This window comes from Nonomuraea sp. NPDC049378, from assembly GCF_055586745.1.
Window position 1 is genome coordinate 57,171 of record NZ_JBVJHP010000014.1, and the last position, 56,725, is coordinate 113,895.

51 protein-coding genes (2 of these 51 only partly in view) are annotated in these 56,725 nt (G+C 71.1%); 22 read left to right on the forward strand and 29 right to left on the reverse strand.

The features are described from left to right. The 6 genes from ACZ6SA_RS29000 to ACZ6SA_RS29025 form a co-directional block, all read right to left on the reverse strand. A protein-coding gene (locus ACZ6SA_RS29000) for a GNAT family N-acetyltransferase (protein WP_347646933.1) crosses the window boundary here: on the reverse strand, positions 1–504 show its 5' portion. Its footprint begins 24 nt before the window's first position; only the first 504 of its 528 coding nucleotides appear in the window; the start codon lies at positions 502–504; its stop codon lies beyond the left edge, outside the window. Positions 505–696: 192 nt separating this feature from the next. After that, a complete protein-coding gene (locus ACZ6SA_RS29005; RefSeq protein WP_347646932.1) occupies positions 697–1,035 on the reverse strand; it encodes a VOC family protein in 339 nt (112 codons plus the stop codon). A gap of 75 nt (positions 1,036–1,110) precedes the next feature. Continuing rightward, entirely contained in the window at positions 1,111–2,574 is a 1,464-nt protein-coding gene (locus ACZ6SA_RS29010; RefSeq protein WP_465831632.1) for a hypothetical protein, read from the reverse strand. A gap of 45 nt (positions 2,575–2,619) precedes the next feature. Continuing rightward, complete coding sequence (locus tag ACZ6SA_RS29015) at positions 2,620–4,026, reverse strand: glycoside hydrolase family 28 protein (RefSeq protein ID WP_465831634.1); 1,407 nt, start codon at positions 4,024–4,026, stop codon at positions 2,620–2,622. Positions 4,027–4,455: 429 nt separating this feature from the next. Next, positions 4,456–5,181: an AAA family ATPase gene (locus ACZ6SA_RS29020; RefSeq protein WP_347646997.1), complete on the reverse strand. Its 726-nt coding sequence runs from the start codon at positions 5,179–5,181 to the stop codon at positions 4,456–4,458. Between the two features lie 43 nt (positions 5,182–5,224). Further along, a complete protein-coding gene (locus ACZ6SA_RS29025) occupies positions 5,225–6,310 on the reverse strand; it encodes a helix-turn-helix transcriptional regulator (protein ID WP_465831636.1) in 1,086 nt (361 codons plus the stop codon). Positions 6,311–6,373: 63 nt separating this feature from the next. Here ACZ6SA_RS29025 and ACZ6SA_RS29030 point away from each other — a divergent pair, with 63 nt between their 5' ends. Together ACZ6SA_RS29030 and ACZ6SA_RS29035 are read left to right on the forward strand one after the other, a co-directional pair. Then, a complete protein-coding gene (locus ACZ6SA_RS29030) occupies positions 6,374–8,605 on the forward strand; it encodes an ATP-binding cassette domain-containing protein (protein WP_465831638.1) in 2,232 nt (743 codons plus the stop codon). Positions 8,606–8,967: 362 nt separating this feature from the next. Next, positions 8,968–9,450, forward strand: coding sequence for a hypothetical protein (locus tag ACZ6SA_RS29035; protein ID WP_465831640.1), 483 nt, complete (start codon positions 8,968–8,970; stop codon positions 9,448–9,450). Positions 9,451–9,602: 152 nt separating this feature from the next. On the opposite strand, the gene ACZ6SA_RS29040 is transcribed toward ACZ6SA_RS29035, so the two are convergent. Then, positions 9,603–9,785: a hypothetical protein gene (locus tag ACZ6SA_RS29040; RefSeq protein ID WP_465831642.1), complete on the reverse strand. Its 183-nt coding sequence runs from the start codon at positions 9,783–9,785 to the stop codon at positions 9,603–9,605. A 75-nt stretch (positions 9,786–9,860) separates the two neighbouring features. Next, a complete protein-coding gene (locus ACZ6SA_RS29045) occupies positions 9,861–10,838 on the reverse strand; it encodes an aldo/keto reductase (RefSeq protein WP_465831644.1) in 978 nt (325 codons plus the stop codon). Between the two features lie 96 nt (positions 10,839–10,934). Here ACZ6SA_RS29045 and ACZ6SA_RS29050 point away from each other — a divergent pair, with 96 nt between their 5' ends. Beyond that, positions 10,935–11,411, forward strand: a complete 477-nt coding sequence (locus tag ACZ6SA_RS29050; protein ID WP_465831646.1) for a GNAT family N-acetyltransferase — start codon at positions 10,935–10,937, stop codon at positions 11,409–11,411. 135 nt (positions 11,412–11,546) lie between these two features. On the opposite strand, the gene ACZ6SA_RS29055 is transcribed toward ACZ6SA_RS29050, so the two are convergent. Continuing rightward, entirely contained in the window at positions 11,547–11,834 is a 288-nt protein-coding gene (locus tag ACZ6SA_RS29055) for a hypothetical protein (RefSeq protein ID WP_347646923.1), read from the reverse strand. Positions 11,835–12,037: 203 nt separating this feature from the next. Between ACZ6SA_RS29055 and ACZ6SA_RS29060 the strand changes: the two genes are divergently transcribed. From ACZ6SA_RS29060 to ACZ6SA_RS29085, 6 genes are all read left to right on the forward strand, one after another. Then, a complete protein-coding gene (locus ACZ6SA_RS29060; protein ID WP_347646922.1) occupies positions 12,038–13,348 on the forward strand; it encodes an MFS transporter in 1,311 nt (436 codons plus the stop codon). A gap of 1 nt (position 13,349) precedes the next feature. Beyond that, complete coding sequence (locus tag ACZ6SA_RS29065; RefSeq protein WP_465831895.1) at positions 13,350–15,374, forward strand: molybdopterin oxidoreductase family protein; 2,025 nt, start codon at positions 13,350–13,352, stop codon at positions 15,372–15,374. Then, positions 15,371–16,765, forward strand: a complete 1,395-nt coding sequence (locus ACZ6SA_RS29070) for an FAD-dependent oxidoreductase (protein ID WP_465831649.1) — start codon at positions 15,371–15,373, stop codon at positions 16,763–16,765. The genes ACZ6SA_RS29065 and ACZ6SA_RS29070 overlap by 4 nt, the downstream gene beginning before the upstream one ends. Beyond that, on the forward strand, positions 16,762–19,194 hold the full coding sequence (gene nirB, locus ACZ6SA_RS29075; protein ID WP_465831651.1) for a nitrite reductase large subunit NirB: 2,433 nt from the start codon (positions 16,762–16,764) through the stop codon (positions 19,192–19,194). The genes ACZ6SA_RS29070 and nirB overlap by 4 nt, the downstream gene beginning before the upstream one ends. Next, entirely contained in the window at positions 19,191–19,511 is a 321-nt protein-coding gene (gene nirD / locus ACZ6SA_RS29080; protein ID WP_347646918.1) for a nitrite reductase small subunit NirD, read from the forward strand. The genes nirB and nirD overlap by 4 nt, the downstream gene beginning before the upstream one ends. A gap of 64 nt (positions 19,512–19,575) precedes the next feature. After that, positions 19,576–20,577, forward strand: coding sequence for an iron-containing redox enzyme family protein (locus tag ACZ6SA_RS29085; protein ID WP_347646917.1), 1,002 nt, complete (start codon positions 19,576–19,578; stop codon positions 20,575–20,577). A gap of 974 nt (positions 20,578–21,551) precedes the next feature. Here ACZ6SA_RS29085 and ACZ6SA_RS29090 read toward each other — a convergent pair. Genes ACZ6SA_RS29090 through ACZ6SA_RS29100 form a run of 3 tightly spaced genes read right to left on the reverse strand, consistent with a single transcriptional unit; the run spans position 21,552 to position 23,523 of the window. Next, positions 21,552–21,767 (reverse strand): CDGSH iron-sulfur domain-containing protein, encoded by a 216-nt coding sequence (locus ACZ6SA_RS29090; RefSeq protein ID WP_465831897.1) that lies wholly within the window; start codon positions 21,765–21,767, stop codon positions 21,552–21,554. 5 nt (positions 21,768–21,772) lie between these two features. Further along, positions 21,773–22,471, reverse strand: coding sequence for a response regulator transcription factor (locus ACZ6SA_RS29095; protein WP_465831654.1), 699 nt, complete (start codon positions 22,469–22,471; stop codon positions 21,773–21,775). Continuing rightward, the gene (locus ACZ6SA_RS29100; protein ID WP_347646914.1) at positions 22,468–23,523 is read right to left on the reverse strand and encodes a sensor histidine kinase; all 1,056 of its coding nucleotides are present in this window, start codon (positions 23,521–23,523) and stop codon (positions 22,468–22,470) included. The genes ACZ6SA_RS29095 and ACZ6SA_RS29100 overlap by 4 nt, the downstream gene beginning before the upstream one ends. Positions 23,524–23,610: 87 nt before the next feature. Between ACZ6SA_RS29100 and ACZ6SA_RS29105 the strand changes: the two genes are divergently transcribed. After that, entirely contained in the window at positions 23,611–24,675 is a 1,065-nt protein-coding gene (locus ACZ6SA_RS29105; RefSeq protein WP_465831657.1) for a hypothetical protein, read from the forward strand. Positions 24,676–25,083: 408 nt separating this feature from the next. Beyond that, positions 25,084–25,728, forward strand: a complete 645-nt coding sequence (locus tag ACZ6SA_RS29110) for a class I SAM-dependent methyltransferase (RefSeq protein ID WP_347646912.1) — start codon at positions 25,084–25,086, stop codon at positions 25,726–25,728. 19 nt (positions 25,729–25,747) lie between these two features. Here the strand turns inward: ACZ6SA_RS29110 and ACZ6SA_RS29115 are convergent, their stop codons facing one another. After that, a complete protein-coding gene (locus tag ACZ6SA_RS29115; protein ID WP_347646911.1) occupies positions 25,748–26,407 on the reverse strand; it encodes a FadR/GntR family transcriptional regulator in 660 nt (219 codons plus the stop codon). Between the two features lie 283 nt (positions 26,408–26,690). Here ACZ6SA_RS29115 and ACZ6SA_RS29120 point away from each other — a divergent pair, with 283 nt between their 5' ends. Further along, positions 26,691–28,613 carry a Xaa-Pro dipeptidyl-peptidase gene (locus tag ACZ6SA_RS29120; protein ID WP_465831660.1) on the forward strand — a complete coding sequence of 641 codons (1,923 nt, stop codon included), beginning with the start codon at positions 26,691–26,693 and terminating at the stop codon, positions 28,611–28,613. A 42-nt stretch (positions 28,614–28,655) separates the two neighbouring features. On the opposite strand, the gene ACZ6SA_RS29125 is transcribed toward ACZ6SA_RS29120, so the two are convergent. The 5 genes from ACZ6SA_RS29125 to ACZ6SA_RS29145 form a co-directional block, all read right to left on the reverse strand. Then, positions 28,656–30,026 (reverse strand): RNA polymerase sigma factor, encoded by a 1,371-nt coding sequence (locus ACZ6SA_RS29125; RefSeq protein ID WP_465831662.1) that lies wholly within the window; start codon positions 30,024–30,026, stop codon positions 28,656–28,658. Positions 30,027–30,081: 55 nt separating this feature from the next. After that, positions 30,082–31,257, reverse strand: coding sequence for an FAD-dependent oxidoreductase (locus ACZ6SA_RS29130; RefSeq protein ID WP_443151084.1), 1,176 nt, complete (start codon positions 31,255–31,257; stop codon positions 30,082–30,084). Beyond that, positions 31,254–32,045, reverse strand: coding sequence for a maleate cis-trans isomerase family protein (locus ACZ6SA_RS29135; protein WP_443151085.1), 792 nt, complete (start codon positions 32,043–32,045; stop codon positions 31,254–31,256). Before ACZ6SA_RS29135 ends, ACZ6SA_RS29130 begins: the two co-directional genes overlap by 4 nt. A 79-nt stretch (positions 32,046–32,124) precedes the next feature. Continuing rightward, positions 32,125–32,340, reverse strand: a complete 216-nt coding sequence (locus tag ACZ6SA_RS29140; protein WP_347646906.1) for a hypothetical protein — start codon at positions 32,338–32,340, stop codon at positions 32,125–32,127. A 777-nt stretch (positions 32,341–33,117) separates the two neighbouring features. Then, positions 33,118–33,858 (reverse strand): hypothetical protein, encoded by a 741-nt coding sequence (locus ACZ6SA_RS29145; RefSeq protein WP_347646905.1) that lies wholly within the window; start codon positions 33,856–33,858, stop codon positions 33,118–33,120. Between the two features lie 220 nt (positions 33,859–34,078). Between ACZ6SA_RS29145 and ACZ6SA_RS29150 the strand changes: the two genes are divergently transcribed. Continuing rightward, the gene (locus tag ACZ6SA_RS29150; protein WP_465831665.1) at positions 34,079–35,350 is read left to right on the forward strand and encodes a helix-turn-helix domain-containing protein; all 1,272 of its coding nucleotides are present in this window, start codon (positions 34,079–34,081) and stop codon (positions 35,348–35,350) included. A 166-nt stretch (positions 35,351–35,516) separates the two neighbouring features. Continuing rightward, positions 35,517–36,350, forward strand: a complete 834-nt coding sequence (locus tag ACZ6SA_RS29155) for an SAM-dependent methyltransferase (protein ID WP_132603089.1) — start codon at positions 35,517–35,519, stop codon at positions 36,348–36,350. Positions 36,351–36,571: 221 nt separating this feature from the next. On the opposite strand, the gene ACZ6SA_RS29160 is transcribed toward ACZ6SA_RS29155, so the two are convergent. Then, positions 36,572–37,390 (reverse strand): DUF4253 domain-containing protein, encoded by an 819-nt coding sequence (locus tag ACZ6SA_RS29160; protein ID WP_443151089.1) that lies wholly within the window; start codon positions 37,388–37,390, stop codon positions 36,572–36,574. A 128-nt stretch (positions 37,391–37,518) separates the two neighbouring features. On the opposite strand from ACZ6SA_RS29160, the gene ACZ6SA_RS29165 reads away from it, so the two are divergent. Further along, on the forward strand, positions 37,519–38,097 hold the full coding sequence (locus ACZ6SA_RS29165) for an HAD family hydrolase (protein WP_347646902.1): 579 nt from the start codon (positions 37,519–37,521) through the stop codon (positions 38,095–38,097). Positions 38,098–38,164: 67 nt separating this feature from the next. On the opposite strand, the gene ACZ6SA_RS29170 is transcribed toward ACZ6SA_RS29165, so the two are convergent. Further along, on the reverse strand, positions 38,165–39,286 hold the full coding sequence (locus tag ACZ6SA_RS29170; protein WP_347646901.1) for a TIGR03118 family protein: 1,122 nt from the start codon (positions 39,284–39,286) through the stop codon (positions 38,165–38,167). A 119-nt stretch (positions 39,287–39,405) separates the two neighbouring features. Between ACZ6SA_RS29170 and ppgK the strand changes: the two genes are divergently transcribed. From ppgK to ACZ6SA_RS29185, 3 genes are all read left to right on the forward strand, one after another. After that, positions 39,406–40,125, forward strand: a complete 720-nt coding sequence (gene ppgK / locus ACZ6SA_RS29175) for a polyphosphate--glucose phosphotransferase (protein WP_465831669.1) — start codon at positions 39,406–39,408, stop codon at positions 40,123–40,125. Between the two features lie 115 nt (positions 40,126–40,240). Then, complete coding sequence (gene hrpA, locus ACZ6SA_RS29180; protein WP_347646899.1) at positions 40,241–44,149, forward strand: ATP-dependent RNA helicase HrpA; 3,909 nt, start codon at positions 40,241–40,243, stop codon at positions 44,147–44,149. Beyond that, a complete protein-coding gene (locus tag ACZ6SA_RS29185; RefSeq protein ID WP_347646898.1) occupies positions 44,146–44,799 on the forward strand; it encodes an HAD family hydrolase in 654 nt (217 codons plus the stop codon). Before hrpA ends, ACZ6SA_RS29185 begins: the two co-directional genes overlap by 4 nt. Positions 44,800–44,848: 49 nt before the next feature. On the opposite strand, the gene ACZ6SA_RS29190 is transcribed toward ACZ6SA_RS29185, so the two are convergent. The 4 genes from ACZ6SA_RS29190 to ACZ6SA_RS29205 form a co-directional block, all read right to left on the reverse strand. After that, on the reverse strand, positions 44,849–45,172 hold the full coding sequence (locus tag ACZ6SA_RS29190; protein WP_347646897.1) for a DUF5709 domain-containing protein: 324 nt from the start codon (positions 45,170–45,172) through the stop codon (positions 44,849–44,851). Between the two features lie 69 nt (positions 45,173–45,241). Continuing rightward, positions 45,242–45,559, reverse strand: coding sequence for a MerR family transcriptional regulator (locus ACZ6SA_RS29195; RefSeq protein WP_347646896.1), 318 nt, complete (start codon positions 45,557–45,559; stop codon positions 45,242–45,244). Positions 45,560–45,612: 53 nt separating this feature from the next. Further along, positions 45,613–46,044 carry an Hsp20/alpha crystallin family protein gene (locus ACZ6SA_RS29200; protein WP_347646895.1) on the reverse strand — a complete coding sequence of 144 codons (432 nt, stop codon included), beginning with the start codon at positions 46,042–46,044 and terminating at the stop codon, positions 45,613–45,615. A gap of 102 nt (positions 46,045–46,146) precedes the next feature. After that, positions 46,147–46,998 (reverse strand): MFS transporter, encoded by an 852-nt coding sequence (locus ACZ6SA_RS29205; protein WP_465831673.1) that lies wholly within the window; start codon positions 46,996–46,998, stop codon positions 46,147–46,149. Positions 46,999–47,039: 41 nt separating this feature from the next. On the opposite strand from ACZ6SA_RS29205, the gene ACZ6SA_RS29210 reads away from it, so the two are divergent. After that, entirely contained in the window at positions 47,040–47,165 is a 126-nt protein-coding gene (locus ACZ6SA_RS29210) for a hypothetical protein (protein WP_443151096.1), read from the forward strand. Between the two features lie 158 nt (positions 47,166–47,323). Here the strand turns inward: ACZ6SA_RS29210 and ACZ6SA_RS29215 are convergent, their stop codons facing one another. After that, positions 47,324–48,352 carry an amidohydrolase family protein gene (locus ACZ6SA_RS29215; RefSeq protein ID WP_465831675.1) on the reverse strand — a complete coding sequence of 343 codons (1,029 nt, stop codon included), beginning with the start codon at positions 48,350–48,352 and terminating at the stop codon, positions 47,324–47,326. 158 nt (positions 48,353–48,510) lie between these two features. On the opposite strand from ACZ6SA_RS29215, the gene ACZ6SA_RS29220 reads away from it, so the two are divergent. Then, positions 48,511–50,616 carry a M6 family metalloprotease domain-containing protein gene (locus tag ACZ6SA_RS29220; protein ID WP_465831677.1) on the forward strand — a complete coding sequence of 702 codons (2,106 nt, stop codon included), beginning with the start codon at positions 48,511–48,513 and terminating at the stop codon, positions 50,614–50,616. A gap of 96 nt (positions 50,617–50,712) precedes the next feature. On the opposite strand, the gene ACZ6SA_RS29225 is transcribed toward ACZ6SA_RS29220, so the two are convergent. Then, entirely contained in the window at positions 50,713–51,489 is a 777-nt protein-coding gene (locus ACZ6SA_RS29225) for a hypothetical protein (protein ID WP_443151099.1), read from the reverse strand. A 168-nt stretch (positions 51,490–51,657) separates the two neighbouring features. Between ACZ6SA_RS29225 and ACZ6SA_RS29230 the strand changes: the two genes are divergently transcribed. Further along, a complete protein-coding gene (locus ACZ6SA_RS29230) occupies positions 51,658–52,440 on the forward strand; it encodes a tyrosine-protein phosphatase (protein ID WP_347646890.1) in 783 nt (260 codons plus the stop codon). A 74-nt stretch (positions 52,441–52,514) separates the two neighbouring features. Here the strand turns inward: ACZ6SA_RS29230 and ACZ6SA_RS29235 are convergent, their stop codons facing one another. Together ACZ6SA_RS29235 and ACZ6SA_RS29240 are read right to left on the reverse strand one after the other, a co-directional pair. Continuing rightward, a complete protein-coding gene (locus tag ACZ6SA_RS29235) occupies positions 52,515–53,555 on the reverse strand; it encodes a Gfo/Idh/MocA family oxidoreductase (protein ID WP_347646889.1) in 1,041 nt (346 codons plus the stop codon). Positions 53,556–53,583: 28 nt separating this feature from the next. Then, positions 53,584–54,483 (reverse strand): proteasome assembly chaperone family protein, encoded by a 900-nt coding sequence (locus ACZ6SA_RS29240; RefSeq protein ID WP_347646888.1) that lies wholly within the window; start codon positions 54,481–54,483, stop codon positions 53,584–53,586. 664 nt (positions 54,484–55,147) lie between these two features. On the opposite strand from ACZ6SA_RS29240, the gene ACZ6SA_RS29245 reads away from it, so the two are divergent. Beyond that, a complete protein-coding gene (locus tag ACZ6SA_RS29245; RefSeq protein ID WP_443151101.1) occupies positions 55,148–56,047 on the forward strand; it encodes a terpene synthase family protein in 900 nt (299 codons plus the stop codon). Between the two features lie 10 nt (positions 56,048–56,057). Here the strand turns inward: ACZ6SA_RS29245 and ACZ6SA_RS29250 are convergent, their stop codons facing one another. Further along, positions 56,058–56,725, reverse strand: the final stretch of a protein-coding gene (locus tag ACZ6SA_RS29250) for an ATP-binding protein (RefSeq protein WP_347646886.1). The gene runs 1,453 nt beyond the window's last position; 668 of the gene's 2,121 nt are visible here — the last part of the coding sequence; the start codon falls outside the window, past its right edge — the gene reads right to left on this strand; the stop codon is at positions 56,058–56,060.

Sequence of the window (56,725 nt, forward strand, 5' to 3'; positions counted from 1 at the left end):
GTAGCGACGCTTTTGCGCGGTGATGTCGAGCAGTTGTCCGCCGTTGGCTTCGATGACCCGTTGCGAGGCAATATTGGTCTTGTCGCACATGACCAAAGCCTGAGAGATGCCTAGAGACCGGGCGATCGGCAGCGCTGCGGCGAGCATGGCCGTCGCGTGACCCTGGCGACGTGCGCCAGGGCGGACGTCATAGCCGATGTGGCCGCCGAACATCTCCAGCGCCGGGGTGAGCCGGTGACGGATGGCCAATCTGCCGAGGAATTGCTCGCGGTCGACCCACCACAGGGTGGTCATCGGTACGAATCCGGGGCGCACCCCCGATGAGTTCCGCTCGTCGACCAAGCGCGCGGTGTACGCCTCGAAGGCCGCCGGGTCCACCAGAGCCTGCGGGTCGACATCGTCGACGAACCAGGGAACCGGATAGTCAGGGTCGGCGCGGAACTCCGCCACCGCGGCCAGGAACGACGTCAGCATCTTGCCGATCGGCTCGATGAACTCCGGCATGGCGACCATGATGCCCGCGAGGGTGGGCGGTGCCAAGCGGGTATCCGTCCCAGCGACGTCGTCGCCTCATGGGCGCGTGAAGGACCAGCGGTCCTCCACTAGCTCGTCGCGGTGTCAGGACGGTCGCGGTGGTAACAGAAGAAACCCGTACCGGCATACCTGGAATGGAGCACGCCGGGCGGTTTCACCCGATCAGGGCGCCTCGGCGAGTGACAGGCTGTTTCCGTCCGGGTCCAGCACGACGACATGGCGCACGCCGTTGCCGTAGGTCTCCACCGGTTCGTGGCTGGTGCCGTGGGTGGCGAGGCGGGCCAGGATGTCGTCGAGACCGGTCACCCCGAGCGTGATCATGGCTCTTCCCACCCGCTCGGCTCCAGCGCCCCGGTCGTCGACGACGACCCACGCGTTCTCGCCGACCTGCCACAGGTATTCCTCGCCGATGACCTCGTCCGCGGGGCGGCCGAAGAACACCCCGAACCATTCCAGCGACTTCGTACGGTCGCTCACCGGCATGACGCTGTACAGGTCCACGTGGACCACTCCTTCCGATCGTGTCGGACGTTGGACCACTCCCGTGACCGGAACTCATCGGTAAACGTCCTCGAGTCAACGAATCCGCGTGGGGTGAGCGCCGGGCGCGGAGAGGGCGCCGCGGGTCTGCTCGCGTACGAGGAGGGCGCCGAGAGCTGCGGCGACGATCGGCAGCCCGGCGACCACCGCAGCGATCACCGGCCACGGGGTGGGGAAGGGCACTCGTGGCGGTGAATTCCACGAGGTCGCCGCCGTCAACGGCCAGCTCAGCAACATCCCGACGGGGCACCCGGCGACCGCGCCCAGCACCGTGCCGCACGCCGCGCCCAGTCCTGCGCGACAGGCGCCGAACCACCGGAGCGCCGCGGCCGAGCCGTCACCTGCCCGCGCCAGAACACGGCCTGCCCGCGGGCTCGTGGCCCCGCCTCCGCCGGCGGCCAGAGCGCTGCCGAGGGCGACGAGAAGGACCGCGGCGACGACGGCCGTCCAGCCGGTCCAGGGCTGGAACCCCCGTTCCACAGAGGTTTCCGCGACGCCACCCAGCCGGGCGTCGAGCCGCTCCTTCTCGCTCGCCGAGACGCGGTGGACGGAGGGATCGACGATCAGCTCGCCGGGTTCCAGTTGATGGCCGAGGTCCCGGATCACCTTCGCCGGGACGAAGATCGTCTCCATGTGCGGATCGGCGGTCCTGGCGACGACGGCCGGAAGGGTGTTGACCGTCGGCGAATCGCCGATGTTGATCGTGACCGAGCCGACCTTCACGTCGGCGGTGGTGACCACCACCGCCGTGCCCTCGTCGTACGGCGTCGACCGGTCACCCGTGAGATACCGCAGCAGCGCCTCGTCGCCGATGACCGCGTCCGGGTAGACGCTCCCTTCCGGCCGGTCGAGGCCGTCGACATGCGCGCCGACACGCGAAGGGGGACGGGGGAGCTGCGTCTCGGCTGATGGCACGCCGGGTAACTCCCGCTGCATCGCCGTGCGTACGGCGTCCATGTCCGCCGGCGAAAGAGGGCTCACCAGGAGGGCGCCGGGCCGGGCTCGCGGGAGGTAGTCGGCCCTGAGCTGGGCCGTCGCGCCGACCGCGATGATCGTCAACGCGATTCCGAACGCCGTCGCCATCGCGGTCAGCGTGATCGCCGGAGCCGTCGACGTGCGACGAGCGGCCAGGTCGCGGACCGCCAGGCGAACGGGCAGCGGCAGCCGTTCCGCGTACCGGCCGAGCACGTCCAGCAGCCGCGAGGCGAAGGGGCCCAGCCCGATGAGAACCAGGCCCGCGCCCATGAGAGTCGCCGCGGTGAAGTCGGCCCGTGCGAAGAGGCCGTAGCGCGAGTCCGTACGCGCCGACCACGCGCCGGATGCCATCAGCCAGACGCCGACGAACGACACGAACATGCCCCCGAGGACGTAGGCCCGGTGTATGCGCGCATGGCGGGACCGTGGCGCGGACAACATCGCCATCGTCACCGACAGTGACGCGGACATCCCGAGTACGGTCACCATCCCGGCGATCGCCAGGGGCGTGGTTTCGAAGATCATGGCGGAATGGTAGTGAGAGCCGGCCGGAGCCCTCCCGTCCCGCGGTCAGGGCACGGTCAGCGGCTCGCCGTTGGCGGTGACGTTCTTGAGCACCAGGTCCTCGACGTGCTCGACGACGATCGGCGTCGCGGTGGCGCCGAAGTCCACGTCGGTCAGCGTGACCCTGCGGATCGGGGCGTCGGCGTAACCGCGCAGGTTGAGTGCCCGGTTGGCGGTCCGTACGGTCACGTCCCGCACGTCGATCCCGCCCACCTCGGGGTTGAATCCGTGGCCGGGTCCCTCTTCGTAGTTGAAGTTGATGTCGATGACCGAGCCGCCCACCTGGCCGATCTCGAGGTCCCTGGCGTGGAAGCCCTCGATGAACCCGCCGCGTACGGAGTTCGTCTTGAAGCGCAGGGCGATGTCGAGGTTGGGGCTGGACATCGCGCAGTCCCTGATGAAGACCTCGCGTACGCCGCCGGACATCTCGCTGCCGATCGTCATGCCGCCGTGACCGTCGCGGAAGGTGCAGTTCTCGACGACGATGTGCTCGCTGGGCACGTTCACGCGGCGGCCGTCCGCGTTGCGTCCCGACTTGATCGCGATGCAGTCGTCGCCGGTGTCGAACGTGCAGCCGCGGATCACCACCATCCGGCTCGACTCGGGGTTGCAACCGTCGTTGTTCGGGCCGTGCGACTCGACCGTGACGTTCTGCACGAGAACGTTCTGCGAGAGCGTGGGGTGGATCTCCCACATCGGTGAGTTGACGATGGTGACGCCCTCGACGAGCACGTTGTCGCACCGGTAGGGCTGGACGAAGGACGGGCGCAGGTAGCCGCCCTCGCCGTATCTCCGCCGCGTGACCGGCACGCCCTGCTCGGCCTGGGCGAACAGCGCGGCCCTGGCCTCGGCCTGGTGGGGCTCGCCCGGCTCCCAGCCGTCGTCGCCCGACCCCTTCCACGGCCACCAGTGCTCGTGGTCGGCCTGCCCGTCGAGCACGCCTGACCCGGTCACCGCGATGTTCCGCTGGCCGTAGGCATAGATCAGCGGGGAGTAGTTGTAGAGTTCGACGCCCTCGAACCTGGTCAGCACCAGCGGGAGGTACGCCTTCGGGTCGGTGCTGAACAGCAGCCTGGCGCCCGCGGTGACGTGCAGGTCGACGTTGCTCAGCAGGTGGATCGCGCCGGTCATGAACCGCCCTTCCGGCACGTCCACGTGCCCGCCGCCCGCCGCGTGGCAGGCCCTGATCGCGGAGCGGATGGCTTTCGTGCAGTCCGTCACCCCGTCGCCGGTCGCGCCGAAGTCCCGGATGTCGAACCGGCGTCGCGGGAATCTCGGCCCGCGCACCCTGGCCACGATGTGGTTCGCCCGCGCCCACGGATCGGGCGTGGCGTGTACGGCGCGCGCGTCGAGGATCGGGACGGCGAGGGCGGACATCGCCATGGCGCGCATGGCGTTGCGGCGGCTCAACATGGGGCGGCTCCCTGCCTGCTCGGGACACCCCGGATGCTAGGCCAACCCGTTGCAGTGATCTAGGGGTGTGGGCCACATCAGTCCAGGATCAGGGCTGCAACCGTTTGCATGAACGCGAGCCCTGCCACGGTCGGGGCATGGTGGAAGGGCGGCGCTGTCTCCGGCAGGAGATGGTCCGACAGGCGGCCCGTGGCACCGCCGCGGGAGGTCGGCGCTCCCGCGGCGGAGGACGGCACGCGGGCGACGTACGAACTCGACCGCGCGTACCTGACGCCGGGCGCGGCTATCGCCCGTCCTGCCGAGGGCTGGGACCTGCACGGAGAGTGGTGTACGAGGCGTGCCCCGGCCGGCCCGGGTCATCGTCGACGCTCGGCGGGGCGGCCCAGGGTGACGGCTCCCGCGAGCCGGCACCCGCCCGGCTCCGACCGGTCAGTCGTCCAGGACGTACCGGAGATAGAAGTCCGGCTTGCCGAGAAAACGGCGGAAATGGTCGACGACCTGAAGCTTGTCCCACTCCACCGGATGGATGCCGTCGTCGCTGAGTTCGAGGATCTGCGCGCCGGGCAGCCCGCTGAGGATCGGTGAGTGGGTGGCGCAGATGATCTGCGCGCCCTTGGCCGCAGCGCGGTCCATCAGGCCCATGAGCCGCAGGCACGACATGAACGACAGGGCCGCCTCAGGCTCGTCCATAAGGTAGATCCCGGGGCCCGCCACCATGCTTTCCAGCACGGTGAGAAAGCCTTCGCCGTGGGACTGCTGGTCGGGGTGCTCCGTCCAGTAGCCGGGCAGGCCGGAGACGGTGCGGCCGAGATTGATCAAGGTCTCGGCGCGGAAGAAGAACGAGCGGCGCTTGAGGCGGGGCCCGCGCGTGAGCCGCAGCCCTTCAGCGGTGAACGACGCGTCGAGCGCCTCGCCGAGCGCGGTGGCGGGGCCGGTGTTGGCGTAACGGGTGCCGGCTTTGCCGCCTTCGGAGTTGACCTTGCACGCGTCGGCGATCGCCTCGATGATCGTGGACTTCCCCGAGCCGTTCTCGCCCACCAGGAAGGTGACCGGTGCGGAGAGCTCCAGGCCGTGCTCGCCCAGGTGGCGGACGGGCGGCAGACCGGCGGGCCAGCCGGTCAGCGGACCGCGCACGCTCAGCCGGGTGAGCAGCATCACCGCATCTCCTCCTGGTCACTCACTTCCGGGGTCGCTGGGCTCACCACGCTAACGGGCCCGAGCGCCGCGTGCGGCTTCCGGCACGTCCGTGGTCATCGACCATGGGCGACTCGCTCTGACCGGCAGGCGCCGCGGCGAGGAGCCGTTCGCCGAAGGTGCGGCAGGCCTCCAGGAGGTGCGGCGCCGCGTCGATCTCGAAGCCGGCCTCCAGGAACGCGAGGTTGAGGACCAGCCACTGCCAGGAGTCCAGCGCGAGGCTGACCCGGGTGTGCGTGTCGTCCACGGAGTGGATCTCGGCGTCCTGGAATTTCAGGGCGTCGACGACGTCCGCCGCCGGCGCCTCGACAAGGACGCTGACGCGTTCCTTGTTCCTGTTGAGCCCTCGACGCAGATATTCCGACGCTGACTCGGCCGGCAGCGGGCGCGGCGTGTAGCGGTGGCCGGTCCTGGACGGGCCGGTGACCCGGTCGAGGCGGAACACGCGCCAGTCGGCACGGTCGACGTCCCAGGCCAGCAGATACCAGCGCAGCAGGTGGTGAACCTGCCGGTAGGGCTCGACACGCCGTTCCGTGCGTTCGCCGCGGGCGTCGGTGTAGGTGAACGACATCGTCTCGCGGTGCGCGATGGCTTCGCCGACGAGGCCCAGCTGCCGGGCCGCGACGCTCGGCGCGCGTTGAGGGCTCGCCTCCAGGCTGGAGCGGATGGAGGCGACATGAGGGCGCAACCGGGCGGGGAGAAACTGGTCGAGCTTGCCGTACGCGCGGGTCGCGGCGGCGTCGATCCCTTCCCCGATGGACGGCCCGGTGGATGGCCCGGTGGATGGCCCGACGGATGGCCCGGTGGATGGCTCGACGGCGGCGAGGGAGGCCAGCGCCAGCAGGGTGGCCACCGCCTCGTCGTCGTCCAGGACGAGCGGCGGCATCGTACGGCCGGAGGCGAGTCGGTAGTAGCCGCCGGGGCCGGGCTGGGTGTCGACGGGATAGCCGTATCCGCGGAGCCGGTCGATGTCCCGGCGCAGGGTACGCGGGCTGACGCTCAGCCGCCGGGCCAGCTCATCGCCGGTGAACGAACGGCCCGTCTGCAACGTCGACAGCAGGGCCAGCATGCGTTGGGTGACGTCCGCCATAGCCTGAATTCTTCCACCGATCGCGGTCAGAATGTGGCCACATCTGCTCGTAGCCTCTCCGACATGAGTGAGCGCAGCATCATCATCCGCCGGGCCCGGACCAACAACCTGGCCGACGTGGACGTCGACGTTCCGCGTAACCGGCTGGTCGTCTTCGCGGGGGTGTCAGGTTCCGGCAAGTCGTCGCTGGTGTTCGACACGATCGCCGCCGAGGCCGGCTACCAGATCAACGAGACGTTCCCGCCGTTCGCGCGTAACCGGTTGCCGAAGTGGACCCGCCCCGACGTCGAGCACATCGAGGGGCTGACTCCCGTGATCGTCGTCGACCAGCGCCGGATCGGCGGCAACGCGCGCTCGACCGTCGGCACGATCACCGACGCCTGGACCTACCTGCGGCTGCTGTTCTCCCGTCTCAGCCACCCCTACGTGGGCGAGTCGAGCCACTTCTCCTTCAACGAGCCCGCCGGCATGTGCCCCGCCTGCTCCGGCCTCGGGGAGGTGGTGGTCACCGCCGTCGAACGTATCCTGGACCTGGACAGATCGCTCGCCGAGGGCGCGATCCTGCTGCCCGGCTTCGGCAACGGCGGCTACTGGTACGCCCAGTACGCCGACATCGGATCCTTCGACCCCGGCACCCCGCTCCGCCGGTGGACCCCGTCCGAACGCGAGGCTCTGCTGTACGGCGGTCAGGCGGCGGCGCAGCTAGGACGCAAGCCCCCCAAAGGCTACGAGGGCGTCGTCGAGCGGTTCGAGCGGATCTACCTGCACACGTCCGACAACCTGTCGGAGCGCAAACAGGAGACCATCCGCCGCTTCACCCGCGCCGAGACCTGCCCGGAGTGCGGCGGCGACCGGCTCGGCAAGGCCGCGCGGACGGCCACGGTGCTCGGTCACACGATCGGTGAGATGGCCCGCATGGAGATCACGAAACTGGCCGGACTCGTCCGTACGATCGACTCCGCCCGCGTCGCGCCCGCCGTGGACGCACTGACCGCCCGGCTGGAGGGGATGATCAGGATCGGGCTCGGCTACCTCACGCTCTCCCGGGCGACCACGACCCTCTCCGGCGGGGAGTCGCAGCGCATCAAGATGGTCAGGCACCTTGGATCCAGCCTCACCGAGATGACCTACGTCGTCGACGAACCGAGCGTGGGACTGCACCCCACCGACGTGGAGTCGATGATCAGAATGCTGGAACGGCTCCGCGACAGCGGCAACACCGTCCTCGTCGTCGAGCACGACCCCGCCGTCATGGCCCACGCGGACCAGGTCATCGAGCTCGGACCCGGTGCCGGCGACGGGGGCGGGCGGCTCGTCTTCCAGGGCACCTACGCCCGGCTCAGGGAGAGCGGCTCGCCGACCGGCCGCGCCCTGGCCAGGCAGCAGCCGATCAAGCGCGCCCCCCGCCCCGCCACGGGCTCCTTCACCGTCACGGACGCCAACCGCAACAACCTGCGCAACCTCACCGTGCGGTTCCCCACGGGTGTGCTCACCGTGCTCACCGGCGTCGCGGGTTCGGGCAAGTCCAGCCTCGCCGGGGAACTGGTGGCCCAGCACGACGCGGTCGTGATCGACCAGAAGCCGGTCAGCACCAACCGCCGCTCCACCCCGATCACCTACACCGGCGTCGCACCCGCCATCCGCAAGCTGTTCGCCAGGCACAACGGCGTCCCCGCCGCCCTGTTCAGCGCCAACTCCGAGGGCGCCTGTCCCGACTGCGGCGGGCTCGGCGTCATCTACACCGACCTCGCCTTCATGGACGGCCAGGAGGTCGGCTGCCGGACCTGTCACGGCCGGCGCTTCACCCCGGAGGTCCTCGCCCACACCGTGAACGGACTGTCGATCGCCGACGTCGACGACCTCACCGTCGACCAGGCCGTCGCCCGGCTGCCCGACCAGGGCATCGCCCGCGCCCTGCGGCAGCTCTCCGCCGTCGGACTGGGATACCTGCGCCTGGGACAGTCGCTGAGCACGCTGTCAGGAGGGGAGTGCCAGCGCGTCAAGATCGCGAAGGAGCTCCGCGAAGCCGGGCAGCCCACCGTCTACGTGCTCGACGAGCCCACCACCGGATTGCACATGGACGACATCGACACGCTCCTGCACGTCCTCGGCGACCTCGTCGAACACGGCCACACCGTCGTCGTCATCGAGCACAACCTCGACGTCATCCGCCAGGCCGACTGGCTCATCGATCTCGGCCCGGGACCCGGCAGGCACGGCGGGACCGTCCTCTTCGAAGGCCGCGTCGCCGACCACACCGACCGGACCACCCCCACCGGCCGCGCCCTCGGCTGAACATTCCCTATCTCCGGAAAGTGCACCCACAAATTCAGGGGTTCGCCGCAGGAAGGCGGGATGTACGCCGCCCGTTATTTCGGCGCAAGTTGATCCTGGGGCGGTGTGTGGCTCCTGATGAACCAGCCAAGCTAACTCCTGGAAAATATCGGGAGCAAGGCTTTCGAAAGCTCCGGTCTGCGTCGATAGTGGGGAGGTCGGCCTCCGGTCATTGATTCCTGGACACAGGGGGAAGGAAGTCCATGCCCAATCGCGTAGAGAGTAAAGACAGGATTCAATCAGAAATGCAAGCCCTCGGAGCTTGCGTTCAGAGGGCGCAAGAGCTGCAAAGTCACTTCGGTGACGGCAGTTGGGACGAGAGCGTGACCAGCCTCGCCAACGGCTATCACGACAGCCTCGAGCAGTGCGGTGCGCTTCTGTCTTCACTGCTGGACGAGGTGGTGAAGCGACCGGAACCGGGGCCAACACCCGGCTTCGACTTCGAGCGGTTCGCCGCGCTCCTCGACGAGGGCGGCAGGCGTATGGAGCGCGCATACGAGATCCAGGCGGAGCAGGTGGCGATCGCCCAGAAGGAACAGTCGCGGCAGATGGCGGTCGCTCAGGAAGAGCTGGCGAAGCAGATGGCGGCCGCTCAGGAGGAGCTGGGGGACCGGCTGGCCGCGGCTCAGGACGCCGTCCAAAGGGAAAACCGGCAATTGTTCCGCGATCTCGCTGATCATGTCAGGGAATCTGGGCGGGTCTCCGGGCAGGTCGCTCATTCCGATCCGGTACGGAGTCCGTCCCAGCCCGACGATAACCGGGACGATGAACTGCCGGAAAGTCCGGACCCCTGGAGCAAAAGTTAGGAAGCCTGTCCGTCGGCGGTTGCCGAGGATCTGGAAAGCGCTCTTATCGGTTATGAAGGGCAAACGGCCAACCGGTCGCGTTCGCTAATCGCCGCGGTGAATCGTCCGCAACGTCATGGGCGTTGCGGACGCATTCGCGTGAAACCGGGACGTCATGCGGCCACGTGGTGCCGCCGGCCGGGGGCGCAGGGTGGCGCCGGATCGGGCTCGGCGGCCAGGGCACGGAGCTGGTCGGCGAAGGCGAGGGCCTGCTCGGCCGTCAGGCGCGGCTCGGCGCCGACATAGAAGACCACGATGTCACCCGCGGGCGATCGCACGGCGTTGAAAGGAGTCATGATGCCGACGATTCTGCCCGACGGGACCGACAGTTTCCGGGCGCGCGGGTTCAGGCAGGGACGGGACCGGATGTCCTACCAGCGGTGGTGCACCTGAGGGCGGATCAGGTCGTCGTAGACGGCGCGGACGGCCGCCAGGGTCGCGGCGTCCAGCGGGGGCAGGTCCGCGGCGGCGGCGTTCGCGGTGGCCTGGGCCGGGTTGCGGGCGCCGGGGATGACCACCGAGACGCCCTCCTGGTCGAGGATCCAGCGGAGCGCGAACTGGGCCATGCTCGCGCCCGGCGGCACCAGCGGAGCCAGGAGGCGGACCGCCTCCAGGCCGGTGGCGAAGTCGACGCCCGAGAAGGTCTCGCCGACGTCGAACGCCTCCCCGTGCCGGTTGAACGCGCGATGGTCGTCCGGGGAGAAGGTGGTGTGCTCGTCGTAGCGGCCCGACAGCAGGCCGCTGGCCAGCGGGACACGGGCGATGATCCCCACTCCGGCCGCGCGGGCGGCGGGCAGGACCCGTTCCAGGGGCTTGAGCCGGAAGGCGTTGAGGATGATCTGCACCGTCGCCACGCCCGGCCTGGCGATCGCGGCCAGCGCTTCCTCGCACGTCTCCACGCTCACGCCGTACGCGGCGATCTTCTTCTCGGCCACCAGCGTGTCGAGGGCGTCGAACACGGCGTCCACCGAGTAGACGGGCGTCGGCGGGCAGTGCAGCTGCACCAGGTCGAGCGTGTCGACGCCGAGGTTGCGGCGGGAGCGTTCGTTCCAGGCGCGGAAGTTGGACATCACGTAGTTGGCGGGGATCTGCTCCACCCGCCGCCCCATCTTGGTGGCCACGGTCAGGCCAGGACGATCCTTGACGAAGCGGCCGATGATCTGCTCGCTGCGCCCGTCGCCGTAGACGTCCGCGGTGTCGATGAACGTGACCCCGCTGTCCACGGCCGCCTCCAGGGTCGCGCGGGCCTCCTCCTCGCTGACCTCGCCCCAGTCGGCGCCGAGCTGCCATGCGCCGAGGCCGACCACGCCGACCTGCCGACCGGTACGTCCCAACACGCGGTGTTCCATGAACCGTCCTCCGTTACGGATGCCTGGGATCCAGTGTCCCGTATGGCGGCCACCCGGCGGGACGGGACGCCCATGCCCCCCGCTACGCTGAATGCCATGATTCGCCCCGCCACGCCCTCTGACGTGCCCGTCATCGCCATGCTGATCCGCGAACTGGCCACGTACGAGAAGGCCGAGCACGAGGTGCGGGTGACCGAGGAGCAGTTGCGTACGGCGCTGTTCGGCGCCTCGCCCGCCGTGTTCGCCCACATCGCCGAGCACGATGGCGACGTGGCCGGGTTCGCCCTGTGGTTCCTGACCTTCTCGACGTGGAAGGGCGTGCACGGCATCTACATGGAGGACCTGTACGTACGCCCCGCGCACCGCGGCGGCGGCTACGGCCGGGCGCTGATGGGCGAGCTGGCCGGGATCTGCGCGGAACGCGGATACGAGCGGCTCGAATGGGCGGTGCTCGACTGGAACGAGCCGGCCATCGGCTTCTACGAGAACCTCGGCGCGGTGCGCCAGGAGGAGTGGCCGCACTACCGCCTGAGCGACGCTCCGCTGCGGCGCCTGGCCGACCGGCCCTCATGATCGGCCCTCATGATCGGCTCTGCTGATCCGTCCCGGTGAGCGGCTCAGGTGATCGGGCTCTGTGACCGGCTCGGCCGGCCGGGGCGCGCGGCCACGCAGATCACGGGGCGTGATGTGACCTGCGTGACCTCCGCGTCACACGCCGGCGTGGGTCCTGGCCCGAGTCTCCGCCTGCTCGTACATCTCGGACTCCGGCCCTTCGAGCTCGCGGTGGGTCTCCTCGATGCGGAGCGCCACCCCCAGCGCGAAGAACGACGGCGCCCACTCGCCGATGAAGATGCCCCAGCGGTCGGCCCTGTCGATGCCCGCCGCCTCCATCTTCTTCGACATGAGCCAGGCCGCGAAGGAGACGGCGATCGACGCCATCCCCGCGGTGTACATGTGGCCCGACTTGATCCCCATATGGTGAAGCTTCTTGATCATGTTTCTCCCCCCTTGCTGGAGTGCTGTTACCCGGAGGGGCACGTGATAAGCGATCATTTCCAGCATGTTTCCGCCGTGACACATGTGCGTGGCTTGTTACCGAGGTGAATCACCCGTAACGCATGCACGGCGACGGACCGTCAACGTGCGTAACGCGCCCTTCCTAGCTTGGAGATCCCGGACGCCGAGCGTAGGAGAGGTCGATGGCGCGCTGGATCGCCGACTGGCACCCCGATGACCCAGCCTTCTGGGCGAGATCAGGCAGGCGGGTCGCGCGGCGCAACCTGATCTTCTCGATCGTCGCCGAGCATCTCGGCTTCACCGTGTGGACGTTGTGGAGCATCGTCGCCACGCGGATGGGGTCGTACGAGTTCTCCACCGACCAGCTGTTCTGGCTGGTGGCGCTGCCCAACCTGATCGGCTCGGTGTTGCGCGTCCCCTACACGTTCGGCCCCGCGAAGTTCGGCGGGCGCACCTTCACCGTGGTCAGCGCCCTGCTGCTGCTCATCCCCGCCGCGCTGCTCGGCGTGGCGGTCAACGACCCGGGCACGCCGTACTGGCTCTTCCTGGTGATCGCGGCGCTGGCCGGGTTCGGCGGCGGGAACTTCGCCTCCAGCATGGCCAACATCACCTACTTCTTTCCCCGCGACAAGCAGGGCGTCGCGCTCGGGCTGAACGCGGCGGGGGGCAACATCGGCGTCAGCTCGGTCCAGCTCGTCATGCCGCTGGTGATCGGCTCGCTCGGGCTGGCCGCCGCCGGGTGGTTCTGGATCCCGCTCATCGTCGTGTCGGCCGCCTGCGCCTGGTTCTTCATGGACAACCTCACCAGCGCCAGGGCCGAGCCGCGCGAGCAGCTCGCCGTCGCCGGCAGGGCACAGACCTGGATCATGTCGTTCCTGTACATCGGCACCTTCGGCTCGTTCATCGGCTACGCCACGGCCTTCCCGCTGCTGAGCGCGAACCTGTTCGCCGGCGCCCCGTACGCCGCGGTGGCCTTCATCGGGCCGCTGATCGGCTCGCTGGTCAGGCCGGCGGGCGGCTGGCTGGCCGACCGGTTCGGCGGAGCGCCCGTCACGTTGTGGAACTTCGCCGCGATGGGCGGCGGCGTGCTGCTGGTGTGGCTGGCCGGCACCTCCGGCGACTTCTGGCTGTTCTTCCTGGCCTTCCAGACGTTGTTCCTCACCTCCGGCATCGGCAACGGCTCCACGTACCGCATGATCCCGGCCATCTTCCAGGCCAAGGCCGTGGCCGAGCGCGGCGAGAGCGAGCAGGCCCTGCTGTACGGCAAGCGCCAGGCCTCCGCCGCCATCGGCATCATCTCGGCCGTCGGAGCGCTCGGCGGGTTCCTGATCAACCGGGCGTTCGGGATGTCGTTCGCCGCGGCCGGCACGCCCGGCCCCGCGTTCCTCGCCTTCGGCGCCTTCTACGTGTCCTGCGCCGCGCTGACCTGGTGGTGCTACACGCGCAAGGTCGGCGTCTCCGTGATCGCGAGCCTCGCCCATGCCCGGGTCTGACGTGACGAGGACGCACTGCCCGTACTGCGCGTTGCAGTGCGGCATGGCAATCGGCCCAGGAACGGGCGGAGGCCTGGCCATCACCCCCAGGACCGACATCCCGGCCAACGCCTCGGGGGCGCTGTGCCAGAAGGGGTGGACGGCGGGCGAGCTGCTCACCAACGGCGAGCGCCTGACCGCCCCGCTCCTGTACGGCGAGCCCGTCGCATGGGAGACGGCGCTCGACTACGTGGCCGCGCGGCTGTCCGCCCTGCGTGCCGAACACGGCCCCGACGCCGTGGCCGTGTTCGGCGGCGGCGGCCTGACCAACGAGAAGGCGTACGCGCTGGGCAAGTTCGCCAGGGTCGCGCTCGGCACCAGCCAGATCGACTACAACGGCCGCTTCTGCATGTCCTCGGCGGCGGCCGCCTCGACGAGGGCGTTCGGCATGGACCGGGGGATGCCGTTCCCGATCACCGACCTGGCCGGGGCCGACGTGGTGCTGCTGGCCGGGGTGAACGTGGCCGAGACCATGCCGCCGTTCCTGCGGCACCTGTCAGGGGCGCGGCTGATCGTCATCGACCCGCGGCGGACCAGGACCGCCAAGGAGGCCTGGCTGCACCTGCAGCCCGCGCCCGGCACCGACCTGGCGCTCGCCCTGGGGATGTCGCATCTGGCCATCGCCGACGAGCTCGTGGACGAGACGTACGTCGCCGCGCGGACCGCGGGGTTCGAGGAGGTGCGCACGTCGCTGGCCGGCTGGTGGCCCGAGCGGGTCGAGCGGATCACCGGGGTGCCGGTTCACCAGATGCGGCAGGCGGTCAGGGCGCTGGCGGCCGCCGGCAACGCCTACGTCCTGACCGGGCGCGGCGCCGAGCAGCACGCCAAGGGCACCGACACGGTGAGCGCGTTCATCAACCTGGCGCTGGCGCTGGGCCTGCCCGGCACGTACGGCTCCGGGTACGGGTGCGTGACCGGGCAGGGCAACGGGCAGGGCGGGCGGGAGCACGGGCAGAAGGCCGACCAGCTCCCCGGTTACCGCAGGATCGACGACCCGGCCGCCCGCGAGCACGTCGCCGCGGTGTGGAGGGTGCGCCCCGGCGACCTTCCCGGGCCGGGACGGCCGGCGTACGAGCTGCTGGACGCGCTCGGCACGCCGGAAGGGCCGCGCGCGCTGCTGCTGTTCGGCTCCAACCCGGTCATCTCGGCGCCCGCCGCCGAGCGCGTGGCCGAGCGCATCGGCGCGCTCGACCTGCTCGTGGCCTGCGACGTCGTCATGTCCGAGACGGCGGTGCTGGCGGACGTGGTGTTCCCTGTCACGCAGTGGGCCGAGGAGAGCGGCACCATGACGAACCTCGAAGGCCGCGTGCTGCTGCGCCGCCGCGCCGTCGACCCGCCCGCGGGCGTCCGGAGCGACCTGGACGTCATCGCCGGGCTGGCCGCGCGGCTGGGCCACCGCTTCGACAACGAGCCGGCCGCCGTGTTCGACGAGCTGCGCCGGGCCAGCGCAGGCGGGCTCGCCGACTATTCCGGCATCACCTACGAGCGCATCGCCGCCGAGACGGGCGTGTTCTGGCCGTGCCCGTCGGAGGGGCATCCGGGCACGCCGAGGCCGTTCCTCGACTCCTTCGCCACGCCGGACGGCCGGGCCAGGTTCGTGCCCGTCCAGCACCGGCCGCCGGCCGAGGAGACCGACGAGGACCATCCCGTCTACCTGACCACCGGCCGGGTGCTGGCCCAGTACCAGAGCGGCGCGCAGACGCGCAGGATCGCGCCGCTCGTGCAGGCCGCTCCCGAGCCGTTCGCCGAGCTCCATCCCGACCTGGCCGAGCAGCTCGGCATCGCGCAGGGGGACGTCGTGCGGATCAGCAGCCGCCGGGGCGAGACCAAGGCCGTGGCTAGGATCAGCGAGGCCATCAGGAGCGACACCGTGTTCATGCCCTTCCACTGGGAGGGCGCCAACCGGCTGACCAACCCGGCCCTCGATCCGGTGTCCGGGATGCCGGAGTTCAAGGTCTGCGCGGTCAGAGTGGAGAGGGACTCATGAGACTCGTCGTCGTGGGCAACGGGATGGCCGGGTCGCGGCTGGTCAGCGAGGTGCGCGCCCGAGACCCCCACATGAGGATCACCGTTTTCGGCGCGGAGTCGTGCCGGCCGTACAACCGGGTGCTGCTGTCCAACGTGCTGGCCGGCAGCTCGCGCCCGGAACAGGTGCGGCTGGTGGACTCCTCCTGGTACGACGCGCACGACGTGGAGGCGGTCTTCGGCAGCACGGTCACCCGCATCGACCGGCAGGCCGGGTACGTCGTGACGGACGGCGGGCGGCGCGAGCCGTACGACGTGCTGGTCCTCGCCACCGGCAGCGACGCCGTCGTGCCGCCCGTCCCCGGCGTGGAGCGGGCCATCCCGTTCCGCACGCTCGGCGACTGCGAGCGCATCATGGCCGCCGCCGGGCACGCCCGCAGGGCCGTGGTCGTCGGCGGCGGCCTGCTCGGCGTCGAGGCCGCCCGCGGCCTGGCCGGGCGGGGCCTGCCGGTGACGCTGCTGCACCTGGCCGGGCACCTCATGGAGCGCCAGCTCGACGTGGAGGCCGGTGAGGTGCTCGGCGAGACGCTGGCCGGGCTGGGCGTGGAGATCCGCACCGGGGTCAGCGCCGAGGCGGTGCGCGAGGACGGCGTCCTGCTGGCCGGCGGCGAGCTGGTCGCGGCCGACCTGGTCGTGCTGGCCTGCGGCGTGCGCCCGGTGACCGGGCCGGCCGCGGAGGCGGGCCTGCGGGTGCGGCGCGGTGTGGTGGTGGACGACGAGCTGCGCACGGACGACCCGTCGATCTTCGCCATCGGCGAGTGCGCCGAGCACGACGGCACCGTCTACGGCCTGGTCGCGCCCGCATGGGAGCAGGCCGCCGTGGCCGCGGACGTCATCACCGGCGGCAAGGCCCGCTACCGCGGTTCCCGGCTGGTCACCCGCCTCAAGGCGAGGAGCGTCGAGCTGGCCGCGATGGGCGAGACCCAGCTCGGCGAGGAGCACGCCGAGGTGGTGCGGTTCAGCCACCGGGCCCGCGGCACCTACCGCAAGCTCGTCATCCGTGACGGCCGGCTGGTCGGCGCGATCCTGCTGGGCGAGAGCGACGTCGTCGGCACGCTCACCCAGCTCTTCGACCGCGGCGGGCCGCTGCCCGGCGACCGGGCCGGCCTGCTGTTCCCGGGGGCGGCGGCGACGCCGGTCGCCGACAGCCCGACGCTGATGCCGGACGCGGCCAGGGTCTGCCAGTGCAACAACGTGACGAAGGGCGAGATCAGGGCGTGCTGGGAGGCGGGAGCGCGGGACGTGGCCGCGGTGGCGGCCGCGACCCGGGCCACGACCGGGTGCGGCACCTGCCGCGACGCCGTGGAGGGCATCGTCGGCTGGCTGTGCGAGCAGGAAGGGGTTTCGGTATGAACAGGATCGTCGTCGTGGGGTACGGGCCGGCCGCGCACCGGTTCGTGGAGACGCTCGCGGCCAAGGGCTTCGACGGCCGGATCACCGTGATCGGGGAGGAGCCGCGCCCGGCCTACGACCGGGTGGCGCTGACCTCATACCTGTCGGGCACCACCGCGGAGGACCTCACCTATCCCGTTCCCGGCGGGGTCGTGACCAGGCTGAACACCCGTGTCACCGCGATCGACCGGCAGGCCGGGCACGTCGTCACCGAGGGCGGCGGCGCCGAGCCGTACGACGTGCTCGTGCTGGCCACGGGATCGGCGCCGTTCGTGCCGCCGGTGCCGGGGGCCGGGCACGCCTTCGTCTACCGCACCATCGAGGACCTCGACGCCATCAGGGTGGCCGCCAAGGACGCCGCGGAGGGCGTCGTGGTCGGCGGCGGCCTGCTCGGGCTGGAGGCCGCCGACGCGCTGCGGGCGCTCGGGCTGAAGGCGCACATCGTCGAGATGAGCCCCTGGCTGATGCCCCGGCAGGTGGACGAGGGCGGCGGCTCGGTACTGAAGTCCCACATCGAGCAGCTCGGGCTGAGCGTGCACGCCGGCGCGGGCGTCCAGGAGATCGTCGCCGACGGCGAGGGCCGGGTCACCGGGCTGCGCAAGCCCGACGGAACGCTGGTGGACGCGCAGATCGTGGTGTTCTCCGCGGGCATCAGGCCGCGCGACGAGCTGGCCAGGTCGGCCGGGCTGGCCGTGGGCGAGCGCGGCGGCATCGTGGTCGACTCCGCGATGCGCACCTCCGACCCCTCCATCTACGCCGTCGGGGAATGCGCCCTGGCCGGGGGCATGATCTACGGGCTCGTCGGGCCGTGCAACACGATGGCTGAGGTGGCGGCCGAGCAGATCATGGGCGGCCGGGCGGCGTTCGAGGGCGCAGACCTGTCGGCCAGGCTCAAGCTGCTGGGCGTCGAGGTGGCGCAGTTCGGGGCGATGGACGGCGCCCTCGACGTCACCTACATGGACCCGGTGGCCGGCGTCTACAAGAAGCTGTTCATCAGCGACGACGCCCGGACGCTGCTCGGCGGCATCTGCGTGGGCGACGCCTCGCCGTACACGACGCTGCGGCCGTTCGTCGGCAAGCCGCTGCCCGCCTCGCCGTCCGACCTGCTGTTCACCGGGTCGGGGGCGGCGAACCTGGACCTGCCCGACGACGCGCAGGTCTGCTCGTGCAACAACGTGTGCGCGGGCGACGTCCGCACCGCCATCGCCGAGGGCGGCGCCACCGACGTGGCCGGCGTCAAGGCGTGCACCCGGGCCGGCACGACCTGCGGCAGCTGCGTGCCGATGCTCAAGCAGCTGCTGGAGAAGTCGGGCGTCGAGGTCAGCAAGAGCCTGTGCGAGCACTTCACGTATTCGCGGGCCGAGCTGTTCGACATCGTACGGGTGCGCGAGGTCAGCACGTTCTCCCAGCTCATCACCGAGCACGGGCAGGGCAGGGGCTGCGACATCTGCAAGCCGGCCGTGGCCTCGATCCTCGCCTCGCTGCACAACGGGCACGTCCTGGAGGGCGAGCGGGCCGCCCTGCAGGACACCAACGACGCCTTCCTCGCCAACATCCAGAAGAACGGCACGTACTCGGTCGTGCCCCGCATCCCGGGCGGTGAGATCACGCCGGACAAGCTGATCGTCATCGGCGAGGTGGCCCGCGACTTCGGCCTCTACACCAAGATCACCGGCGGGCAGCGCATCGACCTGTTCGGAGCCAGGGTCGAGCAGCTGCCGGAGATCTGGCGGCGGCTGGTCGACGCCGGGTTCGAGTCGGGCCACGCGTACGGCAAGGCGCTGCGCACCGTGAAGTCGTGCGTGGGCTCGACCTGGTGCCGCTACGGCGTGCAGGACTCCGTCGGCATGGCCATCGCCCTGGAGCTGCGCTACCGCGGGCTGCGCTCCCCGCACAAGATCAAGTCGGCCGTCTCCGGCTGCGCCCGCGAATGCGCAGAGGCCAGGTCGAAGGACTTCGGCGTCATCGCCACCGAGCAGGGCTGGAACCTCTACGTCGGCGGCAACGGCGGCTTCCGGCCCCGCCACGCCGACCTGCTCGCCAAGGACCTGAGCACCGACGAGCTGATCAGGACCATCGACCGTTACCTCATGTTCTACATCCGCACCGCCGACCGGCTGCAACGCACCGCCGCCTGGATCGAGTCGCTGGACGGCGGTCTCGACTACCTCCGTGAGGTGATCATGGAAGACTCGCTCGGCCTCTGCGCCGACCTCGACGCGCAGATGGAGCACCACATCGCCACGTACGCCGACGAGTGGCAGGCCACGCTGGACGACCCGGACAAGCTCAGCAGGTTCGTCAGCTTCGTCAACGCGCCCGGCGTCCCCGACCCGTCGATCGTGTTCGGCAGCGAGCGCGGCCAGATCAGGCCGGTGATGGCGCGATGAGCTGGACGCCGGTCTGCGACTTCGACGCCCTGCTGCCGGAACGCGGCGTCTGCGCCCTGGTCGGTGACGTGCAGGTGGCCGTCTTCCGCACCTACGACGGCGCCCTGCACGCGCTGGCCAACCGCGACCCGTTCAGCGGGGCGTACGTGCTCTCCCGCGGCATCGTCGGCACCAGGAAGGGCGAGCCGACCGTCGCCTCGCCGCTGCACAAGCAGGTGTTCAGCCTGGTGTCGGGGCGCTGCCTGGACGAGGACGCGGTGACGGTGCCGGTCTATCCCGTACGGGTGGCCGGCGGGAGCGTGGAGGTCAGCGTTTAGGGGTCCCGGTCACGGGCAGCCACCTGCTTGAACTGCGGGAGTACGGGGAATGCGGGGGTGCCTGATGCGGTTGCCGCCTGCGCGTGGCCTGATCACGTCGCTGCTGTTCGACCGGCTCGCCGGCCCGCCCGGGGCGCCGTTCCCTGACGCGCGCGCGACCGGCGGGCTGGACGACGACGATCTCCAGCTCGCCCTGTTCGCCTGCTACGAACTCCACTACCAGGGGTTCGACGAGGTCGACGACCGGTGGGAGTGGGACCCGGGGCTGCTGGGGTTCAGGGCAGGGCTGGAGCGGCGGTTCGAGGAGGCGCTGCGAGCCGCCGTGCCGGGCCCTGCGCCGGTTCCGCCGCGCGAGGTGCGCCAGGCGCTGACCGCGCTGACCTCCTCTGACGGCGGCTCTGACGGCGGGCCGTCGGTGGCCGCGTTCCTGCAGCGCGACGCGGACCTTCCGACCTTCCGCGAGTTCGTCGTCCACAGGTCGATCTACCATCTGAAGGAGGCCGACCCGCACACCTGGGGCATCCCGCGGCTCAGCGGCGGGCCCAAGGCGGCCCTGGTGGAGATCCAGGCCGACGAGTACGGCGGCGGCAGGCGCGAGCGCATGCACGCCGAACTGTTCCGCGCCACCCTGCGGGGCCTCGGCCTCGACGACTCCTACGGCGCCTACCTGCACCGCGTCCCCGGCGTGACGCTGGCCCTGTCCAACGTGATGTCGCTGTTCGGGCTGCACAGGAGGTTGCGCGGGGCGCTGCTCGGCCACCTGGCGGCGATCGAGATGACCTCGTCGCCGGCCAGCCGCCGCTGCGCCACGGGCCTGCGCCGGCTCGGCGCCGGCCAGGAGACCGCCCGCTTCTACGACGAGCACGTGCAGGCCGACGCCGTGCACGAGCAGATCGCGGCCCACGACATGTGCGGCGGCTTCGCGGCCGCCCACCCCGAGCTGGCGGGCGACATCCTGTACGGGGCCGCGTGCGCGCTGGAGCTCGAACGGCGGTGGGCCGAGCACGTGATGGGCCGCTGGCGGCGCGGGGCCGGCTCGTTGCTCGACGAACGGGTCCCGGCGTGAGTACCGCGCTCGACCTCGACTACGTGCTCCCGCTGCGCTGGGACGACGACCAGGGGCTCGGTGAGCTGACCGGCTACCTGGCCCGGCTCTCCCGGCACGCGCGGGTGATCGTCGTGGACGGCAGCCGCGACGATCTCTTCGCCCGCCACGCCGCCCGGTGGCGCGGCCTGGTCCGGCACGCGCGACCGGCGGCCGGCCTGCGCTACGCCAACGGCAAGGTCGCGGGCGTCACGACCGGGCTGCTGCTGGCCACGGGCGACCGCGTGGTGATCGCCGACGACGACGTGCGCTACGACCTCCCCGCCCTGACCGCGGTCCACGACCTGCTGGCCCGCGCCGACCTGGTGAGGCCGCAGAACTACTTCGACCCGCTGCCCTGGCACGCCCGCTGGGACACCGCCCGTACGCTGCTCAACCGCGCCTTCGGCGCCGACTACCCGGGCACCTTCGGCGTGCGGCGCGGCTTCTTCGTGCGTATGGGCGGTTACGACGGCGACGTCCTGTTCGAGAACCTGGAGCTTATCCGCACCGTGCGCGCCCACGGCGGCCGCGAGCTGCACGCGCCCGGCCTGTACGTCCGCCGCCTCCCGTGTAACGCGCGCAGGTTCTGGTCGCAGCGCGTCCGGCAGGCCTACGACGACCTGGCACAACCGGTGCGGATGGCCGCGTTCCTGCCGATGTTGCCCGCGCTGGCGGCCCTGGCCCTCCGGCGGCCACGTGGGCTGCCGGCGCCGGCCGGGCCGACTGTGCCGGCCGCGCTGACTGTGCTGACTGTGCTGGCCGTGGGGCTGGCCGAGGCGGGACGGCGGCGGGCGGGCGGGCGGCGGGTGTTCCCCGCGTCGGCGGCGCTGCCGGCGCCCGTCTGGGTGCTGGAGCGGGCCGCGTGCAGCTGGCTGGCGCTCGGGGCGGCTCTGACCGGCGGCGTGCCGTACGCGGGCGGCCGGATCCGGCGCTCCGCCCACTCGGTGCGCGCGCTACGGCGGCGGGTCCGGCTCGCTCGCGGCACGGAACCCGCCGGCCTTGTGCGAGCCGTCGCAGAACGGCTTGACCGAGGACAGGCCGCACCGGCACAGAGCGACGGTCGCCCGGCCGGCGTCGATGGGCTCGCCGTCCTGGGTGAGCAGCTCGAAGTCGCCCCTGATGAGCAGGGGACCGTCGGCGCAGGTGGTCACCGTGACCGGGTCTCGCATGCCCGTCACCTGCCCCAGGGCTGAGCGCTCTCACCCGCGAGCACGATTCCCAGCTCGTACGCGCGGACGACGGCCTGCGTGCGGTCCCGGGCGCCGAGCTTGTCCAGGACGTTCCCGACGTGCGTCTTGACCGTCTCCCTGGTGACGTACAGGGTGGCGGCGATCTCGGCGTTGTTCAGCCCTCTGGCCAGCAGGCGTACGACGTCGAGCTCTCTCGGGGTGAGGCCGGGCACGTGCGGCGCGTCCCGGCGCGGGGCGGCCAGCCGCCGCAGGGCGTCGGGGAACAGCACGGCGTCCCGGCCGTGGACCACCCGGATGGCGGTGACGAGGTCGGAGGCGGGAGAGCGCTTGAGCACGTAGCCGGCCGCCCCCGCGCGCAGGGCGGCCCAGACCAGCTGGTCGTTCTCGAACGTCGTGACCACGATGACCCGCGTGCCGGGCGCGCTGCGGGCCAGCTCGTCGGTGGCGCGCAGGCCGTCCATGCCGGGCATGCGGATGTCCATGAGCACCACGTCGGCCGTCCGGCCGTGCTCGACGGCGGCGTGGCCGTCGGCCGCCTCGGCGATCACCTCGATGTCGTCGTGCACGGAGAGCACGGTGGCCCAGCCCGAGCGGATGAGCGGCTCGTCGTCGGCCAGCACGACCCTGATCACGGGCCTGATCGCGTGCCTGATCTCGGGCCCGCTCGGCTGGGGGCCGCTCACCGGGGAAGCGTCGCCGTGATCCGCCACGTGCCGTCCACCTCCTCCTGCTCGAACGTCCCGCCGGCCAGGCGCGCCCGCATCCGCATGCCCACCAGCCCGCGCCCGGCCCCCGACGGGGAGCGCCCGGCGACCTCGTTCTCCACGGTGAGGACGACGTCCGCACCGACCGCCAGGTCCATCCTGACCGGCCCGCGCCCGTGCCTGAGCGCGTTGGTGACGGCCTCCCTGGCGATCGCGTACGCCGTCCGCGACGTCGCCTCCGGCACCCGGTCCACAGGGTCGGCCCGCAGCTCGACGGCCAGCCCGTCGACGAGAGCGTCCAGGGAGTCCAGCGCGGGCGTGCGGGCCTCGCTGCCCTCGTCGAGCACGCGAAGCAGCACGTCGAGCTCCTGCTGGGCGTCGCGGGCCGCGCCCATCAGGTGACCGAGCGACTGCTCCGCCACCAGGACCGTGTCCTGCCGCCGCAGCGCCGCCTGGGCCGCCATGGCCTGCACCAGGACGACGCTCAGCGCGTGCCCCACCGAGTCGTGCAACTCCAGGGCCAGGCTCTGGCGGCGGCCGAGCTCCTGGATCACCCGCGACGGGTCCGCGCGCAGCAGCCTGCGGGCGGCCCGCTGCTGCCCGAGCCCCGCGCCCGCCATCACCGCCAGCACCACGACGATCAGGAGCAGGACCTGCGCCACCGCGCCGGGATCCGCCCGCCAGCGGCCGGGCGAGAGCACCGCGGGGACACCGGGCACCAGCGCCAGCGCGCCCGCGCTCAGCGTGGCCCCAACGAACAGGTGCAGGGCGGTCAGAACTCCCAGGTAGACGCGGTCCGGATGCTCGGGAACCGCCACGCCGAGCAACTCCCGCAGCGCGACGACCTCCAGCCTCCCCACCAGCGGCACGCAGGCCACCAGACCCGACGCGGGCAGGCAGAGCACCCACAGCAGCAGCACCCGTGACAGTGACATCTCCGTCACCACGAGCAGCGCCAGGACCGCCGCCACCGGGGTCAGCAGCGCCGCCCCCAGCAGCTGGTAGAGCACCGCCCTCCAGTGAATGGTCACAGGTCAGAAGCTAGCCGACGGGCCGCGCGCGCACCTCCCTCACGTGGGGGAGGCGGCGGCCGGCCAGGCTTCCTAGCGTGAGCTGCCATGAAACCACTCGGAGTACTGCTGTCACTGGCCGTGACGGCCGTCGGCGCGCTGTGGTGGACGACTCCGGCGTCGTACCCCTTCGGCGCTCGCGACCGCGTCACGGTCTCGCTCTCGCACCTGTTCGAGCACGAGGCGGGTGGCGCGATGACGGTCGCCGCCGGTCTCGCGGGACTGGCCGTCGCGCTGCTTTCCGGCCGGCCGACCCCGCTGGTCAAGGCGGGCGCGATCGTCCAGGTGCTGTTCTTCGGCATCGTGATGTCCGACGCCGGCGTCATGTCGGTCCTGGGCTACGTGACAGGGCTGTCCCTGCCGGTGGTGCTCGCCGCGGCCGTCGTCGTGCCCGCTGTCAGGGCCTGCGCCCGCGGCAGGATCTGGGGCTACGTCGCCCTCGCCGCTCTGGTCGTGGCCGGCGCCGCCGTGGCCGCGTACCTCGGCGCGGCCCTGTTGGCGTACGCGGGCAACGTCACGGCCGGGCTGCGCTCGTACGCGGGCCGCATCGCCTGGACGCTCGCCGACATGGCGGCCTTCGCCGCCTGGGTGTGGATCACCTTCCGCCTGTTCGGCGGAGCGCTGCCCCGCTGGGCCGGGCCGGTGCGGGCGCGGCGGTGGGGCAGGGCGGCCACCATCGGGGCGGCTCTGTGCCCGCTGCCCTACGCCCTCTACCGGTTGACCTGGCTGACGCCGTGGCCGACGGACATCTCCGGGCCGATCGACCTGCCGCTCAGGCTGCAGGGACTGATGCTCGCCTTCGCGGCCGTGGGGGCAGCCGTGCTCACGCTGGGCCTGATCAGCAGATGGGGCGAGGTGTTCCCGCGCTGGATCCCCCTGCTGCGCGGGCGTCCCGTGCCCGTGCGGCTCCCCGTCGCCGTCGGGGGAGCGGTTGCGGGCGCCTGCTGCCTGGCGTCGCCGGGGCTGGCGGTCAACGCCGTCGATCGCGGGGAACTCTGGGCGCTGCTGCTGTGGCCGTATCCGCTGTGGGGGGTGCTGCTCGGCGCGGCCGTGCTCGCGTACTGGCTGCGGCGCAGGCCCGGCGGCTACACGGCGGCGCCCACGGGCGCGTAGACGTGCGGGCTCCGGTGCATGGCCGGAAGCACGCAACGCCGTCCTGACTCCATGTGGTCGCAGCGCTCGGCGTCCTCGCGCTGCGGAAGGGGCCCGGGATTCACCTCTGATAACGGCACTGAAGGGACGCTATAGGCGGCGCCCCGGGCGCTGGTTACGGAGTGGCAACGATCGCGGCTCTGAACGGTCTCATGAGTATCTGTGAGGCGTTACGGTGAGTGAGTCCCGGATGCGGCGCGGTGGCCATCAATCGATTTCTGGCCGGGTGGCGTTTGTGCTGGCCGCGAACCCGGACACCGGCCACCGCGCGAATGCGGCGAGCCTGGGTGGCGTGCCACGGGCCGATACGGAGCGTGTTCGATCGTTCGGGAGGCGTCAGCGGCGCGTCCGGGACCTAGCGTGGGGGCTATGCGGGATCTGTCGAAATTCCAGCGTCCGCGGTTCGCGCGCGCGTACGAACGGATGAGCGCCGAGTCGGAGCGGTCGGGCACGGCCGAGCACCGGCAGCGGCTGCTGGCCGGGCTGGCCGGGCGGGTGGTGGAGATCGGCGCGGGCAACGGGATGAACTTTCGCCACTACCCTCCCGAGGTGCGCGAGGTGGTCGCGGTCGAGCCGGAGGACGTGCTGCGGTCGGCGGCGGAGCGGGCCGCGGGTGGGGTGACGGTGCCCGTGCGCGTGGTGGCCGGGCACGCCGGGGCGCTGCCCGTCGAAGACGGCGGGTTCGACGCGGCCGTGGTGTCGCTGGTGTTGTGCTCGGTGCCCGACGAGGCGGCCGCGCTGGCCGAGGTGCGCAGGGTGCTCAGGCCGGGCGGGGAGTTGCGGTTCTACGAGCACGTGCGCTCGCGCGGCACGGTGCTGGGCCTGCTGCAGGACCTCGTCACGCCGCTGTGGCGGGTGGTGGCCGGCGGGTGCCGCCCCAACCGCGACACCGCGCGGGCCATCAGGGAGAGCGGGCTGGTGATCGAGGAGCACGCGCGCTTCTCGCACAAGCCGGTGCCCTCCACTCCGGCGCTGCCGCACATTCTCGGGCGCGCGCGCAAGCCGGACGCGTGACTCCTGCCGCCGGAGGGTGCTAGAGGCCGCGTTCCTGCCGGTCGAGGATGGCGACGCAGACCGCGACCGCGCGCGCCGCGTCGCCGTCGGCGATCGCCTGCAGCAGGTCGGCATGGGAGCTGTCGGGGTCGAGCGCCGCCTGCTCCTGGTCTCTGACGCTGTCGCGCAGCGCGTCGCCCATGCTGCGGTAGAGGTCGCCGAGCAGCGCGTTGTGCGCGGCGTCGGCCACCCGCAGGTGGAAGTCGACGTCGGCGTCGGCGAACCCGTCGAGGTCGCCCTCCTTGCCGGCCGCGTCTCTGCGGGCCAGCGCCTCGCGCATCGCGGCGAGGTCCTGCTCGGTGCGCCGGCCGGCCGCGAGCCTGGCGGCCACGAGGTCGAGCCCGCGGCGCACGTCGATGATGTCCATGGCGGCGGCGGTGTCGAGCCGGCGGCGCAGGGCGATCTTGGACTCGTCGGTCGCGGTCACGTAGGTGCCGTCACCCTGCCGGGTGTGCAGCAGTCCCGCGTGCGCCAGCACGCGCACCGCCTCGCGTACGGACAGCCTGCTCATGCCCAGGCTCTGGGCGAGCTGGCTCTCGGACGGGATCTTGGTGCCGACCGGCCACACCCCGCTGGCGATCTCGCGGCGCAGCTCGTCGATGGCGGAGTCCACGAGCGAGGTCCGAGCGACGTTTCGCATGCACCTTCTCCTCACCGGCTGTTGACCATCCACCCTAGACGTTGCGCGGGCGGGGCCTGGTGGCGTGGCGTCGCGCGGGCGGATAACGATGTGATCGCTATCAGGCGGCGGGTCCGTCCTGCGGCGGGGCCGCTCGATCGAGCCGCCCGGCAGGCTGCCGCCGGACTCCGCTCCCAACCCGGCCTCGAACGCGGTCCCCGGCATCCAGATCTGGAATCTTGTCAGGTTCTCAGTCATCTGCGAGATTGCAGGGTATTTGGGTCAATTATCCCGGAGGTCACGCGTGTCACAATTACGCCCGGCCCTCGTCGCCGTCGCCCTCACCCTGGCGATCGCGACCCCGGCCCAGGCGGCCGCCGCCCCTGCGATCACCGTCGAGAACGGTCGCACGCAACCGGTCTTCTCCTATGCGGACGCCGTCCGCGAGCACGTGTACGTCGAGTCCACCGTCGACAGCGACCAGGACGGCGCCCTCGACAAGGTTCGTGTGGACATCATCAGGCCCAAGGAGTCCGGCCCCGGGCTCAAGGTGCCGGTGATCATCGACGAGAGCCCGTACTACGACAATTCCGGCCGTGGCAACGAGGGAGAGCGCAAGGAATACGACGAAGCCGGAAATGTCGTCAAATTTCCGCTCTTCTACGACAACTACTTCGTCCCCCGCGGCTACGCCGTCCTCAACGTCGACATGCTGGGCACCACCCGGTCCGAGGGCTGCCCCGACATCGGCGGCAGAGCCGACGTGCTCGGCGGCAAGGCCGTCATCGACTGGCTGAACGGCCGCGCCAAGGCGGTCAGGGCCGACGGAACCCCGGCCGTGGCCGACTGGACGACGGGCAAAGCCGCCATGATCGGCAAGTCGTACGACGGCACCCTCGCCAACGCCGTCGCGGCCACCGGCGTGAAGGGCCTGGAGACGATCGTGCCCATCTCGGCGATCAGCTCCTGGTACAAGTACCAGCGCTCCAACGGCGTCATCTACAACTACGACTACGCCTCCTGGCTGGCCGGCTACATCGACACCGACCCCGCCGCCAAGTGCCAGGCCGTCCGCGACCGGATGGACGCCGAGGACGGCGACGACACCGGCAACCACAACCGGTTCTGGGCCGAGCGCGACTACATCGACGGCCTGCTCGGCGACGTCTCCAAGGTCAGGGCCAGCGTCTTCGTCGTCCACACGGTCAACGACCTCAACGTCAAACCCGACAACTTCTCCGCCTGGTGGAAGGCGCTGGCCGACAGGAACGTGCCGCGCAAGATCTGGGTCGGCCAGACCCAGCACGTGGACCCGTTCGACTTCGAGGGCCGCAGGACCCTGTGGGTGGAGACGCTGCACCGCTGGTTCGACCACTGGCTGCACGGCGTCCGCAACGGCATCACCCGCGAGCCCCGCGCCGACGTCGAGATCGGCCCGGCGCGGTGGATCACCCAGCGCGACTGGCCGGCGCCGTTCGCGGTCAAGGCGTCGCTACGGCCCGCGCCCGACGGCACGCTCGGGCTCAAGCCCGCCCCCAGGAAGAGCACCGCCTCCTTCACCGACGTCGCCATGAGCGAGAACGACATGGTGGCCGGGATCGGCACGGCGAACCCGGGGCGGGTGGCGTTCACCACCGGCCCGCTCCCGCTCGACCTGCGCCTGTCCGGCACGCCCACCGCCGACCTGCGGGTCAAGCTGGACAAGCCCACCTCCAACCTGACCGCCCTGCTCGTCGACTTCGGCGAGGCGACCCGCGTCGACTGGATGCGCGGCCAGGGCATCACCACGCTCACCGAGGAGGACTGCCACGGCGAGAGCACCGAGGCCGACGACGCCTGCTACCGCAAGGTCGTCACCAACGTGGCCACCCGGCCGCTCGAGATCGTCGCCCGCGGCTGGATCGACGTGCAGAACCGCCACTCGCTCAGCCACGCCGAGCCGCTGCCCCCCGGCGAGTACGGCACGGTGAAGTGGCTGACCCTGCCGCAGGACTACACGTTCAGGAAGGGGCACAGGATCGGCCTGGTGATCGCCGGCACCGACGCGACCTTCAGCGGGGAGACCGGCACCGGAGCCAACGTCACCGTCGACCTGGCGGGCAGCCGCGTCGTCGTGCCGTTCGTGCTCGGCACGCCGCTGACCGACGTGCCGAAGGACACCGCCAGGTTCCGCGGTCCCGAGCGGGTGGACCTGCCGGAGCCCGAGCCCGGGTTCCACTTCTTCTAGACACCCGAGCGGCCTTGGGCTCCGCCGGGAGCCCAAGGCCCCCTACGTCCCTGGGCCGTGCGGCTGAGCGAGCCGTACGTCCGACTGCGTGGCGGCCTTGGTGATCACCGCCTGCTGCCCGCCCGCGTTCATGAGCGCCCAGACCAGCCCCGCCGCCAGCAGTCCGACTCCGAGGAGCAGCGCGAGCCTGACCACGGTCCTGACCGGCGCGCCCGCATCGGGATCGTCGTCCTCGGGCCGGTCCCGCCAGAACTCCTGGGCGCCGTCCCCGCCAGGCCCGCCGCCGGAGCCGTTCGCATGACCGTTCGCGTGACCGTTCACGTGACCGTTCGCGCGTCCGTTCATGGGGCCGTGCACGGCGCCGTTCAAGGGGATCCCGCCGTACCTGACGATCGTGCCGTCGCCGCGCGACGACCCGTTGCTGTCGCCCCTGATGACGGCGCTGTAGACGAGCTTGTCGTCGCCCGCGCCGCCGCGGAAGGCCCGCGTGCGGCTCGGCGGCGTGAACGGGTGCCGCCCGCGCACGGCGGGCGCGGCGGGAGGCTCCTGGTCGGCGGCGGCCGCGCCCGCCGCCGACCAGGGCTTTCCCGAAGTCGCCGTCGTGGGGTCGGCGACTGGGACGGATGGCGTGGCGTCGGCGACCGGGGGAGGCGGCGCGGAGCCGGACTCCACCAGTGTGCGGGCCTGCACAGGAAAGCCGTCCGCCCGCCAGATGGGCCCCTCGCCAGGCAGTGGCTGCGCCGACGCCAGCCGGCTGGGAAGTGTGCCGGGCAGTGCCGCGATCGGCAGGCGGCGCAGCAGCGCCGCCGCCGTCACGGTCCTGGGCGCGGCCCGGCAGGTCGCACAGGACTGGATGTGGCGGCCGATCCTGGCCCTCGCGCGGCGGCCGGGCGCGCTGACCCAGTCCGCCACCCGTGACGTCAGATCGGGGCAGCCGTCGGGAGCGCGCGCGGCGATGATCGCGGCGAACCACTCCTCCAGGCCGGCCGCGGCCTCGGCGACGGTGGCGCGCACCTCGCTCTGGCCCATCTCGAAGAGCACGGCCAGCTCGGTGTCCGACAGGCCGTGCCGTACGGACAGGTCCAGCAGCTCGCGCTGCGGCCGTTCCAGGGAGAGCAGCGCCTCGGGCAGCAGCTCGGACATGCGGCCGGGACGCGACCACGAGCCGATGCTGGCCGGCTTGGCGACCACCGCGCGGTGCGCGCGGGCCACCGCGTACAACCAGGGGCGGCGCAGGCCGGGATCGCCCACGCGGTCCGCGTACAGGTGCGCCGTCAGCGCCGCGCCCGCGACCGCCTGCTCGGCGTCGCCCGCGGCGAGCTCGGTGCGGCAGTAGTCGTAGAGACGGGCTCCGTGCTTGTCGCACAGGTCGCGAACGGCCTGGCGCGCGTCGTCAGACAGGGTTCGCCACATCCGGTGTCACACCTCCTCGGTCGGTACGCGGGAGCACGAGGTCGCAGGGGCCCGCTCATGTCCTCCCGGCGGAGTTGGGGACCGTGTCCAGCAGCGAGGCCTGCGCCAGGTAGGCGCGGGTCGCCTCCGGGTCGCCGGCGATGGCCCGCAGCCCCGCCATGGCCGCCTCGAGCCTGGCGCTGTCGTGCTCCCGCACGCCCGCCGGCCGGGTCTGCCCGCGGGGGACCACCCGCTGCAGCAGCACCGAGCGCCGCCGCCACGCCCACGCCTCCAGCGCGGCGGGCTGGGCGAAGCCGCCGATCACCGCCGCGATCACCTGGCCGAGCTCGACGGCGTCGTGGATGCCCGCGTTCATGTTGAGCCCGCCGACCGTCGAGGTCAGGTGCGCGGAGTCGCCCACGAACAACACCCGCCCGCACCGGTACGAGGTCAGCACCCCCCGCGACAGGGCGAACCGGTCGGCGCCCGTCACGCGGATGGGCTCGCCGGCGCCCGGCAGCGCCCGCCGGACCAGCAGGCCCAGGTTGGCCTGCGACAGCGGCTCGTGCGTGTCACAGGGGATCTTGAAGATGATCCGCCAGTGGTCGGGCAGCCCGAGCAGGGTGCACGACTGCTGCACATCGCGTACGTACGTCAGCGGCGCCAGGCTCGGCAGCAGCCGGTCGAGCGGCGAGTCGGTGAACACCCGCAGCGCCTGCGTCGGATAGGTGGACCGGGGGAACGGCAGCCCCAGCGAGCTGCGCACCGTGCTGTGCGCGCCGTCGGCGGCGATCATGTACCGGGCCCGCGCCCAGGTGTGGCCGACGCGGACCCGGATCCCTGTTCCGCCCTCCGCCACACCGTCCACGTGGGTGCCGAACCTCACGTCCACGTCCGGGTGGACGCTGAGCGCGGAGAGCAGCAACCGGGTCAGCGAAGCCTGGTCGGCGTGGATCCTGAAGGGGTGCCTGGTCAGGCCGTCCAGCCGGTTCATGCCCATTTCAGCCAGCACGATCCCGGACCGGTCGCGCCACTGCACGCGGTCGACGACGCGGCCCTCGGCGACCAGCCGGGAGGCCACGCCGAGCCCGTCGAGCAGGTCGAGCGTGGCCGGATGGAAGGTGCACGCCCGCGGTTGCCTGCTGAGCTCGTTCTGGCCCTCCAGCACGGTGACCGGGATGCCCGCCCGGGCCAGCGACAGGGCCGCGGTCAGCCCGGCGGGGCCCGCGCCGACCACGATGACGCCGTTCATGCCATGCCTCCCACGCGCGCCCCGTTCGAGGCGGCCATGTGGCGGCGGTAGGGCACGCGGCTGAGCGTAACCGGCCGGCCGATGGCCCGCGACAGCGCCCACCAGGCCGTGCAGAGGTTGGAGGTCAGCAGGACGCGGTCGTTGCCGGTGCTGAGCGGCCCCAGCACGGGCAGCGTGGCCGTTCCCGAGCCGGTGAACAGCAGCGCGGCGTCACCGGGCAGATCCGCCAGCTCGACCTGCCTGATCAGCTCGGCCGGTGTCACGGTGTACGGCGAGTAGCCGCCCGCCGCGCGGACCTGCACCACCCGGGTGACGGTGAGCCCGGCCTTCTTCCAGAACCGCTCGGCCAGCTCCGTCAGCCACGGCTGGTACGGCGAGACCAGGACGATGTCGCTCACCATGAGGTGCTCCATCGCCTCCCGCGCCGCCAGCGTGGCGGAGGCGAACGGTACTCCCGTCCTGGCCGTCAGCTCGGCGCACTGCTCGCGGTCCCGGTCGGGGTCGAGCAGGTAGCGCGGCTCGCTGCAGGCCATGACCATCGCGCTCAGCGGCAGGCCGTCGAAGGCGTGCACCATGGCGGGCAGGGCTTCGTTGTAGCCCTCCAGCCGCTCGGCCAGGGCGGGTCCCGGGCGCCCCGCGGAAAGCGGGTGCCGGGCCGCCGGGATCGGATGGTGTACGGGGAAGCGGGTGACGTGCATGTCGGCACGCGACCCGAGCAGGCGGGTCAGCTCGGGCTCCGCGGAGGGGTTCGCGGGCGCCACGATCACCCCGACCCTGCCGCGGCTCACTGCACCCCCCCGCGACGTGCGGGTCGGGGGGTGAGGACGGTGCGCATGGGGTTCCTCCTGCGAGGGGAAGGCGGAAAGGTCACTGGGCGCGGTGCCTCAGCGCCTGGTCGATCTCGGTGATGGCCTGGACGGACACCTGCCGGATGCGGCGCAGCCGGTGCACGCTGCGCGCCGGTTCCGACGGTGCCGGAACGTCGTCCTGGTCCTCGCCCCAGGACGGCGGCGGCGCGCCGGGCCGTACGCCCCGGGCGTGCACCTCGTGCGGCTGCGGCCTGCGCAGTTCATCGGTGAGCATGATCGCTCCTGTCGGTCGCGGGTCGATGACCCTGTGAAGGGACATGCCGGGAACATCGGCGGCGGTAGGGCCGCCGGCCGGCGCTCCGTCCTCGCTCGGCGCGCGACCGGGTGAGGAGCCGGCGGCTGATCGCCGGCCCCTCTTCCGCCGCGCGTGGAGATCGAGGTTCGGTCTCACGGCCCGAAGCCACGGCGACCCGCACCAGCGCCGTGGCGGCGAGCAGGACGGCGGCCGGTGAAACGGCCACCCGCACGGAGGCGTGCCTGGGCGCCGGCCTCAGAAACGGCCGGTCGATCAGTACCGTGGCGCCCGTCACGCCGATCTCCCCACCCCGCACCGCCTCCGTGCCGGTGGCGGCGAGCGCGGAGGCTCGCCGGCGGGGCCCGGCGACCGGGGTCGCCGCCCTCGCCGGCAGGCCTGCCGCGTTCGCGCGGCCCCGGCGCGGGGTCGTGGGTGACCCCGCGCGCGGCACCGCGAACGCGCCCGCCTGGTCCGGCGGGAGCGACGTATACCGACCCCAGGCGCAACCCCTCGATTTGACCAGCACGCCAGCCGCTACCGCGCTGGTCAACAGCACCGCGCCGACTAGGTCGGGCACGTGCCGCACGATGCCGGAGGGGCGAGGAAGCGCCGGGGCCGGCGCACATGTGCCTCTGACCGGCCGCCCGCCGGTCGAGGCCTGCCGGGACGCGGTCGCGACGACCGTCGCCGCGTCCTGGCAGTGACGGGGCGTGCCGAGCGCTGCCGCGCCCGGCCCGCCGGAAGGGACGGCCCGCCTCATCGGGCCGTTCCCGCGCTCAGGGCCCCATCAGGGACGCTGTTGGGGACGCTGACGCCGACCATGCGCTCCGTCAGGCCCGCCGTGGAGGAGCCGGAGTCACCTGACTCCCGTTCGTGTGACCTGGCCGGCGCCGCACCGCCGGCCACCGTACGCGCGACCTTCGAGGCGAGCGCGAGATGCTCGCCGCAGCGCCGGGCCACCTTGGCCTCCAGCCCGGCCACCTGGGCCAGCCTGAGCCGCAGCGGTTCCAGCGACGAGCCGCGTTCGAGACCGTCGAGATCGGCCAGCCGGGCGGGCCAGCGCAGGGCGTCGCCGCAACGCGCCTCCACCTCGCCGGGAAGCTCGCCGGCCGGGAATCCCTCGTGACCGAGCCGGGTGGCGATCATGACGGCGGTGAACGCCGTCCTGTCGAAGTCGGCCAGCCGTCCCGCCAGGGCCGCCCTCAGCATCCTGGCCCGGTGGCTCAGGCAGACCGCACTCCACCCGAGCAACAGCAGCCGATCAGGGCCCGTCTCCGTGTGCCAGCCGGCCAGTCGCAGCTCGCGGGCCATCCGGTGGTAGAAGCGCCAGCGGTGACGGGGACTGTCGAGCCAGACCTGGACGCCGCCGAGCGGCAGGCTCGCGACGTGCACGCCGGAACCGGCGACGCGCGTGCAGATGCGCTGGACCACCTGCTCCTGCCTGCTCGGGGCCGGATCCTCCTGGAACCAGGAACTGCCCGAGGAATCCATGGTCACGTCCGGCCACCTCCTCGTCGAGGACTCTCTCCAGAACCCTGGCTGTTAAGTGTCACTTTCCATACGCTGCGATAGTCTGCCGACAAAGGGGAGTGTGTCAACTGACAGTTTGCGCATATGTTGATACCTCCCCGCTGGGCAGAGCTTGCCCACATGGCAGGGGACAGGGAAGCACGCGTCCCTTACGCTGGATGAGTTCACGGGCGGTAGGAGGTGTGCCGTGGCGAACTTCGCCGAACGGCTCGATCTCGCGCTGACCAAGCGCGGCTTCACCGGCGCGCAGGTCGCCTCCACTCTGACGGAGGCGGGCATCCCGATCACGCGTGCCTATGTCAGCCAGTTGCGCACGGGCAAGCAGACCAACCCCACGCTCCAGGTGCTCAGGGCGCTGGCCTCCTGCCTGCAGGTGAGCGTCGGCTGGCTGGTCGGCGACGACTACCTCGAGTCGGGCAGCGCGGAGGAGCTCCAGTTGCGGGCCGCCACCATCGGCCGGTCCGTCTCGGGCCTGTCCGAGGGCTCCCTCGCCGTCCTGCACGGCGTGGTCGAGCTCGCCCGCAAGGCCGAGGGCCTGCCCGACGAGCCCGTGCCCGCCGCCGGCATCCCCGACGCGGCGGCGCCCCTGAGCGATCCGCAGCGCAGGGCGCTCGGCAGGCGGCTGCACGCCCTGCGCCAGGCCGCCAGGCTCTCCGTCGAGCAGGTGGAGACCGCGCTCGGCAAGGGCGCGGCCGCGATCCCCGCCATCGAGGAGGGCCGCATCGCGCCCGCGCCCATCACGGCCGAGCGCCTGCTCACCGTCTACGGCGTCACCGCCCCGCCCGTCCGCGACTACATGATGTCGCTGGCCAGGGGCGAGCGCGGAACCGCCTGGTACGACGCGCACTCGGTGCCCGTCTGGCTGGCCGCCGCCTACGCGCTCGAACAGCGGGCCACGGTCATCCGCACCTACCACAACCAGTTCGTCCCGCCGCTGCTGATGGCCGACGACTACGCCAGGGCCGCGATCGCCGCGACGGGGCCGGCGATCCTCGGGCAGCGGACGGTCGACGAGGCGCTCGCCCTCGTGCTGGCCCGCCAGGAGGCCATGGCCGGCGAGAGCGGCACCGTGTTGTGGGCGGTCATCGACGAGAGCGTGCTGGCCCGCTCCATCGCCGGGCCGCACGTCCAGCTCCGCCAGCTCGACGTGCTGCTCGACCACGCCAAGCGGCCCAACGTCTCGCTGCACGTCGTGCCGATGGACGACCCGGCCTACGTGCCGCGCACCGGACCGTTCACCATCTGGCGCTTCGCCGAGGAGTTCGAGGCCGACGTCGCGTGCGCCCACGGCATCGAGTCCGACGAGCTGGTCACCGAGGGCGGGGCGGTCGAGACGTACCACCAGGCCTTCACCAAGCTGTCGGTGACGACGACCACCCGCGAAGAGACCGTCGAGGTGCTCAATTCCCATCGCGAACGACTTTCGCGTTCGCTGGGAAACGATCTCTTTCCCACGTAAATGATCATTATGCGCGAGGCGGGGTAACGCATATATACCGAAAACTAATGGCTTTTCGTGTTGTCATCTGCTCCGTAGCGAGGATCATATGGTGTGGGTCATCGAGTGGGGTCCGAAAGGACAGCTTTTCCCGAGATAGTGGGCGAGGGGAAAGGGGCAACACTCAATGCGTCAGCGTGCCATCCGAAACCTGGCGAAGCTGGAGCTGACCCAAGCAAGGATCACCCGTATTCTCGACGCCGCAGCAGGTGGAAAGAACAACTTCGTGGCGGACCGCGACGCGGTACGCCGGTACGACCAGGCAGCCCCGATCACGACGACGGCCGCACGGGCCGTGCTCCACTATCTGTGCCGTGTGGTCCGTCATCTGGCGAGCGTGGGTGTGGACCAGTTCGTGATCGTCGGGAGTGGTGTCCCCAGCGGCCTGCCGCCCGGCAGGCAACTGCACGACATCGCCCGCGATGCCCTGGACGGCTCGGCGCCGCGTGTGGTGTACGTCGAGAACGACCCGATGGTGCTCGCCGGAGCGAGGGCGACCATCGAGCCCGTCACCGACCTCGTACGCGTTGTAGAGGGCGACGTGCGCGAGATCGACGACATCCTCGATGACAGGGTCCTGCAGACGTTCCTCGACTGGGACCGGCCCATGGCCGTGCTGCTGCTGTCGACCCACAGCCTGAACGACGACGAGTTCTTCCACTACGTGATCAAGCGGATCCGGCAGGCCGTTCCGGAACGGAGCTACCTGTCGCTGCTGCAGACCACGTTCGACGCGATCCCCCCGGAGCTGCTGCCCGCCATACACGACCTGTTGGCGATGACGCTGCCCGGGCACGCGATTCGCACGAGGGAGGAGGTTGAGGCGCTGCTCGAAGGCCTGGTGCTGGTAGATCCGGGGCTGGTGTGGGTCCCGGAATGGCGGCCGGACGGCCACGAGAGCGCCTGCGTCGACCAACCGAGTTCGTCCGGCACCTACGGCGCCGTGGCGCGCATCCCGTGAGCCCGGCCGTGGAGACGGCTACGGCTCGGGGGCGGCCGTACAGGGCCCGGCTTCTTCGCCGGCCGGGCCCTTGGGAGGACCGGCGCCGGACGGGCGCGCTGAGGGCACGAAGGGCGCCGGCACGGGCCGCGCCGCCATGCCGCTCGAGAGGGCCGCCGCCCGCTCGGGGACGACCGTGACGCGGGTTGGGCGCGCGGCCCGGGGACGACCGTGACGCCGGTTCAGTCCCACCAGAAGGACCACGCGTGCCGGCCCATGATCTGCTCGGCATAGCCCAGGAGGTCGCCCGGCCCCTGGACGACGTTGTCCGGGCAGAAGGCCCAGTGCTCCGCCGCCACGTGTAAGGCGTGCTCCGGGTCGTCCGGCGGCGCCGCCACGCTCAGGTCGAGCGTGTTGAACCCGACGCTGACCACGCGCGCCCCGAACCGGTCCTCCCAGCTGCGCACGACGGCAGCCAGCGGGACCATCCACTCGTTGTGGTGCAGCGCGCCCTGCCAGCCCATGACCGCCAGCGCGTCCGCTCCCCGGCCGGCGGCGACCAGGCCGAGCGGCATTTCCTTGGCCGCCAGCTCGCCCGCCAGCCAGTCGGCGACCGCCTCCGGCTCGGCCTTCAGCACGCCGGGCGCGGCGGGACCGGGGCAGATGGCGCCGTACGGCTCCAGCTCGGCCAGCGCGTCCTTCGGCATCTGCGCCACCCACTCCTCCCACACCTCGGTCATGAACCCCTCGGCGGTGAAGTGATCGATCTGGCGGGGATCGTCCGGCACGACCTGCCCGACCGCCCACGGCTGCGCCGACTCGTCCAGCAACACCGGCCACAGGCCGCTGTGCGCGTGCCAGGCGCGCAACAGCGCCCAGTCCTCGCCCACCGCCGGTTCGTCGCTCATCCAGAACGCCGGTCGCGCGGCCTCGCCCTGCCGGGTGTAGCCGGGGTCGGGCCAGACCACCTCGCCCGGCGGCAGCCCGGCCGGCAGCCGTCGTCCCCCGCCGCCGTCGGCGAACAGCCTGCACAGCTCGCGTGGCAGCCGGTGATCGTCCATGCCCTACCGTTCCGATACCGAATCCTGTCTCGGAGATGGTAGTCCCGACCGTTACCTGAGCACCTTCGGCGGCGCCGGAAAAGTCATGGCTACTGGCCAGGGTGGCGAACGCGGCACAATGAGGGACTGTGATCCCCTTCGCCGCTGTTCTGTCCGACCTCGACGGCGTGCTGCGCCACTTCGACCACGCCGCCCAGGCCGACATCGAAGCCCGTTACGGCCTGCCCCTGATGAAGACGGCCTTCGACCCCGAGCTGATCATGCCGCCGACGCTCGGCCACGTCACCGAGACGCAGTGGGCGGAGTCGATCGCCGTGGCGCTCGGCGGCGACGAGCGGGCCCGCCAGGCCGTCGGCGAGTTCATGAAGATCCGCTTCTGGGTGGACGAGGAGGTCAGGGCGCTGCTGTCCAGGGCGCGGCAGGAGGTGCCCCTGATCATCGTGACCAACGCCATGGACACCCTGGAACACCACCTCGACCTGCTGGGGCTCACCGGCTTCGCCGACGACGTGGTGAGCAGCGCCAGGGTCGGCGTGGCCAAACCCGACCGGCGGATCTACGAGATCGCCGCGGAGCGCGCCGGCGCCGAGCCCGCGCGCTGCCTGTTCGTCGACGACCGGCTGCAGAACGTGGAGGCCGCCAGGGCGCTCGGCATGACCGCCGTGCACTACCGCACGTACCAGGACCTCGCGGCGGTGCTGGGCTGAGGCGCCCCCACCCAGGCCGGGCGAGCCACGCGACCGGCCGGGCGGGGGCGGGAGAGGGAGCGCCCGGTCAGTACCCGCCGTACGGGCTCTTGGAGGACGGGGTGGAGGGCTTGCCCGACGAGCCCTTCGACGGGCCGCCCGAGGGAGCCGACGAGGACACCTTCGTGCCCTGCGGCGCGATCACGCCGATCAGGCCGTGCTTGGCCCCGTCGATGCCGGCGGAGAACCACAGAGCCTTCTCGCCGCCGGTGGCCGCGGTGCCGGGCTCGAGGTCCCACAGGCCGGGCAGCACGATCGGCTTGCCGTTCGCCAGGCGAAGGGAGCCCAGGTGACGGCCGCGCTTGTAGGCGTGTACGGTCCCGTCGCCGAAGTTGCCGACCAGCAGCGCTCCGGCGTACTGTCCCCAGCCCTTCGGCGCGGCGGTCAGCCCCCAGGGGGCGTTGAGCCCGACCCTGGAGATGCGCCCGGTGAGGCGCCCGTTGCCGTCGAAGCGGCTCACGAAGCCCTTCCCGTCGCCGAACACCGGCTTGCCCGTGGTCTTGTCGCGCAGGGCGTAGGCCACCCAGACGTTGCCGTTGACGACGGCGACGTTGTAGGGCTTGTAGGTCGAGGGGATCGCCTTGTCCCTGAACTGCCAGCGCGACAGCCGGATGCGCTCGAAGTCCTCGTCGAAGGCGTGGATGCGCCCGCCGGCGAAGTCGGCGGCCAGCAGGAAGGCGCCGTCGTCGGTCTCGACCAGCTCCAGCCCCTTGTAGTCGGCGCCGCGGGTGAAGGCCGCGATGATCGCGTTGCCCGGGTCGGCCTCCGCGTTCCAGCCCGTGATGGCGCCGCTCGGGCTGGAGAAGATGAACGTGGCCGGCCTGCCCTTCACGGTGAAGCCGTCGCCGGGGTTGAACACCTGGCCCGTCGGGGCTCCGCCCGGAATGGCCACCTCGGTCTTCTCCTTCTTGCCCGTGCCGGAATAGACGGTGGCGCTGCCGGTGCCGGTGTTGGACACCCACAGAGTCTTGCCCATGGCCAGGCCCCACGGGTTGACGACCTTGGGGTCGGTGACAGGGGCTTTGCCCTTGACGTCCGACACAAGGTTGATGACGTCGAAACGCGTCCTGGTGGTGGCGTGTGCGGGAGTGGTGAGAGTCGCTCCCAGAACGACCGCAACAGCGCAGAGTGTGATGATGCGTGGCCGCATCCGTTGCCTCCTAGTTAGCGCTTGTGACGCGAGATACGCGGGGGGCGGGGAGCGGGTTCAGTCAGGTCCGGAAATGGCGGCGCGGGAGTTTTCCCGCATCGCGCGGGGAGAGGAAAAGCATGGACGTGTTGGGCATCGATATCGGCGGTTCGGGAATCAAGGGCGCGCCCGTCGACACGAAAGCCGGCAAACTGACGGAGGAGCGCCTGCGCATTCCGACGCCGCAGCCCTCCAAGCCCGACGAGGTGGCCGAGGCGGTCGCGTCGATCATCAAGCATTTCGGCTGGAGCGGCCCTGTCGGCATCACCTTTCCCGGCGTGGTCGTGGACGGCGTCGTCCTGACGGCCGCCAACGTCGACCCTTCGTGGGAAGGGGTCGACGCGGCCGCGCTCTTCGGCGGGGCCACCGTGCTGAACGACGCCGACGCGGCGGGCATGGCGGAGATGACGTTCGGCAAGGGCAAGGGACAGCGGGGGACCGTGCTCGTGCTGACCTTCGGGACGGGCATCGGCAGCGCGCTGTTCACCGACGGGCGGCTCGTCCGCAACACCGAGTTCGGGCACCTGCGGCTGCGCGGCAAGGACGCCGAGCACCGGGCGTCGGCGCGGGTCAGGGAGGAACGGGACCTCAGCTGGAAGGCGTGGGCGGGGCGGGTGGAGGAATATCTCCGGTACGTCGAGATGCTGTTCACGCCCTCGCTGATCGTGATCGGCGGGGGAGTGAGCAAGAAGGCCGACAAGTTCCTTCCGCACATCCACCTCGACACCCCCGTGGTGCCCGCCGCCCTCCGCAACGAGGCGGGCATCGTCGGCGCCGCCCGCGCCGCCGCGTCCCGCTGACCGCACGGTCCACGATCGTGAGACGCCGGGATATTGGGATGCGCGGCCCGGCGCGGTCGGGCACCATGGGCGGTTGGCTCCGGGGCCGCGGGGCTCGAATATCCTCGACAGCAGTATGGGAACGTCTTCGTTGTCCTCTCCACTCGCCGACCTCCAGTCCCGCCTGCCCGACCTCATGCCCCGCGATCAGCGGCGGTTGCGGCGCAGGCTCGACGGCATGCGCCGGGTGCGCTCGCGAGAGGCCCGCGACAAGATCGTCGCGGAGATCCTCTCCGACGTGGAGCGAGCCGAGCAGCGGCTGGTACGCCGCCGCGACGCCGTACCGAAGGTCACCTATCCGGAGAACCTGCCTGTCTCCCAGCGCAAGGACGACATCCTCGCGGCCATCCGCGACCACCAGGTCGTGATCATCGCGGGGGAGACCGGCTCCGGCAAGACCACCCAGATCCCCAAGATCTGTCTCGAGCTGGGGCGGGGCGTGCGCGGGCTGATCGGCCACACCCAGCCCCGCCGCATCGCCGCCCGCACGGTCGCCGAGCGCATCGCCGAGGAGCTCGGCGCCGGCGACGGCCAGAAGCTCGGCGACGTGGTCGGCTACAAAGTCCGCTTCACCGACCAGGCCGGTGACCGCACCCTGGTCAAGCTGATGACCGACGGCATCCTGCTGGCCGAGCTGCAGCACGACCGCATGCTCGACCAGTACGACACCCTCATCATCGACGAGGCCCACGAACGCAGCCTCAACATCGACTTCATCCTCGGCTACCTGAAACAGCTGCTGCCCGAGCGCCCCGACCTCAAGGTCGTCATCACCAGCGCGACGATCGACCCCGAGCGGTTCTCCCGGCACTTCGACGACGCGCCGATCATCGAGGTCTCCGGCCGCACCTACCCGGTCGAGGTGCGCTACCGCCCGCTCGACGATGACGACGACCAGACGCAGGGCATCGTCGACGCCTGCAGAGAGCTGACCGGCGAGGGCCCCGGCGACATCCTGGTGTTCCTGTCGGGCGAGCGGGAGATCCGTGACGCCGCCGACGCCCTGGCCAAGGCGGAGTTCACGGGCACGGAGATCCTGCCGCTCTACGCCCGGCTGAGCGCCGCCGAGCAGCATCGTGTCTTCCAGCGCCACACCGGCCGCCGCGTCGTGCTGGCCACCAACGTGGCGGAGACCTCGCTCACGGTCCCCGGCATCAAGTACGTCGTCGACCCCGGCTACGCCCGCATCTCCCGCTACAGCCACCGCACCAAGGTGCAGCGCCTGCCGATCGAGGCCATCTCGCAGGCCAGCGCCAACCAGCGCAAGGGCCGCTCGGGCCGCACCTCCGACGGCATCTGCGTCCGCCTCTACGAGGAGGACGACTTCCTCAACCGGCCCGAGTTCACCGACCCCGAGATCCTGCGGACCAACCTCGCCTCGGTCATCCTGCAGATGACCTCGATCGGGCTGGGCGACATCGAGGCGTTCCCCTTTGTCGAGCCGCCCGACCGCCGCCAGGTGAAGGACGGCGTCAACCTGCTGCACGAGCTGGGCGCGTTCGACGTCCACGGCAAGCTCACGCCCGTCGGCCGCAAGCTGGCCGGCCTGCCCGTCGACCCCCGGCTGGGCCGCATGGTGCTGGAGGCGGAGAAGAACGGCTGCCTGCGCGAGGTCATGGTGATCGCCGCCGCCCTGTCGATCCAGGACCCGCGCGAGCGGCCCTCGGACAAGCAGCAGCAGGCCGACGAGAAGCACCGCCGCTTCGCCGACCCCGAGTCGGACTTCATGGCCTACCTCAACCTCTGGCACTACCTGCGCGACAAGCAGAAGGAGCTGTCGTCCAGCGCCTTCCGGCGGTTGTGCAAGGCGGAGTTCCTCAACTACCTGCGCGTGCGCGAGTGGCAGGACATCTACAGCCAGCTCCGCCAGGCGCTCGGCGCCCAGCCCGGCAGCCGGGCCGCCGACCCCCAGCAGGTGCACGCGTCGCTGCTCGTCGGGCTCCTGTCGCACATCGGCGTCAAGGACGTCATGGAGAAGCGCGGCCAGGACGGCCGCAGGCCGATCCAGGAATACCTCGGCGCCCGCAACGCCCGCTTCGCCATCTTCCCCGGGTCGGCACTGGCCAAAAAGCAGCCGCAGTGGCTCATGTCGGCCGAGCTGGTCGAGACCTCCCGCCTGTGGGCGCGCGTCAACGCCAAGATCGAGCCGGGCTGGGTCGAGCCGCTCGCCCAGCACCTCGTCAAGCGCACCTACTCCGAGCCCCACTGGGAGAAGAACCAGGGCGCCGTCATCGCCCTGGAGAAGGTCACGCTCTACGGTGTGCCGCTGGTCGTCGGCCGCAAGGTCAACTACGGCCGCATCGACCCCGACCTGTCGCGCGAGCTCTTCATCAGGCACGCGCTCGTCGAGGGCGACTGGGACACCCACCATCGTTTCCTGAAGGACAACCGCCGGCTGCTCGGAGAGGTCGAGGAGCTGGAGAACCGCGCCAGACGCCGCGACATCCTGGTGGACGACGAGGCGCTGTTCGACTTCTACGACCAGCGGGTGCCCGCGGACGTCGTGTCGGCCCGCCACTTCGACTCCTGGTGGAAGAAGGCCAGGCACGAGCAGCCCGACCTGCTCACGTTCTCGCCGGAGATGCTGGTCAACGAGGGCGCCGACGTCAGCACCCGCGACTATCCCGACACCTGGCGCCAGCTCGGCCAGCGCATGAAGCTGACCTATCGGTTCGCGCCGGGCCCGGATGAGGACGGCGCCGACGGCGTGACCGTGCACGTGCCGCTCCAGGTGCTCAACCAGGTCAGCTCCGACGGCTTCGACTGGCAGATCCCCGGCCTGCGCGAAGATCTGATCACCGCGCTGATCAGGTCGTTGCCGAAGAATCTGCGTCGCAACTTCGTGCCCGCCCCCAACTACGCCAGGCAGGTGCTGGAGGGCGTCAAGCCGGGCGGCGAGCCGCTGCTGGAGGCCGTGGAGCGCGAGTTGCTGCGCCTGACCGGCGTCCGGGTGCCGCGCGAGGCCTGGCAGCTCGACCAGGTGCCCGCCCATCTGCGCATCACCTACCGGGTGATCGACGAGCGCAGGCGCACGGTCGCCGAGGACAAAGACCTCGACGCGCTGAAGCGCCGCCTCGCGCCGCGCCTGCGCCAGACGCTCTCGGAGGCGGGCGACGACCTGGAGCAGACGGGCCTGCACACCTGGAGCTTCGGGACGTTGCCCAGGGTGTTCGAGCAGGGCCGGATGAAGGGTTATCCGGCGCTGGTAGACGCGGGCGACTCCGTCTCCATCAAGATCTTCGAGACGGAGGTGGAGCAGCGCCGCTCCCACTGGCCCGGGGTGCGCCGCCTGCTCCTGCTCAACGTCACCAACCCGGCCAGGTCGCTGCTCGGCGGCCTGTCCAACCAGGCGAAGCTGGCCCTGTCGCGCAGCCCGCACGGCGGGGCGGTGGCGTTGTTCGACGACGTGGTCGACGCGGCCGTCGACAGGCTCATGCTCGACGCGGGCGGACCGGCCTGGGACCCGGTGGCTTTCGACCGCCTCTACCAGCACGTGCGGGCTCACCTCTACGACACGTCGGCCGAGGTGCTGGGGAAGGTGGAGCAGATCCTGGGCGTCTGGCACGCGGCGGGCACCCGGCTCGACGCGCTGCAGCCGAGTGCGGCGACCGACGACGTGCGCGAACAGCTCGGCAGGCTCGTCCGTCCGGGGTTCGTCACCGCCACGGGCCACCGGCGTCTGCCTGACGTCCTGCGCTATCTCCGCGCGATCGACCGCCGGCTCACGAAGCTCCCCGAGGATCCGTGGCGTGACCGGGAGTGGATGGATCGGGTGCACAAGGTCGAGGACGACTACCACGACCTGCGGCAGAAGCTCCATCCGGCCCGGCGCGGAGACCCTGACGTGGTGGAGATCGGGTGGATGATCGAGGAACTGCGGGTGAGCTTCTTCGCCCAGACGCTCGGCACCCCCACCCCGGTGTCGGAGAAGCGCATCGCCAAGGCGATGGAGAAGCTCACAGCGGTGAAACAGGGAGATCGATGATCAGGACTGTGGTGTTCGACGTCGGTGAGACGCTGATCAGCGAGACGCGCATCTGGTCGCGCTGGGCCGAGCGGCTCGGCGTGAGCGCGTTCACGCTGATGGGAGCGCTCGGCGGGATGGCCGCGCTGGACCGTGCGCACAGTGACGCCTTCGAGCTCGTACGCCCCGGCGTCGACCTCGCCAGGGAGGAAGCCGAGTGGGAGCGCGACGACCCCCACGGCATGCGCAACACCTTCGACGCCGGCGACCTCTATCCCGACGTGCGCGACGCTCTGGCGGCCATCCGGGCGGCCGGGTACCAGGTGATCATCGCGGGCAACCAGCCGGAGCGGGCCTACGACGCGCTCGTCGCCATGGACCTGCCGGCCGATTCCGTGCACACCTCCGACGGGTGGGGCGTCTCCAAGCCCGAGCCCGGATTCTTCGCCAAGGTCGCGGCCGTCGCGGGCCACGAGCCCGCCGAGATCCTCTACGTGGGCGACCGGCTCGACAACGACGTGCTGCCTGCCAGGGCGGCCGGCATGCGGACCGCGCTGCTGAAGCGGGGCCCATGGGGCTACCTGCACGCCGAGCGACCTGAGGCCGGCGCGGCCGACGTGATCGCCGACGACCTGTACGCCCTGCTGCCCGCACTCGACGGTCTCGCCTGAAGGTCGGGCGGACGTGCGGCGGCTTTTCTCCCGACGCCGCCGGCGCCCTTCACGTGAGGTTCTCGTCGGGGTCGATGCGTACGGCCCGCTCCTCCGCCGAGAGGTCATCCGTGTCGCCGCCCTGGTCCACACCGAGTTCCTCGTCGTCCGTGTCGGGTTCGAGCCCCTCGTCCGGCTGGGTCAGCCGGTGCTTGGGCCGGGACTCGTGGAGCCGGGACGGCGCCTCCCGCCGCAGCCGCTCGTCGAGTGTGTCCCGGTGCCGGGGGTCGTCCTCGGCGACCTCGTGGTGGAGGCCGAGGTCGTCGGTCCACTCTGCGACCTCGATCTCCTGCTCATCGGCGTAGCCGTATCGGTCCGGAGGTTGTTCGGTCATACCGGCCCCCTACCCAGCGAGCGGTCCGGAATCCTCCTTGCCGGACCGGCGGGAGGGCGGATCACCGGGTCACTGCCGCTCGCCGTCCAGCCGGGCGCGGGCCTCGTCGAGCTCCCTGCGCACGTCGGCGAGCTCGCGTTCGAGCTGCAGGATCCGGCGGATGGCGATGAGCGTCATGCCTTCTTCCGTCATGCGGGTGACGTGCCGGACGATGAGGATGTCGCGGCGGGAATAGCGCCGCTGCCCGCCGTTCGAACGGCTCGGGCTGATGACGTCGTGCTGGTCGAGCCGCCGCAGGAAGGCGTGCTGGACCTGCAGCATCTCCGCCACCTGGCCGAGGGAGTAGAGAGGCGCGTGTTCGTCGTCAAGGGGGAGTTCTGGCGTCATGGCTCTCCTCGTGATCCGGGAGCGGGCCGGGGAGCCCGCCCCCGGACCGCGCGTCAGGCCTTGATGGCCCTGGTCTCGCCTCGCCGGATCTCCACCTTGCGCGGCCGGGCCCGCTCGAGCACCGGGATGCGGACGGTGAGCACGCCGTTGGCGTAACCCGCGTCGATCTGCTCGCTGTCGAGGTGCTCGGACAGGTAGACCCGGCGGGTGAAGGCACCCATCGGGCGCTCGCGGACGAACAGCCGCTCGTTGTCCGCGACCTCCTCCTCGCGGCGGGCGCTCACGCTCAGCACGCCGCGGTCGACCGTGACCTCGATGGAGTCGGGGTCGATGCCGGGGAGGTCGAAGCGGAGCAGCACGTCGTCGTCGCGGCGCAGCCCGTCCATGGGCATCACGGCGCTGCCGTTGTCGAAGGTCTGGCGTGCCAGGCGGCTGAACTGCCGCTCGAACTCCTGGATGAACGGGTCAATTGAGGTCAAGAGCATTTTCTAACCTCCTTGCTGCTTCTCCTGATGGAGCTAACCTCCAAGTGCATTTACAGGTTAGCTCCATCAACGGCTACAGGCAAGTGGTGTTTCCGTGGACGGTCAGGCGTTCCCCAGACGTGGCCTCAGCTTGGCGGCCTGCCTGATCGTCCTGCCTGACAGCCGGGCCAGCACCACCGCCGCGAGCAGGGCCGCCGCCACGCAGGCCACCCCGCCGATCTCCAGGGCGGCCCTGGGTCCCATGGCGTCGCTGAGCCAGCCCAGCAGCGGCCCGCCGAGCGCGCCCGCCCCGGCGCTGACGATGGACAGCGCCGCGATGATCCGGCCGCGCATCGGCTCCGGGCTGTCGAGCTGCGCCCGTGCCGAGACGGTGGTGTCGACGGTCACCGCTCCCGCCGCGATCGGCAACATCAGGGCCGCGAACGTCCACAACCCCGGCATCAGCCCGCTCACCGCCTGGGCGACCCCGGTCACGAACGCCGTGAGCAGCAGCAGCCGGATCGTCAGGTGAGGCCGGGAGGCGGCCACGAACCCGCCGAGCACCGTTCCGACGGCGAACACGGTGGACAGCAGCCCGTAGCCGCCGGCACCCGCGTCCAGAGGGCCGGCGCTCATGGCGGCCATGGTGACCTGGAAGTTACGGCCGACGCTGCCCGAGACGAACCAGAGCGCCAGCACCACGAGCAACCACGGCGTGCGCAGCACGTACCGCAGGCCGTCGCGTACGGCGCCGGGCTGCCGCTCGGCGGTGGCCAGCGGGTGCAGCTCCGCGCGGCGCATGGCCGCCACCGCCGCGATCACCACGAAGAAGCTGGCCGCATTGATCACGAAGAGCCCGCCGTTGCCGGTGAACGGGAGCAGCGCGCCCGCCAGGCTCATGCCCAGGATGCGGCCGGCGGAGCTGAGGATCGAGCCGAGCGCCATCGCGTTCGGCAGGTCGGCCGGCGGCACCACCTGGGCGCCGAAACGGCTGCAGCAGGGTCGGCAGCGCCTGCATGACGAGGCTCAGCCCGACGCTCGTCGCCGAGCCCGTCAGCGTGAGGACGAGCCAGTTGACGCCGAGCACCTGCATCCACGTGCCGGTCACGGAGACGATGTCGGCTCCCGCCCAGAGCCGGTAGTTGTGATGACGCAGAGCCCTGAACGTGGGGGAGGAGGGAGACACAACCGATCCTTGCCTTGACGATGCACCGGGGGATCAAACACGACTCTCGAGGAAGCGGATTCCGATCAGCCCGGAATGTGAGGCAGGACACGGGGGTGAGGCGGTGGCAGCGCGTCAGCTCTCGCGGGTGAGCACGCCGCCGACGACGGTGGCGAGGCAGGGCGGCTGGGAGAGCAGTGCCGCGTACGGATAACGTCCGCGGGCGTCGAAGACGGCGAAGTCGGCACGGGCGCCGGCGGCCAGCGACCCGATCCTGCCCCTGCCGCGGTCCATGCCCAGCGCTCTGGCGCCGCCCAGCGTGGCGGCCTCGACCAGCCGGCGGTCGAGTTCCCTGGGCCGCAGCCTCAGCTCCCGCGCGCGGCGCCTGATCGCCCCGGCCAGCCCCAGCGGGCCGGTCGGTGACGTGCCGGCCGGGCCGCGGCTGCCGAAGGCGACGGTGTTGCCCTCGTCCAGCAGGGCCAGCGCGTCCTGCGCCTGTGACGGCTCAGGCGGGCAGAGCGCCACGGCGGTCCTGCGCAGCCGCAGCAGCTTGCGCTCGCCCGGGTCCAGCGACCTGCCGCTCGCGACGTGGCACAGCGGGCCGAGCACCCCGGTCTCATCCAGCTCCACGGGGGAGTGGCGGTCCAGGCGGACCATCAGCCGCAGCCCGAACGTCCTGGCCAGCACGGCCACGTCCTCCAGCACGTGCGGGTCGCGCGCGTGGGCGGCGATCCCCACCACGCGGGGCCGCTCCGCCTCGCGGATGGCGGTGATGACCGCGTCCCGGTCGTGTTCCTCCCACTCCTCCTCGCCGGCGCTGGTCACCTCGACGTACGAGATGCCGGGGAGAGCCGGACCGTCGGCCAGGTCGGAGAGCACGTCACCCCGCGCGGTCACCCCCGGGGCGGGCGCCGGTGCGGCGGAACACGCGTCGACCAGCCCCGCCACGATCATCCCCGGCCACCGGAGCTCCTGCGCGGAGGGGTACGCGGGGAGCAGTTCCGCTCGCGGGCCGACCGCGAGCACCCGCTCGCCCCCGATCGCCACGGCGCCGCCGCGGATGGGGACGGTGCAGACGGGCACGACGAGCGGGGCGGAATGGAGGATGACGGGCCCGGGCGGGCGCCTGCCCGGAGCTGGACCGGCAAGCTTCGCAGACGGCATCAGGACTCCCGTCGAGACTTCCCCTCTAGGCATTAAACGTGAAGGCAGGATATGCCCGCAATCGGGACGAACCGGGCGAATCGCTAAGCCGGCGAAGTTGTCCTGCTTCCCGCCGTCTGATCGTTGATCTCCGACAATTACCTCTATACCGTCAATCCGTGAACGCCCTGAAGAAGCTGCTGAAGGGTTTACCCGCGGTCATCGTGATGATCCCGGTGAGCCTCATGGCGACCCCTGCTTCCGCAGCGCCCCCCACCGATCCCGAGCATCCCTGGCGGCAGGACCACTGGCCGCAGACGCAGCCCTGGCAGGTCGACGCACCCGACGACGCCCAGGCCCTGCGCACCCGCCTCCCCGGCGGCCTCAAGCCCATCGACCCGCAGAACTGGAAGAACCCCGACCACATGACGTGGGCGGACTACAAGAAGCCGCCCGGCACCAACTGGGCCGACCCCTCCGTCAGGGGGTCGAAGCGCACCTTCAAGGGCGCGCTCGTGCTGCTCGACTACCCCAACCAGCCGTTCGTGGCGACGCAGCCCCAAGGCTCGACGAGCTTCGGGAACCCGAGCGCCGAGGCCCACGACGTCCCCCGTGACGAGGTGGCCACGTTCTACCGGGACTTCCTCAACACCCCCAACAAGCTCAACAGGGGACACACCATCCACGAGTACTGGATGGAGGACTCGGGCGGCAGGTACGGCGTGGAGCTCACCGGGTTCGGGCCCTACATGATGGCGGGCAAGGACCACGAGTACGCCATGGAGTTCCAGGGCGGCAACGGGTGCCCCGCCGGCGACTCGTGCGACAGGAACCTGCGCACCGAGGGCAACGCCGCCTGGCTCGCCGACGTCGGCCAGGAGGTGGCCGAGCAGTTCGACTTCGTCTTCTACCTGAGCGCCGGCCAGGACGAGTCGTCCACCTGGCAGGAATTCGGGATGATGAAATTCCCGACAAAGGAGGACGTGCCCGACGAGTGGGGTCCGCCGGACGCCGCGCTGCCCAACTGGGTCGACACCCGCTACGTCGACTGGACCTCGTGGCAGGCCGGCTCCACCTTCTGGCCCAACGCCCGCTTCGGCATCGACTCGGTGCAGGCCGAGAGCTCCGGCATGGCCGTCTACGCCCACGAGCTCAGCCACATCATGGGCATCGCCGACAACTACAACAACCCGTACGGCGTGCCGCCGCGCAGGGCGTACACAGGCGTGTGGGAGATGCTCAGCCGCGGCAGCTTCAACGGGCCCGGCGGCCCGCACTCCCGCTGGCTCATCCCGCCGACCGCCGGCGCGTCCATGGGCGCCCAGCACATGCTCCGCAACAAGATCAAGCTGGAAATGGTCGACGAGCGGAACGTGCTGCGCCTGTCACGCGAGGCGCTCGACGAGTCAGGCCTGGTCACCGTCGAGATCCTGGCGCGCGCGGTCCAGCCGGGCAAGAAGGAGCTGTCGGGCGTCAACCTCTCCTTCGACACCGGCGACAAGAGCCCGGCCTGCGACCCGCGCACCGACCCGCTCTGCGACGGCGGCGGCTACCAGAACTACACGGTCGAGGTCGTGGACCGCATGGGCTCCGACTCGTTCACCCCCGACTCCGGCGTTCTGCTGGCCAAGACCAAGAACGAGGACCGGGCGCCGTTCGAGTGGGTGATCGACGCCAACCCGCAGGACATCGGCATGACCGACTACGTCATGCCCGACGGGACCAAGGTGCCCATCACGATCGGCGACTACCGCCAGCTCTCCGACGCCCTCTTCCACGCCGGCACCGACTCCGGCAGCGAGTACGAGTACGTCGACGAGGCCAACCGCCTGCACTTCTACGTCACCGACCGCAAGCGCGGCCGCGACGGCACCCTGTCGTACACGGTCGCGATCCGCTCGCTCGACGGCCCGGGGCCGCAGCGGCGCGGCGTCAAGGTGCTGCCCGCGGCCGGCGTGCCCAGCGGCAGGAACCTGTCCACCTGCACGTTCCCGCTGTTCAACACCGGCAGGGCCGCCCCGGCGCAGGGACAGCACCCCGAGGACGTCAGCGCCTACCTGAACGCCGACGTCTACCGGCTCAAGGCCGAGGTGCAGGGCAAGGGCTGGACCGTCCAGCTGCCGAACGCCCTGGCCTCCGTCGGGTTCGGCAAGCACGAGCTCGTCACCGTGAACGCGGCGCGCGACTCCGGCGGCGCCCGGCTGGCCAAGGTCAAGCTCACCGCCACCTCGGAGAGCGATCCCGGCAAGACGGTGACGGCCACCTGCCACGTGATCGGCCTCTAGAACCACGATGGGGTACGGCCGGACGCCGTACCCCATCGGCCTGAAGCACCCGCGAGGGAGCCCGCTCGAACCCGCACAGCCCGCCCCGGCCCGGGCTCAGGCGAGCGGGCTCCTGATCAGCTCGCCGGCCGCCTGCCTCGCCTGCAGGATGCTCTCCTCGAACATCTTGCGCACGTGCGCCGCATGGTCGGTCAGCTCCCTGATGCGTTCGTGCGCCATCTCGTCGCGCACGGTGTCGGCGATCAGCGCCTGGTATTCGTGGGTCCTGGCGGCCAGGGCCTCCAGCCGCCGATGGGCGGAGTAGGCCTTGTCGGCCTTGCGCACCTGCTTGGCGTACTTCTCCAGGTGGCGTACGCGCCGTGACAGCGACGTCCACGCGGCGTCGAGCGCCTTGGTGTAGGGCTTGAACGCGTCCTCCATGCCCGACGGCAGCTCGCGGGGGATGATCCTGCCCTGCTCGGCGTGCATGGACGACAGCCGCCGCAGCCGGTGCGCGATCTGCCAGACCTCCTCCGGAAGCGACACCTGGTTGTCGACCGTGTCGATCAGGCCCGCCGCGTGGACCCGCGAGTTGAGGACGGACTCGGCGGCGTGCTGCGCCCTGCGCAGCAGCATCTGGCACGGATAGTCGAGGTCCTCCGGCAGGACGTAGTGGTCGGCGTGGCTCTGGGCGACACGGAGCTTCCGCCGCGCCGACCTGTTGGAGGTGTCCTGCGCCATCCAGCGGAACAACACGATCATCCCCACGCCGGAGCCTGCCAGGAACAACAACGGAGACCTGGTCAGCAGGGAGAGCAGCAGCAGGAGGCCGGGCAGCAGGAAGATCAGGGCGGGATGGCGCGTGGTGTCCAGCTGCCGGCCGGATCGAGCCATCCGGAGAAGGTGCGGGCTCGACCGCAGCTCGCTCGAGATCGCCGGGGGCAGCGTTGGATCGATCACCAGCCGTGGAGGCAGAGCTCGTGGATCCATATGTTCATGCTGCGTTATGAACGGCGATTCTGCTCACCATGGTGGACATATAGGGTCGCGATAATGGACGAGATGACGAGGTGGATAGACCTGGAAGGCGCGGTCAACGCGCGTGACCTGGGCGGACTGCCCACCCGCGACGGCGGGCGCACCCGCCGCGGGCGAATCTTCCGTGCCGACAACCTGCAGGGGCTCACGCCCGGCGACGTGACGCTGCTCGTGGGCGAGCTGGGCCTGCGGCACGTGGTCGATCTCCGCTCGAACGCGGAGGTTTCGCTGGAGGGCCCCGGGCCGCTGACGCGGGTGCGCGAGGTGCGGCACCACCATCTGACCCTGTTCGCCGAGGGAGGCCGGCACACCGACGTCGAGGCCGACGCCATCGACGGGGAGCGGGTGCTGCCGTGGGCGGAGCGCGGCCTGGACGAGGAGTTGCGGGTGACCGGCTTCTACTTCGGCTACCTGCGCGACCGGCCGGACGCCGTGGTCGACGCGCTGCGCGCGATGGCGCTCGACGACGGCGCGTCGCTGGTGCACTGCGCGGCGGGCAAGGACCGCACCGGCGTGCTGTCGGCGCTCGCCCTGGAGGTGGCCGGGGCGACCAGGGAGGCGATCGTCGAGGACTACGTGGCCACGGGGGAGCGGCTTGAGCTCATACTCAAGCGGCTGCGGGGCAGCGACACCTACCGTGGCGACCTCGACTCGCGCCCCGCCGACGACCACATGCCGCGGGCCGGGTACATCGAGCAGTTCCTCGGCGTGCTCGACGACCGTTTCGGCGGGCCGCTCGAGTGGCTGGCCGGGCACGGCTGGACCGGCGCCGACACCGAGGCCATGCGCTCCCGCCTGCGCGACTGACGGCGCCGGCCGCCGCAGGCACAGATGGACGATCCCCTGCGCCCGCCGGCCCAGGGGACGACGTACCCCGGCCGTCAGCTCAGGTGGACGACGATCCCCCGCGTGGCCGACAGGCGGGCCGCCTCGATGACGGCCAGCGCGTCGACCGCGCTCTCCGGATCGACGGGCGGCGCCGCGCCCTCGCGCAGCGCCGCCTCCACACCTCGGTAGAAGTCGAGGTAGGCGCCCGGCTCGGTCAGCACGGTGCGGCGGTCGTGCTCGGTGCCGAGCCGGCCCCAGCGTGACTCCTCGTCGTCCCCGAATCCGGGCGTGCCGGGCGCGGCGCCGGCCCGCAGCCGCTCCTCCTGGACGTCCATCCCGTACTTGACGAAGGCGCCCGCCGAACCCAGCACCCGGAACCGGGGCCCCGACATGGCGGCCATCGAGCTCATCCAGAGGTGCGAGCGGGCCCCTCCGGCATGCGCCAGCGCCACGAACGTGTCGTCGTCGGCGGCCACCCCGGCGCGCCGGACGTCGCTCTCGCAGTAGACCTGCGTGGCCGGGCCGAGCAGTTGCAGGGCCTGGTCGACGAGGTGGCTGCCCAGGTCGTAGAGGAGGCCGCCCACCTCGCCGGGCCCGCCGGACTCCCGCCAGCCGCCCTTGGGCTCCGGCCGCCACCGCTCGAACCTCGACTCGAACCGCAGCACCTCGCCCAGCCGTCCCTCGCCGGCCAGCCGGCGCACGGTGCGGTAGTCGCCGTCCCAGCGGCGGTTGTGGAACACGGTCAGCATGAGGCCGCGCTCCCTGGCCAGGCGCACCAGCTCCCGCCCTTCCTCGGCGGTCCTGGCCAGCGGCTTGTCGACGACGACGGGCAGGCCGTGGGCGAGCGCGGCGGTTGCCGCGGACACGTGGGTCCTGTTGGGGGAGGCGACCACCACCAGATCGCACCGCTCCCACAACGCGTCCACGTCGTTCACGCCCGTCGCGCCGTACTTCGCGGCCACCTCCGCCTGCCGGCCGGGGTTTCGCGTGACGACGGCCGCCAGTGCCAGGCCGGGGGTGGCGTGGATCAGCGGGGCGTGGAAGAAGGCCCCGGCGGGGCCGTAGCCGACCAGCCCGACCTGGATGTCGCTCATCGTCCCACCGTATCGCCGCGGGCGCGGGTCACTCGTCGTCGCGCTCGGCCAGGAAACGCTCGAACTGGGCGGCGAGCTCGTCACCCGTGGGCATGGGCGTCGTCTCGGCCATGAGGTTCTCCCGCTCGGTGCCCTCCGAGAACGCGTCGTACTGCTGCTCCAGGCCCTTGATGGCGGTGGACAGCTCGGCCGAGGCCTGGATCTGCTCCTCGATCTCGGTGTTCGTACGGCGGGCCGCCTCGCGCAGCGACTCCGTCGGGAACACCAGCCCCGTCCCCTTCGTCACGGCTTCCAGCGCGGCGACGGCGGCGGTCGGATATTCGGCCTGCGCCAGATAGTGCGGCACGTGCACCGCGTACCCCAGCGCGTCGTTGCCCTGCGCGCCCAGCCGCAGCTCCAGCAGCGCGGCGACGCTGCCGGGCACCTGGACGCGCCCGAACGCGCTCGTCTGCGCGTTGATCAGCTCGGGGCGGCTGGCATGCATCGTGACGCCCAGCGGGCGTGTGTGCGGAACCGCCATCGGGATGCCGTGCATGGTCACCAGCTTGCTCACCTTCAGCCGCGCCACCAGGTCCCCCACCGCCTTGGTGAAGAGCTCCCACTCCCTGTCGGGCTCAGGCCCGCTCATCACCAGGAACTGCGTCCCCGTCGAGTCTTTCGCCGCATGAACGGCCAGCTCGGGGTTCTCGCACTCGACCCAGCGGTCGGTGTCGAAGGTCATGATGGGCCGCCGCGACCGGTAGTCGAGCAGACGGTCGACGTCGAACGTCGCCACGACCCGGTGCTCCAGCTCGGCCAGCAGGTGGCCCAGCGCGAGACGTCCGGCACCGCCAGCGTCGACGAAACCGTCGAAGTGGTACAGCAACACCGGATCGGGCAGCTCGGGCGCGTCGTCTGCGAGCTTGTAGAGATCCTTCGGGTCGAACACGGTTGGACAGCCTTTCCCTAGGTACTCTCTCCAGAACCTACGGCGGGACAGAACGATTCCGCGCACGGCACCCTATCGAGGCAGAAAGGCATGCACGGACGGGGAACCGAAGGTCCAGGCGTCCGCCACGAAGCTGTTCGACCTGGCCAGGGCGTGCGACACGGAGCCCCCGCGCGCGAACGTAGAGGCTGGGGCACCGGTCGACCTGACCAACGGCAAAGGTGACACTTTCCTGATGCCGACGGCTTATTACGGTCACGCCCAGACCGTCGCGATGCTCGTCAGAAGAGGCGTCGACAGCGACCACACCAATGATCGCGGCCGGACACCGCTCGCGGGCGCCGGATGAGATGAAGGAATCGGCCGTGGTCAGAGCGCTCCGCGACACGGGCGCCGATCCGCATGCTGGTCAACCCCGCGCGCTGGACACCGCATGGACCTTCGCGAATGAACAGGGTCTTCGCTGGTTTTAGCAAAGCGGGACATAGCATGAAATATGCAGAAAAGGTCCGAACGTTACTAACTGTGGCCTTTTCAGTAGTCCATCGTCATGCTGGATGGCGTGGATACTTCTGCGCATTCCTCCAGCAGGCGACCCCTCCACATCCCCCCGTTGCCATGTCCGTTCCCCAGTGAGATCAACGTGCATGTGGCGGAGATCGGCTTGGAGAGCCATGCATGGGTGGTCGCCTCCAACATGCTCCCCAACGCCGAGACCGCCGAGCACTTCAGACGCTCCGAACTCGGCCTTCTCCCCGCGCGGACCAACCCCACGGTGCCGCGCGAGAGTCTCCGGTTGGTCACCGACTGGTACTTCTGGCTCTGGGCCTTCGACGACGGGTTCTGCGAGAGCGAGCTCACGGGGCATCGGGCCGCAGCCGTAGCCCGTGCGCTGCCGTCGCTCTTGGAGAGCCTCGACGAGGACCGTACGCCGGAGCCCGGCGAGCCGTTCGGCCTCGCCCTCAGAGAACTCCTGGACCGGATCTCCGCCATGGCCACTCCGGAACAGGTGGAACGGTGGCGGAGCGCGGTGAAGGAATACCTGTTCGCCCAGATCTGGGAGGCTGCGAACCGCGAAGCCGATCTGATCCCGACCCCCGCGGATTACCTCCTGATGCGCCGTACCACCGGTGCCACGTACACCTGCTTCGCGCTCATCGACATCGGGGGCGGCTATCGGATCGAGACCGAGGACTGGTACCACCCCGACGTGCGCGCGCTCTCGGACTTGGCCTGCGACCTCGTCGGCTGGGACAACGACCTGCTGTCCTATGCCAAGGAACACCGCGCCGACAAGGCGCGGCACAACCTCGTGACCGTCCTGGCCGCCCACAAGTCGCTCCACCTTCAGGACGCGCTGCTGGAGGTCGCCCGGATGCACGACGAGGCCGTCGCGGCGTTCGTCGACCGGCGGATGGCGCTGGAGAGGTGGGCTCCGCGGCCAGTGCTCGACTACGTGCGCGGTCTCGAACACTGGGTCCGCGGCCACATCGAGTTCTCGTTCGGCAGCGCACGGTTCGTGAACGCCTGGCCAGACGACACCCGCTGGCCGCAGGCCGTCTGAGCCAACGATGTCAGCCTTCATCGAGGGCGACCAACTCGCCCAGCGCCATTGATGCTGCCTCATCGAGGTCGAGTCGGGCGCCCTCTTCGAAGGCGTTCTTGTAGGCGAGCTCACCCATACGGCGTGAGCACTCCCTGACGCACGCGTTGTGGTCAGCGGACAAGAACGGTGCGCCCAACTGCGGCAGTCCGGCCGCCCTCCAGTTCTGCTGCAGCGCACCCAGCAGGTGTGCGGCCAGCGGCAACCGGTCGAGGGCCACGAAGATCCGCGCCGATGACTCCAGAGCCAGCAGAGTGCCGAGGGTGTCGTGGAAGTGCAGCTTGATGCGCAGCCCTTCTCTCACATTGTGCAGGGCCTCCTGAGGGCGGTTGCTGGCGAGCCTGGCGCCCGCCAGCGCCCACTGCGCATGAGAGCTCACCCAGAGCTCCCCGCGCTCCTTGCAGACCTGCAGGCAGTCCTGCAGCAGGGACTCGGCCTCGTAGAACTCGCCCTGCGCGGTCAGGACGATGGACAACTCGACGATGGCGGGCAGCAGGCCCGGGTTGAGCTCCTTGTTGTCGGTGTTGAACTCGATCGCCACGCCCAGGAGCGCGCTGGCTTTCGGCATGTCGCCCTGGAGCATCGCCGCGGTGCCCTGCATCTTGGAGGCCAGGATCACCGCTCTGGAGTCGCCCACCC

Excerpts from the sequence above, each read along its gene's own strand:
- ACZ6SA_RS29010 (WP_465831632.1), bottom strand. The coding sequence starts at position 2,574 with ATGATCTTCGAAACCACGCCCCTGGCGATCGCCGGGATGGTGACCGTA.
- ACZ6SA_RS29015 (WP_465831634.1), bottom strand. The coding sequence starts at position 4,026 with ATGTTGAGCCGCCGCAACGCCATGCGCGCCATGGCGATGTCCGCCCTC.
- ACZ6SA_RS29020 (WP_347646997.1), bottom strand. The coding sequence starts at position 5,181 with ATGCTGCTCACCCGGCTGAGCGTGCGCGGTCCGCTGACCGGCTGGCCC.
- ACZ6SA_RS29025 (WP_465831636.1), bottom strand. The coding sequence starts at position 6,310 with ATGGCGGACGTCACCCAACGCATGCTGGCCCTGCTGTCGACGTTGCAG.
- ACZ6SA_RS29030 (WP_465831638.1), top strand. The coding sequence starts at position 6,374 with ATGAGTGAGCGCAGCATCATCATCCGCCGGGCCCGGACCAACAACCTG.
- ACZ6SA_RS29040 (WP_465831642.1), bottom strand. The coding sequence starts at position 9,785 with ATGACTCCTTTCAACGCCGTGCGATCGCCCGCGGGTGACATCGTGGTC.
- ACZ6SA_RS29045 (WP_465831644.1), bottom strand. The coding sequence starts at position 10,838 with ATGGAACACCGCGTGTTGGGACGTACCGGTCGGCAGGTCGGCGTGGTC.
- ACZ6SA_RS29050 (WP_465831646.1), top strand. The coding sequence starts at position 10,935 with ATGATTCGCCCCGCCACGCCCTCTGACGTGCCCGTCATCGCCATGCTG.
- ACZ6SA_RS29055 (WP_347646923.1), bottom strand. The coding sequence starts at position 11,834 with ATGATCAAGAAGCTTCACCATATGGGGATCAAGTCGGGCCACATGTAC.
- ACZ6SA_RS29060 (WP_347646922.1), top strand. The coding sequence starts at position 12,038 with ATGGCGCGCTGGATCGCCGACTGGCACCCCGATGACCCAGCCTTCTGG.
- ACZ6SA_RS29070 (WP_465831649.1), top strand. The coding sequence starts at position 15,371 with ATGAGACTCGTCGTCGTGGGCAACGGGATGGCCGGGTCGCGGCTGGTC.
- nirB (WP_465831651.1), top strand. The coding sequence starts at position 16,762 with ATGAACAGGATCGTCGTCGTGGGGTACGGGCCGGCCGCGCACCGGTTC.
- nirD (WP_347646918.1), top strand. The coding sequence starts at position 19,191 with ATGAGCTGGACGCCGGTCTGCGACTTCGACGCCCTGCTGCCGGAACGC.
- ACZ6SA_RS29085 (WP_347646917.1), top strand. The coding sequence starts at position 19,576 with ATGCGGTTGCCGCCTGCGCGTGGCCTGATCACGTCGCTGCTGTTCGAC.
- ACZ6SA_RS29090 (WP_465831897.1), bottom strand. The coding sequence starts at position 21,767 with ATGCGAGACCCGGTCACGGTGACCACCTGCGCCGACGGTCCCCTGCTC.
- ACZ6SA_RS29105 (WP_465831657.1), top strand. The coding sequence starts at position 23,611 with ATGAAACCACTCGGAGTACTGCTGTCACTGGCCGTGACGGCCGTCGGC.
- ACZ6SA_RS29110 (WP_347646912.1), top strand. The coding sequence starts at position 25,084 with ATGCGGGATCTGTCGAAATTCCAGCGTCCGCGGTTCGCGCGCGCGTAC.
- ACZ6SA_RS29115 (WP_347646911.1), bottom strand. The coding sequence starts at position 26,407 with ATGCGAAACGTCGCTCGGACCTCGCTCGTGGACTCCGCCATCGACGAG.
- ACZ6SA_RS29125 (WP_465831662.1), bottom strand. The coding sequence starts at position 30,026 with ATGTGGCGAACCCTGTCTGACGACGCGCGCCAGGCCGTTCGCGACCTG.
- ACZ6SA_RS29130 (WP_443151084.1), bottom strand. The coding sequence starts at position 31,257 with ATGAACGGCGTCATCGTGGTCGGCGCGGGCCCCGCCGGGCTGACCGCG.
- ACZ6SA_RS29140 (WP_347646906.1), bottom strand. The coding sequence starts at position 32,340 with ATGCTCACCGATGAACTGCGCAGGCCGCAGCCGCACGAGGTGCACGCC.
- ACZ6SA_RS29155 (WP_132603089.1), top strand. The coding sequence starts at position 35,517 with ATGCGTCAGCGTGCCATCCGAAACCTGGCGAAGCTGGAGCTGACCCAA.
- ACZ6SA_RS29160 (WP_443151089.1), bottom strand. The coding sequence starts at position 37,390 with ATGGACGATCACCGGCTGCCACGCGAGCTGTGCAGGCTGTTCGCCGAC.
- ACZ6SA_RS29170 (WP_347646901.1), bottom strand. The coding sequence starts at position 39,286 with ATGCGGCCACGCATCATCACACTCTGCGCTGTTGCGGTCGTTCTGGGA.
- ppgK (WP_465831669.1), top strand. The coding sequence starts at position 39,406 with ATGGACGTGTTGGGCATCGATATCGGCGGTTCGGGAATCAAGGGCGCG.
- hrpA (WP_347646899.1), top strand. The coding sequence starts at position 40,241 with ATGGGAACGTCTTCGTTGTCCTCTCCACTCGCCGACCTCCAGTCCCGC.
- ACZ6SA_RS29185 (WP_347646898.1), top strand. The coding sequence starts at position 44,146 with ATGATCAGGACTGTGGTGTTCGACGTCGGTGAGACGCTGATCAGCGAG.
- ACZ6SA_RS29190 (WP_347646897.1), bottom strand. The coding sequence starts at position 45,172 with ATGACCGAACAACCTCCGGACCGATACGGCTACGCCGATGAGCAGGAG.
- ACZ6SA_RS29195 (WP_347646896.1), bottom strand. The coding sequence starts at position 45,559 with ATGACGCCAGAACTCCCCCTTGACGACGAACACGCGCCTCTCTACTCC.
- ACZ6SA_RS29200 (WP_347646895.1), bottom strand. The coding sequence starts at position 46,044 with ATGCTCTTGACCTCAATTGACCCGTTCATCCAGGAGTTCGAGCGGCAG.
- ACZ6SA_RS29210 (WP_443151096.1), top strand. The coding sequence starts at position 47,040 with ATGACGAGGCTCAGCCCGACGCTCGTCGCCGAGCCCGTCAGCGTGAGG.
- ACZ6SA_RS29215 (WP_465831675.1), bottom strand. The coding sequence starts at position 48,352 with ATGCCGTCTGCGAAGCTTGCCGGTCCAGCTCCGGGCAGGCGCCCGCCC.
- ACZ6SA_RS29225 (WP_443151099.1), bottom strand. The coding sequence starts at position 51,489 with ATGGCTCGATCCGGCCGGCAGCTGGACACCACGCGCCATCCCGCCCTG.
- ACZ6SA_RS29230 (WP_347646890.1), top strand. The coding sequence starts at position 51,658 with ATGACGAGGTGGATAGACCTGGAAGGCGCGGTCAACGCGCGTGACCTG.
- ACZ6SA_RS29235 (WP_347646889.1), bottom strand. The coding sequence starts at position 53,555 with ATGAGCGACATCCAGGTCGGGCTGGTCGGCTACGGCCCCGCCGGGGCC.